This is a genomic window from Bradyrhizobium acaciae (genome assembly GCF_020889785.1).
Lineage (GTDB): Bacteria > Pseudomonadota > Alphaproteobacteria > Rhizobiales > Xanthobacteraceae > Bradyrhizobium > Bradyrhizobium acaciae.
This window is the reverse complement of the sequence record NZ_JACMYK010000009.1, coordinates 1-57671: the sequence shown is the minus strand read 5'-3', so window position 1 is coordinate 57671 and position 57671 is coordinate 1. Positions and strand designations below refer to the sequence as shown.

Sequence of the window (57671 nt, the reverse complement as noted above, 5' to 3'; positions counted from 1 at the left end):
ACGCCGTCGAAGAATGTACGGACCACGCCGTACTCTGTTTGGGTGCGCGTGTCGATCGACAGGTCTTCGCGCGAGGCAGTGCTGTAATAATTGCGCAGGCGATTTTGCGCACCGCCCACTCCGCTATTAGCGGCGTCATAAACACTGTTCGTGGCCAACCCCGCTTGGACGCGCAGATAACCACCGAGCTTGATGCAAGTATCAGTGCCGGGAATGTAGTAGAAACCTGGTCCGTACAGGGAGCAGATTTTCACATATTCGATCGCTTTGGCCTTCACAGGTAGATCGGCCGCCTGGGCGCCGGCACCCGCAAAGAGTGCCGCAGAACAGAGAATAGCCCTCGTCGTCAGTTTCATCGATGAACCTCCAAGTTGGAAATGTGGGTCCCGTGGCCCAAAGGTCCGCCGCTGCTACGTTCACTGCGACGGACGGAGCTTGACGGAACGAACTTCGAGGCCCCCCTCGATGTCTGACGAAACGTTACCGAGGTACCGAAGTCGAGGTTTGCCGATGTAGGCCCTCGCAACTTCCAAATTCTGCGCCTGAGTGGGATGATTTGCAGTTTTTGTGCGATTAGGCGCTCAATCTCGGTACTACGTCCGAGCTGACGCCGGACTCAGCAGACGCCTGATCCGCACTGGCTTAAGGCTGGCTTCGATGCAACGACTGCGTCGGATCGCAGCACCGAACCTCGGCGATGCAGATTGGCCAAGTCTGGTGAGACCCTGCGCACGCCTTCGTAAGCGCGTTTCACGCTGACGCCCGCGCCACGCTTGGAGATTGGTCCGCTCGCCGTGCCGAAGCGCGACCTGGGGACATTGAGCTGGGGACCTTGAAACGTCTCCAAGATTTTGAGCTTTTCTTCCTCAGACCAGCGCTGCCGCTGGGCTGCGTCCACCGCCTGCAAGCCGCTCGACTTGGGCGCTGCGCCCATCGCCCATGGCAACTGGCCTTTGATCCCCAATCCTTCTCAAAAATGGAGCTCGGGTAAGAACTCAATCGTCCCTGACGTCATCGACGTCCTACGTTGTCCATTCGCGTGAGAGCCATGGGTCCAACCTGGATGGCCTCATCTAGGCAGCTTCAAGTAGCCGGTATCCATGGTTCTGCGCTTGAAGTCGCACGATCGTAGAGGCCACCCCGATTTCGCCCGAAACCTTATCGAGTAAAAAGGTCGAGACGTCCTTTTCTTTGCCCAGACGCTTTTCGAGGTAGCTTGCAGGAGCAAGCAATTCGGCCCCGAACGCTCGGCTAGCTTGCTGCTGACGGGTCCGTGACGTCGTTACCAAGCGCGAACTCTCGTCATTGCTAACCCACGCCAAAAATGATCCGCGTGCTGCGGAGAATTCCTTGTCGGTTCCGGACGACAAGGCAAGTTTGAATTCGCTCTTGGCGCGCCCAACTGCCCCCTGTATCGGAAATATTGTTGAAACAGGATTGCCCAGGTCGGCAGCTTGGCTCGGATCAAATCCAAGCTTCTTGAAGAATTCTTTTCTGCCTTCCGGACTATCATGAGCAATGCCGAGAGCGTTTCGTACTTGCGCCGCAGCATTGTAACCCCACTCGTAGGCCCGCGTGACATTATCCTTTGGTTTGGCCAGTCGGGTGAGCGGGGTCACATCAAATGAGCCACTGTTTCGAAGTGCTTCAGCGATACGTCCAGTGAATTCGGCAGCTCTCTTGAAATTTCCAAGAGTAGTGGCCTCACAGAGATCCACCAAAGCAGATTGAGAAATTGTGTCTGAGACGCTCTCTAGAGCCGCGTCGATTTCGGGGTGTTCAACATAAGGGGAAAGCCCCATCGATCCTATTAGCCGGCAATACTCTTCTTGCTCCGCGGACGTCTCAATCACCTTTTTCCAGGCTTCATGAGCGTCCGAGGAGCCTACCCCTTTCTGCTTCATGTGATCGAGTACGGCATTTATGAATTTGTGCAGCTCCGTCTTCACGTCGGTGGTTCTGACCGCCGACACGGAGGCTTCAGTGAAGCTGAGCTGCGCAAATCTCAAATAGGCCTGCCGAGCGACGATCTCGATTGTTTCGCCGGAAGGGACAAACATGACGTCAGGTAGGGCTATCCCGTGCCTCGGAAAGCCGAACCAGTGCCGGGATCGAAATTCGCTATCTGCATCGCTGCGATCTAGCTTTTTTGGTTCATACAAGAACGCCCACCAGTTCTGCGCCAGCCACTCGACTAGATAGTATGCGGGAACAGTCAGGTACCTGTTCTTCGTCCCCAGGTCGGTCAAGTACGCGGTTATCGCGCTCGCACCGACTTTCATTTCGAAGCGACTGAGCGAGGCGTCCAATTGCGGATTGCCACCGGCCTCCGGATCAGATGGCCATTGCACATCAATGCCGAAGCTATCCGGCTCTATCGAAAGTTCTTCGGCCATTGCGATCGATCTTCCAAGGGGTACGCGTGATACTCTCCGTTCTCGCGATTAGTCAGCCTAGCCTCATAGAGAACGTCGCCATCCAAGTACCAGACATAACGCGGGAACCCGGCGCCCTCCCAATAGCAAGACACCTTCGCCTCGCTTATAGCACGCCTAAGCGCCTCGGTCGGCTGCAGCGTTTGTCCAGTTCGGAGGGCACTTGCTGGTCAGACCGGCGCGCCGCGCGATGGGGCCAGCCCTTGATCCAACGGAGCGATGATAGGCACTGCCAGTGTATCTAACTCGGCTTATGATAGCTTTTAGAGCCTTTTCGAACTTCTGGGCGGCTTCTTTCGATAAGTCTTGCAGGATTAACAACTCTCCCGACTTGGTCGGCCCGAACCTCGCTTCCTGCTTGGGTTTTTTCAAAGCCATTAACAATCACTTGCTTCCGTCAGGAAAACACAACCGCAGATCGCGCACCTGCCGCCGCAAATGGCAACTATTCTGACGAGCTGGCGGGAATGCAACTCAAACTGCGACGCGCGCCCTCGACATCTAACAAAAGCTTGGCCATTCCCGCCATTGCACAGGCGGCCAGGTCTCCTCCAATGTTCTGCTGTTGTTCGATTAACAACAAATCGAAGCTCAACGCCGGCTTCCGGCGTTGAAGATCATTGCCCCCGTTCTGCGACAGCATCACCGCATTAGGCCAGACGCCTCGGCGTCGCTATAGGCTGCGCCTCTACAGCGCGATGAGATTGCGGTTGCATCATCATCGCGCTTTAGCTTTGCGCATGATCTTGCGGAAAGTCGCTTTCACGCTGTGCGGATCTTGCCTCAGGCTCGACCATTCTCCAGGGGCTCTATATTCTCAGGTTGGCGCGAGCGCAGGTAGCGGAATTCGCGCTCACTGGTTGAGCGATGGTTTTGAAAGCTCATCGAGAACTTGCTTGGTTGCGCCGTATGCGAGTTCAACGATCTCATCGATCTCGGCCTCGGAAACAACGAGAGGCGGAGCAAAACCGAGAATGTCGCCATGCGGCATTGCGCGAGCGATCAGTCCCCGATCGCGGGCAGCTTTCGAAATGCGAGCTCCGACCCTGAGCTCTGGATCAAATCGACGCTTGGTCTGACGATCGGCAACGAACTCGACCGCCCCAAGCAGGCCCACACCTCTCACCTCTGCCACGATCTCTAACTGAGCAAACCGTTCCTTCAGTCGCCGCTGCAGATGCGCTCCGACGATTCTGGCGCGGTCGCCTAGTCGTTCCTTCTCAACGATATCCAAGACCGCATTTGCAGCGGCCGCCGCAATCGGATGGCCCGAATAGGTGTATCCATGTGAGAAGGCTCCGACCCGATCGGCCGCTTCCTCCATGACGGAGTAGACTTTTTCTCCAACGATGGCACCCGAGAGCGGCACATAACCGGAAGTCAGGCCTTTCGCGACAGTCACCAGGTCGGGCTCAATCTCGTAAAGTGTGCTGCCGAAATCCGCACCAGTTCGGCCAAATCCACAGATCACCTCGTCGGCAATCAGAAGGATGTCATACCGTCTGAGCACAGCCTGAATTTCGCGCCAGTATCCGGCAGGCGGCGGCGTAATTCCCCCCGTACCGAGCACCGGCTCAGCAATGAAGGCGCCAATCGTCTCAGGTCCCTCCCGCAGGATCAGCTGTTCGAGCTCAGCTGCCCGCCGGCGCGAGAAGGCCTCCTCCGTCTCGCCGGGCTCGGCGCCCCAATAATGATGCGGAGAGCCTGTGTGCAGGATTCCGCGAACGGGAAGGTCCATATGATCATGGTAGAACGACATGCCAGTCATCGAACCGGATATGACCGAGCAGCCATGGTAACCGCGCTCGCGTGAGATGATTTTCTTCTTATTGGGCTGTCCGCGGAGATTGTTATAGTACCAAACGAGCTTGGCCTGCGTTTCATTGGCGTCCGATCCGGACAGACCGAAGAACACTTTGCTTGGTTTACCCGGTGCTATTCGCACCAGACGATCAGATAGGGTCGCCAGCTCTTCGGTCGTATGGGCGGCATAGGTGTGGTAGTATGCGAGATTGTAAGCCTGCCGCGCGATGGCTTCGGCCACCTCGGTCCGACCGTATCCGATGTTCACGCAGTAAAGACCAGCAAAGCCGTCAATGTAGCTGCGGCCTTCGGCATCATGGATGCGGATGCCTTTTCCGCCCATAACGATCGTTGGATCACCAATCTTGCCTTGGGCGAAATCCTTGAGCTGAGTGAACGGATGCAAGACCGATGAGCGATCTCGTTCGGCGATGGTTTTGACGTCAAGCACTTCTATTCTCCTAAGCTACCAAATCGCCGAAGCAGACGTATTTGAGTTCCATGTACTCGGCTAAACCGTGTCGCGAGCCCTCACGACCGAGCCCAGACTGCTTCCATCCGCCGAACGGAATAGGCGGCCCCGTGAACGAGGCTGTATTGACACCAAGCATGCCGCACTCAATTTGCTCCGAAAGTCGGAACGCTCGACGTAGATCGTCCGTATACACGTACCCAGCCAGCCCCATCTCACTGGCATTAGCCCGAGCAATGACCTCATCTTCAGAATCGAACGAAAGCACGGCAGCCACCGGCCCGAAGGTTTCCTCGCGCGCAATAAGCATGTCCTCGGTGACACCGGTGAGTAGTGTCGCAGCGACGAAGTTCGGACTTAAATTGGCGCCTCGATGCCCGGAAAATGCTCGCGCCCCCTTCTTCACTGCATCATCGATGTGGGTCCTGCATTTGTTGGCGACCGCCAATTTGGTCATTGGCCCGATGTCTACCCCGGGCTCCAAGCCGTGACCGACGTGGAGGTCTGCAATAGCGGCTGCAAACGCCTCAACGAAGGCATCGTAGATGCCGGCTTGAACATAGATGCGATTGGCTGCCAGGCAGTCCTGACCTGAGGTGGCGAATTTTGCGGCCATCGCTCCTTTGACGGCTCTCTCAACGTCGACGTCATCAAAAACAATGAATGGCGCATGCCCCCCCAATTCCAGGGACACTTTCTTGATCGTGTCGGCCGCCCCCTCAAGCAAGAGACGGCCAACGTCGGTGGACCCAGTGAACGAAAGCGCGCGGATTCGCGTATCGCGCAACAGCGGAGTCGAAAGCTCGATCGGATGGCCCGTTACGACTTGGAACACACCGCGCGGGACTCCTGCCTCTTCAGCCAACCTCGCCAGGGCAAGGGCAGAGAGCGGGGTCTCGGGTGCAGGCTTCACAATGACCGGACATCCGGCTGCAAGCGCGCATCCCGCCTTGCGCGTAATCATCGCGATAGGAAAATTCCAAGGCGTGATCGCGGCTGCAAGGCCGATCGGCTGCATTCGCACATGAAGCAGACTTCCAACCTTGTGGCTTGGGATCGTCTCGCCGTATGCGCGCTCTCCCTCCGCAGCGAACCACTCGAGAAATCCAGCACCATACGCAATTTCTTGGCGAGCTTCTGGAAGCGGCTTGCCCTGCTCGCTCGTCACCAGGATCGCGAGCTCTTCCGAGTGCTCGAGCATCAATGATGCCCAGGACCTAAGCATCGCTGCTCGATTTGCCGGCAACAGTCCCCGCCAGGTAGCAAACGATCGTTCAGCTGCGGCGATCGCTCGGTTCATGTCCGCGGTTGAACAACGAGCTGCGTTGGCGATTTCTTCACCAGTCGCGGGATCGACCACGGCATCTCTTTGCTCGCCGGCAATCCAGCGGCCGTCAATCAGCGAATCCCCAGCCAGAAAGTCGCGACGGCGTACATTGTTCAGATGTTTGATAGCAAGGCCGGCCAACTGAGGGCTGCTCTGCCGAGCAGTTTGAAGGGGCATTCGAAGGTCCAGTGTGGTGATTTTGTTGAAATTTCCGATGTATTCAGGATAGTTGTGTCACAATCGACATTTGCGGCGCATTTTCTGCCGCTCTGAGGATTTCCTGCATCGCACAGGCGCTTTGCGGTGCAATTCACCTGAAGGCGGAGATGACCATGCGGTACGATCGAATTGACGCCCGGATCCTTGAGATCGTGCAAAAGAACAACCGTTTGACGTCTGAGGTGATCGGCGAAATGGCAGGGCTTTCCGCCACCGCGTGTCAACGGCGGCTGAAGCGGCTGCGCTCGGAAGGCATCATCGAGGCCGACGTCTCTATCATTTCGGCAAAGGCGGTCGGGCGCCCCATACAGATGCTCGTGCTCGTGAACCTTGAGCGAGAGCGGTCGGATATCATCGACAGATTCAAGAAAGCGATCAGGTCTTCCGCTGAGGTCGTTAATGGATTCTATGTCACTGGCGACGCCGATTTCGTCCTATATGTTACCGCGCGCACCATGGAAGAATATGAGCAGTTCACTCGGCGGTTCTTCTATGAGAACTCGGACATCAAGGGCTTCAAGACGATGGTCATCATGGACCGGGTCAAGGCGGGATTTGCCGTTCCAATAGAGAAACCGTCCGAGGAGTAATCCGGACTTCTTCCCTCGCCGATCATCCCTTTGCATCTTGGTCAGACATCGGGCAGACCTTGGAGCATCCTGCATCGCGTATTCTCAGCCAACACTCACGCCGCGTCACACGCCGATGGGAGCAGCCAATATCTGTCAGCCCTAAAAGCTCCTGCCCTATCATTTGACTATAGCATGCACCGCACAGACGGCTCACTGCAGAGCGACCTAGCAACAGTTCTGAAGGCAGGAGACTGTTTTCGCTACGTTTCCAATCCGCGCGCGTCCTTCCGCATACCGTCAAGCGCCAGATTCGAACCCAACAGTGCGCGCCATCTGACCGAGAAGGTGCGAGTGCGATGACCGCTTGCTGCCGGCATTATCGACGCAGCATCTGGCCCAATGCGAACATCTGAGGCATGGTGATCGGATCGCTGAGCGCGGCCGACGCTATCGGGTGCGAGGCGAAGCGCGCGATCACCACCTCTGCTTTCGGCGCGATGTACAGGCGCTGGCCATGGATGCCCCGGGCTTCGATGGCGTCCAGCTCGTTATGAGTCATCCACCACTGGCTGCGGTAGGAATAGTCGCATCCCATCAGGGGGAACTTGAGGCAGTGGTCGGGCTTTTGCAAGTCGTGTACGACCGAAGCGGGAATCAGTTGCTTTCCATTCCACTCGCCTTCACGACGCATCAACTCGCCGAAACGCGCCATGTCGCGCAGCGTTGCCGACAATCCCGCGCCAGCCATCGGCATGCCCGCGGAATCGACAATCACATACCCATCTTCTTCGCAACCGAGGGGCGCCCAGAGCCGCTCGCTGAGCAGCTGCGCAAACGAGCGCCCCGTCACGCGCGCCATCACCCAAGCCATAACCTCAGTGTTGACGCTCTTATACGCGAATGCCTCGCCGTGCACGCCAGCTTTCTTGATTGAACGCAGGTAGTCGGCACAGGTCTGCGTCCCCTGCTCATCGTTTGGACGCGGCCGCCATCCGGCGGCGCGCGCATACTCCCAGACACTGGAAGTCGATTCCACGTAAAGTTCCGTGTAAGCGAGACCCGTTTGCATGTCCATCACCTGGCGCAGCGTCGCGTCATCCCAGGCGGTGCCTCGCAACTCCGGTAGGTAATGCGGGATTGTCTTCGTGTCGTCGAGCACGCCTTCACACACGAGGGCAGCTGTGAGTGTGCCTGCGTACGATTTCGTGATCGAGTTACACGCATGCGGCAGGTGAGGGGTGAGCGCGCCAAAGTATCGCTCGTAAGCGATGCGTCCACGATGCAGCACCAGAATGCCGTCAGTATAGGTGTCGATTAATGCCTCAGGAAATCGGCGCTTGCGCCCGGTCGTATCAGTGAATGTGAGGGCATCGATCTCAACCGTCCGATCGTCGCCCTGCAGACGTGACGACTGGCACGCACCCCGCCAAACATTAACGGTGGCCGTCAGTTCGCGCATATGCGACAACGCCCAACGGATTTTTGGGAATTCGAGGAAGTCATCTCTTTCGAAGGTAATGCGCTTGTCTGCAGACGGCGGGGCACCCCGCATCCAGCCAAGCTCGCCGGGATCAGACGCACGACCGTCAAGGTAACGCTTGCCCTCGAATTCGACCATTCCCTTCGACAGCTCGTCACTAGTTCCGATACGTGTACGCCATTCGTCTTTCATCGGCTTTCTTTCAAGCACCCCTCTGGTCTTGGCAGACTTTTACTGAGTTCCTGACGTCGAATTCTCTCAAGCCATACGTCGCGACGCTCAAATACTGCGGAAAAGTGCCCGAATGCGCCGTTTTCGTGCTAGCGGACACAAGGGAGAGAACCTGAGCATTAGAGCGAAGGCCTCTCGGCAGGAGTTGGCAATGAATATGTGCACCCGTCCGCTCGGACCTAACTGGCAAACTGCGCCAGCTATCCGGGCTTCTCCTCGATACACCGGTCCTTGAACCGACGGCTTGCACCTCATCAGATAGACTCGCGTGATGTCGAACGCGTCGGGCAGTGGCGATCGACCTGAGCGCGGAGATAAACTACTCCACAGCGAGGCCCTCCGTCAGATAGTAGAAGCCCCGCGAGGCTCTCCTCGCGCATTGTGCTTCAGGACCTCCAAGTTAAACCCTGAAAACACATCGGATCGAAGGGGGAAGCTGCCTTCGCGGAAATGCAATCGACGATCGGCACGCAGCACGATGCCTAGCTCAAGCGCTCAAGCGACATGACGATCGACAGGTCTGGAACAGGCGTGCTCCATCGACTGTACGAGGCTTCTTGCCCTCGTCCGGACCCACCAGATCGGAAGTTACTGGAAGATAATGCTTAATTAGGCAACTTTGGCCCGATCCGGGCCTTGTTTGGCCGCACGCAATATGTACATTGTCTTGGAGATTTCCACGGTTTCCGGGGAAGCTGAGGCACTGATGGCCAACATTTCCAAGAAGTACTCGGAACAGACTCGCAAGGCGAAGAAAGCCGCAGCGATCGTCGTCAAAAAGTCGTCGACAGACCCCGAGGAGAAGCGCATTTTCGAGACCTTCACCAAACGCGCTCAGCAAGACTTCAGGCCCGCGGCGAAGAAGCGTGCCTAAAAATCGATCGGTCTATTTGGATCTGGCCACTCCGGTCGTGATCCAGTCAGGCCGATTTTGTGCTCCGACACTGACTGCACAGTGCGCATGGTAGACCCATCGATGGGTCGATCCATCGTCTGACCGACCATCCAGCGTCCGTTCGGTTTTTCCTTCCGCGACAAGCTCCAGAACGAGAGCGTCGCAATCTCTGGGAAGCTCAAGCTTCCTCGCCCCGTTCACGTCGTCTTTCCAGAGCGCTATCGCGCTGGCTTGCGGATGATCCGCAAGTTCGTTTTGACGTGCTATTAGGCCGAACGAAGTGAGTGTCAGGACCGACGTTCCCGGATCCTCAGCCAGGACCGTTGCGTATCTCGCCGGCCACCTGTTCTCCAATTGCGGTCCGTCCATCAGGAGCGCAATCAGCAGGTTAGGCCCGACGCCCCGGACGACCGCTTGGCATGGATCGACGCGCGCCAAGTCCTCACAAATCAAAGTCGTCAAGGTACTGTTTCCTCTGAACACGAGGACGTCCAGACTCCGGCTGAGAATGGACAGATGCTCCCACCAGCTCTTCTTTGGGTCTAGCCCAAGATCATATGCTTCGATCTGCGAAGAATTGAGCTTCCAGCGATGGTGCTTTTCCCGCACCAGAATGATCTTTTCCCAGTCCGTCATGTTGGCGGTCCGACGACCTTCCAACAGGAAGAACGGGGCGATCGCAACGAAATTGCCGCCGCGGCCGGAACGATCGTGCGTTGTTCCCGCAATGAGGAATTCGATCAGTTCGTCCTTGGCGAGAGCTCGAGCGAGATCCACGAACTGCGTGAAATTGAGCGCAAGCTCGGGGAGCACGACCGCGTCGACGCGTTTGCCTTTCGACCTCGCCTCGCGCACCAACTGCAAGACATATCCAACGAACGCCTTTCGCTTCGTTCTGTCTCGATTATCCGGCAGCCAGCTAGACCGCACACCGAACCATCCCCATGTGTCCTTTGCATCCACAGCGACTTCCTCGAAGGCGTCGTCAGCGATCCGGAATGGGTACGGCAAGAGCAGAAGTCCCAACTTTTTGGGCCTTTGACCGGCTCGTTCGGGAAATACTGGTTGGACCCAACGAGCGCGAACCTGTCCTCGAGGAGGAAGCAGCGCGAGATGATGCGAAAGAGACCTCAGCGTGCACCCGACAGTGGGAGTCCTTGACTTAGGTTGGACACACACAAGATCATCGACGGCAGTCGATAGTGAAAATGATGCTCGTTGAAGGTTATAAAAGTCGTTCTCGGTCTCTTCCAATACGTACGCGGAACGCATCGGCAGAATGAATGGATGATCCGAATCGAATCCAATATCTCGGGACGCCTCGTCCGCGATCATCATCAGCTCCAGACAAGGCATCCACCAGTCAGGAGCATCCGATGTCTCCAATAGCGGCTCATAGACGATTTCATCGCGATATTTCCTGAGACGGCGCCACTTCGCTATGACACCGCCTGGCGCGGCGGGAAGCGTCCGACCGGCCGGCGTCGGCGCGCGGAGCCATTCCTTCCCCAGCTTGACGGCGCGATTTCGCATCGCCGCGTCCACGATCAAGCTGCGAAAATCCGAGTCCGGCATGGGCACGTGCGGCGCGATGTGATGGGATGCGCCGGAGCGCTCCAGCAAGTGAGCTGAGAACGCAAAGACGTCGGCAGGCAACCTAGGCGGTTGCACGAACGGGTCTTGATCGGCTGGAAATTCAGGAAACAATGAACGAAATACGTCTTCTAATGTTGCCATCACTGCTACGGGTATTTTCTGTTCTCTGCTCGCAGGGATTTTGGATCAGTCCGACTCGCAGGTCGACAGAATAAAGCGCGAGCGCTCCCCTATCCTGTGGAAGCGTCCCTCTCCGCGCCCGCTGAAATCACGCTGCAGGCTCCGATCGCTTGTCCTCATTGGCAATCCACGCAAGTCCTTGCGCCCAATACCCGGGTCGGCGTTGGCGGCTCATCTGGCCGCCGGACGCCACTCGCTTGCGGCGTTCTCCGAACCGGAAAATTGCCGCGACGTTTCAGGATCGATCTTTGTTCTTGCTATGTTCAGCCGAATACCGATTGAGTGCGGGACTGCCCGGCGTTGAGTGAATCGACCCTGAATGAGCAACAGACATGCCGAAGGAGATGGAGAAACTCGCCATAGCGGCCGAATGAAATGCCATGGAGCGCCAGTCGCTCTCGATGCAGACATGCCGGCAGAGAGAAACGCATTCGTGAGCGAAGCTATCCTCAAGTGGCGGATATAGGCGCTGAATTACACGTTGGAGGGGTTCGGCCACGCAAGACCTTGGTCAAGGTGCGCCGAACGAGACCAATCATCTCTTCGTATCGGCCGGTGCGGTTCAGACAAGTGTCGTCCAGCAATTTAACCGATAGACCCTCACCTCGGGCCGGCTAAGCGACAACGGTAGTTACTGTTGTTGGCTGGAGAGCCGAATGTTCGCGTTGCAGGCCCCTGCTCGATCCGGATCTCGCGGTTGTTTCGCATCGGCAGACAACCTTCGTCCATGACCCGGGCCGCTGGCGTTGGTGCAGCAAGGCCTGTCGAGAACTTACAACGTTGCTGCAACTGCGACACCGCGCTGTGTGCTGCCGGAGAGCTGATTGTGTGCGCTCTTCAACTCTCAGCTTTAGTAGGTGCCCACATTTGAATGCCTGCTAATGTGCCGCGGCCCCGGCACTTCAGCCGCACAGATCTGGGTAAAGTGGATGCTTGGTTTCATTTCGGCGGATCTCATACGTCAGCATCCGCTGATCGACAACGGCGCGCTGTATCGGGAGGTAGTGCAACTACAAGCAGAGAGTTCGATGTTCTTAAGGTCCGATCAGGCCACTTGACTGTGGTTCGACACAAATCTTCCTGGAAGAAGACCGATGATCAGATCTGAGACCGAACGCTTGATCCTCGTCCCGCCGGGACCCGCCCACGAGGCGGAATTGTTCAAGTTGCACAACGATCCCCTCGTGCAGACGGCGCTATTCAATGGCGTGCCGCAAAGCACTGACGATGTTCGCCAATGGCTCAATCGGTTTATCGCCACCTGGCGCAAGAATGGCTTCGGCGACTGGATCGTTTATGAGAAGGCTGACGATGGTCCGATTTTTATCGGCCGCTGTGGCCTGCGCGACTATGAAGGTACGAACAATCTAGAACTCGCATACTCTCTCACTGAATATGGGGCAGGACGGGGTCTGGGGCCGGAAGCCGCACGCTTTGCCATCACGCACGCCTTGCAAAACTCGACCAGGGAAAAGATCGCCTGCGTCATTGCGCACGGCAATCTTCGCTCCAAGCGGGCCGCCAAGAAGCTTGGGCTACGCTACGTCGACGACCGCTGGTATCAACGCAAGTTTTGGCAGTATTACGAGATGACCCGCGAGGAGTTTTACAACTTGCAAGACGAGCAGCTGACAAGGATTGGGTGAATGCAGCGTGATAGCAAGTGAATGCCGGCAGCCGGTTAGTAATCCCCGTTTGACGCGGATCGAGCCGCTTCCACCACAAACAACTTGACACTGTCGAGCTCAGCCGCTCGCAAATCGAGCTTTCCAACAGCTCAAGCCTGCCACCGGAGTAAGTCGGTGCTCGCCGCCTGGCGCTATCCGAGGGAGCCTGTTGAGCCAAAGCCAACGACCCAACCAATGAGGGGCCGCGCTCGCGGATGCGGCGTTTCGTACCCCTAAATTTGCGCGACAACTCACCTAGAGTAAGGAGCCAGAATATGTGCGGCATCTGTGGATGGATTGACTTCGATCGTGACCTTGGAGCTCCCAAGGTGCGACAGGAGCTTGCCCAGATGACCGCCACCATGGCTGACCGCGGTCCCGACGACGAAGGGATTTGGATCGACGGACCCGCAGCGCTCGGACACCGCCGCCTGGCGATCATTGACATTGAGGGCGGTCGTCAGCCGATGACGCTCCAGCAGGACGGCCGAACTGCCCTGGTGCTTGTCTACACCGGAGAAACCTACAACTACCGTGAGCTGCGTCAACGACTCGCCGCCCTTGGCCATCAGTTTGATACGAGCAGTGACACAGAGGTGGTGCTGCACGCTCATTGCGAGTGGGGTCAACAAGATTCGCGCTCCGCGGTGAACGAACTGAACGGAATGTTTGCCTACGCACTTTGGGACGTTGGCAGGCGTGAACTGCTTCTCATACGCGATCGGCTCGGCATTAAGCCCCTCTACTACTACCCCACCCCGCATGGCGTGCTGTTCGGCTCCGAGCCAAAGGCGATCCTGGCCAATCGCCTGGCTGCCCGCATCATGGATGGCGATGGACTTCGCCGCACGCTGTGCTCCATTGCCGATCCGGACATCACGGCCTTTCGCGGTATGCGCGAGGTACGGCCGGGTCACATCGTCCGCGTGAGGCGCGATGGGATCCAGCAGACGAAATATTGGCAGCTCACCGACACCGGGCACACCGACGACGTGCCGACCACGGTTCGGCGCGTCCGCGATCTGCTCGAGGACACAGTCCAGCGGCAGCTTATTGCTGACGTGCCATTGTGCACGCTTTTGTCGGGCGGGCTGGATTCCTCGGCCTTGACCGCACTGGCCGCGCGCTTCAGCGACAATAGGATCCGATCCTTCGCTCTCGATTTTGTCGGCTACACCGACAATTTTACCCCAAGCCCGATGTGTCCCACACCCGACGGACCGTACGTGCAGGAGGTCTCAAAGTTCGTCGATACCCATCACACAAACATCACATTATCCGCCGACGAACTCATGGACTCGAGCGTGCTGGCCAGTACCCTCCGTGCCCACGACCTGCCATTCACGGGAGGGGATCTCGATAGCTCGCTCTATCTGTTGTTCCGGGCTGTCCGGCAACGCTCGGCGCTCGCGCTGTCCGGAGAATCGGCCGACGAGCTTTTCGGGGGCTATGCCTGGTTCCACGATTCCGCATGCGTTCAGGCCGATACATTTCCCTGGTCCGAAAGCATCGATACCGCCCGCCAGTGCTTAGACAGCGGCATTGCTTCGAAGCTAGAGATGACCGACTATCTTGACGAGCAATACCGCAGGGCGCTCGCTGAAGTTCCCGCCTTGACCGGCCCCGCCTCGGCTGATCCGCTCGAGCGTCGTATGCGCCAGGTTTGTTACCTCTTTCTTACACGCTTCTTGCCGAGGCTGCTCAATCGCAAGGACCGGTTGAGTATGGCTTCAGGCCTGGAGGTACGGGTTCCCTATTGCGACCACCGCCTGGTCGAGTATGTGTTCGGCGCCCCATGGGGCCACAAGACCTTCGACGGGCGCGAGAAAAGCCTGCTGCGGGCCGCGACCGCGGACCTACTGCCGGAGTCAGTGATACGACGAGTTAAAAGTGTGTTCCCCTCTATCCAGGATTCCGCCTACTGCCGAATGCTACGCACCCGCTTCACCGCACTGCTGAACGATCCCAATGCGGCAGTGGCTCCGCTGCTGTCCATCGACCGCTCGCAGTCCTTGCTCAACGCTTCAGACAACATCAGGTGGGTACAGCATATCCTCAACCTGCAGGATTTCCTGACCAATTACAAAGTCAGCCTCACCATCTGAGACGCCAGCCGTCGGTCGGCTGATCCATAAGGAGTAGGAGCTGATCCATAAAGTGTAGGACAAGATCGCTTTGGCCCGACGAATCGAGCCGTCGTTTTTTCGACTTCAAAGCGCCCGGACAGATCATCATCGTCAGGCTCCGCACCCGCGCTGCTGGCCCTATCAGTCGCCGTCCCAACGTAATCAGTCATCTCATATCAAGGGACTGACAAATCGTCGAACAGCGCCTCACCCAGATCACCCATGAAGCGCGCCACTGCGTTGTCTGGGAGAAATGACCGATCATCTCCACTGGCGAAAGCTGTCATCACCACTATCACGCCACGCCGCTCGACAATGACGGCGTCCCCACGAACACCGGAAACGAACCCGGTCTTGCCAGCGATGATCAGATCTGGTGCCGTGCCGTGGTCCGCGGCGTACGGATCATACGGCAGTTTGCGTAGCAGCAGATCGACGTAATGCTGGCGCGACATGATTTCGCGGATTGTCTGCGAGGCTTGGCCGCTGATCAGTCGGCCTTCGGCAATGGCAGTTAGTGTCGCAAGGAAGTCACGGGCAGTGCTCACTGCAAAATTTCTCGGATCATCTCCGATCTTTCTGAAATCGATGCGATTGACGAGGCGCGTCGATGTCAAACCGATGTCGGCAATAACTTGGTTGATCCTGTCGAGACCGAGCAAGTCGATAATGATATTGGTGGCGGAGTTATCGCTCAGGATGATCATGAGCGTCGCGATATCGCGAAGCTGCATACTCACCCCGGGAGACAAATACTTTAGCACTCCCGATCCTCCGACTAAATCGCTGGCTCTGACGGAGATGACCTGATCAAGCGATTGCCGTCCCTTCTCCACCTCGTTCATCAGCGCGACGAGAATATGAAGCTTGATGCAGCTGGCGGTCGCGGTGGTTTTATCCGCTTGCCACGTGATCGTCTTTCCCGTCGAGATGTTGTATCCGGCGAAGACAACATCGCCGGACCAACTGCTGGCGAGATTGATCGCCCGGGACGAATCACCCTCTGTCATAGGTCGCTGCCGGAAGATGAGGGCTGAGATTCGCCTCGACCTAGCGGCATCAAAGATCTTTGACATTGCCAAACTTCTGCAAGATGCCTGTTGCTGCTAGATAGCGATTTTCCGGCACAAGGGGCGGCAGCATGACAACCTTTCCGGCCGCATCGTAGTAGGTGTCTACATCCTTTTTGGTGAGCACGATCTGCGGCGCCTTTGTGAGCGGCGGTGGCTTTTTGTCGTTCACGATCGCGACGCCCATGGCGAGAAGATACTGGCCCCAGTGAGTGCTGAACACCGAACCTTCGCCGACCCATTGCGGATTTGTGCGCAGCTCTTTCAGAGCCGCAAGCGAACCGCCGAGGCCGGCCACCAGCGCCTTGTCGCCGCGCCCGGACTCTGCAACAGCCCGCCATGTGGCGATGGCGGAATCGTCGTTGACCGCAAACAGCAGCAAGTTGCGGTCCTTGGGAATGGTCTGGAGAACGTTTTTCACCGCCGCATAGCTAGCTTCGAGCGCGCCCTTTCCATCAACCTGTATGCCGGTTGGACTAATAATGGTTGTCGTCGCAGTGATCGCCTCGGGGCCAACCTGCTGCATCCCCATTTCCTCGGCGACCGTAATATAGAAGTAGCGAACGCAGTCGTTCACCTCCACACCGGCGGCAGCCGCTTGCGCCACAAGCACGGTGGTATTGTCGGCAGTCCAGCCCTTCTCCCTGGCAGCAGCGGCGACGATCTTGGCAGCGTCGATACCGATCTCTTTGTTGACCAGGTTGAACCAGTGCCCGCCCGGTACGGGTACATTGATCGCGACATAGGGCACCTTGGCCCGCTCGAAAACCTTCTGCAGGGAATTCCCGATACCTTCGACACCGTTGTATTCGAAAACAATGTCCGGCTGCTCCTCGATCATCAGCCTTGCATTGTTTAAGGCGGTGACACCGTCGCCGTTATTGTTGTATCGCGAAAGGACAATGCCTATCTTGTCAGCCGCCGCCTTGAAGCCGTCGCCAAACTGCTTGAAGAGTTCGCCCGACTCCTGAACGTTGGCAAAAGCGAACTTGTACTTGCGATCGCCGGCTTCAGCCTTCCGGATGCCCAATCCGGCGAGAACAGAGCCGCCCAGAACCGCAGTACCAGCGACGAGCGTGCGTCGGCTCATCATGATTGACTTATCTGTCTTCGAGTTCATCATTTCCCCCTGAGTAAATTGTCCACAATGGCCGGGACCACTTAGCTGTCCTCACGCGCGAGCACCTCACGCAGCCTGGCGAAGCTAACACCGATGAGCAAAATGGTTCCGGTCACAATCTGCTGGTAGAAAGCAGGCACATGCAAAAGGGCCAGGCCATTCGCCACGGTCCCGAGGATGAGCACACCGATCAGCGTTCCTCCGATATTGCCTACGCCGCCCGATAGTGAGGCTCCGCCAAGCACGACGGCAGTGATCGAAGACAGCGCTACGTCGGAACCGACCGTCGCCGAACCGGCGAGCAGCTGGCTTGCAACAACGACACCAGCAAATGCCGAGAGGGATCCGCAGAGTACATAAACTGAGATCGTCACCAGATCGACACGAATGCCGGCGAGACGACTCGCCTCCGGGTTCCCGCCGACTGCGTAGAGCATGCGGCCATATACGGTAAAATTCAGCAGGAACGTGCCAGCGAATGCGAGAGCGACAAACGCCACGACATAAGCTGGTACGCTGGCAAAGGCGGGGTCGGCCAAAACACCGGCGTCGACATTGGCGAGCGGCACGGTAACGCCATCAGTCACTGCGTAAGCCAGACCGCCGGCGATGGACAGCGTTCCGAGGGTGACGATCAGCGGACTAATTCTAATTTTGGTGACGATAAGGCCGTTTATCAACCCGACGACCGCTCCGATGATGATGACAAGCGCAATAGCCACCGGCACCGGCATCCCGGCATTGGAGAAGAGCGCGAACAGAACTGAGCCGAGTGGCAAGACACCGGCGACGGAGAGGTCGAACCCCCCAGAAATAATCGCAAGTGATTGTCCGAGGGCGACGATACCTATCACCGTGACATTGGTCAGCACATTGGCAGCGTTGCTCCAAGTCAGAAAAAATGGGCTCGCAAATGAAAGCGAGACAACGATTAGGAGGTAGAAGAAGCCCATCCCGAATAGCTGCACGAGAAGACGCATCAATTTTTGCCGTCGAATACCGGGATCTGCTGCCGTTTCGGGCGCGGCGGTCTCAGCGAAAGCCTGACTCATTTTGATCAAATACCTCCTGCCGCGAGCGCAGCCGCGGCCGACTGCGTTTTGGCCGCTCCGCTTAGTTCTCCGACGATGCGGCCATCACGGATCACGATCAATCGATCGCTCAGCTCGACCGCCTCCTCGATGTCTGACGTGACGATGACCATCGGACACTTCGTCCGGGCGATGTCAAAAAGGAAGGAATGGATTTGTGCGCGCGCGCCAACGTCGACGCCCCGGCTCGGCTCCTGCAACACGAGGAATGAGGGCGCCATCGCCATTCGCGAAGCGAGAAGGATCTTCTGCTGGTTACCACCGCTCAACTGACCGAGAGGCTGCTCCAGCTTGCGGTAACGCACGTCGAAGCGCCGGCCTATCTCTGCCGCCCAGCGCCTCTCAAAGCCCGCGCGGATCACACCGAAGCGAGACATATGCGATAGCACCAACAAAACGAGATTCTCGCGGATGCTCCGCCTTAGTACCAGCCCTTCGCGCTTGCGTTCGGCAGGAACGTAGCCAATACCGAGCCTCCTCGCCCTGATCGGCGTGGCAGGGATCGGGCCAGCTCGGCCAAACAAGGAGAACGTTCCAGAAATATCATTTCGAGTTCCGCCAAGTCCTTGCGCGACAAGCTCGGCGCCAGACCCCCGCAGCCCGTAAAGGCAGACGATTTCGTTTGCCGCAACGGTGAACGACACGTCAGCAAGAGAGGGGATACCAGATCGCGACCACTTGCCAACGACAAGCGCCGCCGGCTTTGATCTGCTCACGGGGGCGATTACCGTTCGCTTGCTGTGCTGATCGCGGCCGAGCATATGGCGGATTAGTTCCGACTTGCTCGTGCTAGCCGTATCTAGGTCGGCGACCTTGCGACCATTGCGCAGGACGACGACGCGCTGGCTAAACTCATGCACTTCGTCCATACGGTGCGAAACGTAGATGAGGCCGACACCGTCGCTGTTCAACTTCGCGACGATGCCAAACAGTCGGCGACTCTCCTCCCCGCTAAGCGCTGCAGTTGGTTCGTCCAGCACGATGATGCGCGCTCGGCGGGCAAGCACCTTGACGATCTCGACGATCTGCCGCTCAGCCAAGGTCAGTCGAGCCATCGGGCGCGACAGGTCACCGAGATCGACTCCAATGGAGGCCGCCGCCTCCTCTGCCGCCCGCCGCGTGGACCGTCGCGTAACGAGCCCACACTTTCCTTCCCAGCGATTAAGCATCACATTATCGGCCACTGATAGATGCGGCACATAAGCGAGCTCCTGCGGGATGAGAGCGACCCCATGCGCCAACGCATCACGGGGCGCTTGAAAGAAGACGGGGCGGCCCTCCAGGGTCATTTCGCCGTCATTGTCGGGCCGAATTACACCGGAAATGATCTTGGAGAGCGTGGATTTTCCTGCGCCATTTTCACCAAGCAGAGCAACCGTCTCTCCGCGCGCAAGATCGAGATCGACGTGCTGCAGCACGCGCGTGACGCCGAACGTCTTGCCAATATTACTTAGCCGCAACAGGCCGCCCGGGGTCCGGCCGCAGTCCGACAACACGGCCCCAGGACAAATCTCGGCCGTGGACACAGTCGAACTCCTCATCACCCCTCGCGCGCGTTTCACTTCCGTAGGATATTCTTTTGTCCGTTCGCCTGAACGGATAGCCAAATATTCTATCTATTCGGCGCAGTTTGGCGGCGATTTTCGCGTAATTTCCGCATCTTTTGTGCGAGATCGGCCTCTCCCCCTCCTTTACGCTACCCGGGAAACTCACTTGCGAACCGATTCCGGCACAGGGCGTCAAAACGTGCAACGGCACGAGGGTGTCTTGCTTGATCGATGCTCCGTGTCGGGACGAGGACAACCGGAGATGCTTAACCCGTCCTCCGACTCGAAATTGGTCGCGCCCCAATTCGGTGACTAGCTTCGCTCTCTGTTGGCAGTGTTCTGCGCGCGCTCTATAGCGGTTGTCAGGCGCTTTTCTCGGGGAAAGACAGTTGGGTCATTCCTGCGTCCTGCAAAGTCGCTTCCAATTCGTGCAGTAGCACGAAGGTACAGCGGCTCTATTCCGTCGCACATTTGCTTGAGTTCTTTAGAGCAAAAGATCGAGCAAGATCGCCAACGAACATGCGGCGATTAAAATCGAACACCTATGTGCGATAAGGCCAATTCGTTTTCCGGCATTTGTTCGCGGAGACGACCATCACTTCGTGCGTTCATGTCAAGAAGGCGCGAAAAGGAGCGCGTTCTACTTCCTCTGCGATCAACGGCCATTGGCCATGAGCAAGCCTAGATCGTTGCCGACCTGAAGACGACTGAAGGAGCGATATCATCGGACTAAGGAGCAACGAGAGCGCTTGCTTCGATCCAAGGACCAGCAGTTGCCACATCAAGCGGGAGATCGTCGCGTCGATATCACAAGACATCCGTCCGATTGTCCCGAGGTAAGGTATCCCTCCGTTGAGGGCCGCCTTGTTTGACGGACGCGAGCGCTGCAGGTCCTAGGGGTAATCCCAGGAGAAGCGCTATGACGATTTCGCGGGCAGAGGTGATCACATCGATCGAGCGGCGGCGTCGGTGGTCGCAGGATGAGAAGGAACGGCTAGTTGCAGCATCGCTCGAGCCCGGAGCCACCGTTTCCGAGGTGGCTCGCATGGCCGGCCTTCATGTGAGCCAGCTGTTCAGGTGGCGCAAAGAGCTTTGCAAGCACGGTGAAACGAGTGTAGCGCCGTTAGTGCCGGTCGAGATTGGGCCGTCTGTGCCGCCGCGGGATGTGGCCGAAGCGCCATTGACGACGGCGCCGGCGCGTCGACGGAGGAGCCAGAGCATCATCGAGATTGATCTCGGTAGCGGACACCGAATCCGGGTCGATGGTGACGTTGATGGAGACGCACTGCGACGAGTTCTCGATGCCCTGGTGCGCCGATGATCCCGGTTCCGAGCGGCGTGCGAGTGTGGCTCGCGACAGGCTACACGGATATGCGCAGAGGCTTTCCGTCGTTGGCACTTCAAGTGCAGGAGGTGCTGCGCAAAGACCCGCTCAACGGTCATCTGTTCGTCTTCCGCGGTCGGCGCAGCGATCTTGTGAAAGTGATCTGGCACGATGGCCAGGGAGCATGCCTGTTTACCAAAAGACTCGAGAGAGGAAAGTTCATCTGGCCATCGGTTGCCGGTGAATCGGTAACGATCTCTCCGGCGCAGTTGAGCTATCTGTTGTCCGGGATCGATTGGCGCAACCCTCAAGAAACCCAGCGTCCGACGCGGGTCGGATAGCCGTTTTACAGTTTGAATCTTCTGCTTGATCTGATTCAATGGCTTCATGACATCGAAGCCGGACGATCTTCCATCGGACCTTGCGAGTGCCCTGGCGGCGCTGCAGGCCGAGCGTGAGGCGCGGCTGCGAGCTGAGGCGGTGGCTGCCAGCGCGCAGGCGGAGCTGTCGGACAACGAGGCGCTGGTCGCGCATCTCGAGCTGCGGATCGAGAAGCTCAAACGCGAACTGTACGGGCAGCGCTCCGAGCGCACGGCGCGGCTGCTCGAGCAGTTGGAACTGGAGCTCGAAGACCTCGTCACCACGGCGAGCGAGGATGAGCTTGCGGCGCAGGCCGCAGCGGCGAAGACTCAGAACGTCCGCCCCTTCACGCGCAAGCGGCCGGTGCGCAAGCCCTGGCCGGACGACATCGAACACGAGCGCGTCGTCATTGACGCTCCGACGAGCTGCGCCTGCTGCGGCGGATCGCGGCTGGCGAAGATCGGCGAGGATGTGACCAAGACGCTGGAGGAGATCCCGCGTCGCTTCAAGGTCATCGAGACAGTGCGCGAGAAGTTCACCTGCCGCGATTGCGAGAAGATCAGCCAGCCGCCTGCGCCGTTCCATGCCACGCCGCGCGGCTTCATCGGCCCACAATTGCTGGCGACGATCCTGTTCGACAAGTTCGGCATGCATATCCCGCTCAACCGCCAGAGTGCGCGCTTCAAGGCCGAGAGGATTGATTTGCCGCTGTCGACGCTGGCCGACCAGGTCGGCCACGGGACCTTCGCCGTCATGCCGCTCTTCCACTTGATCGAACGCCATGTGCTCGCTGCCGAGCGCCTTCATGGCGATGACACCACCATCCGTATCCTGGCGAAGGGCAAGTGCACGACCGGGCGGATCTGGACGTATGTGCGGGATGACCGGCCCTTTGCCGGGCCTGCGCCGCCGGCGGCGGTCTATTACGCCTCGAGCGACCGACGAGGCGAGCATCCCCAGAAGCATCTGGCCGCCTTCGCCGGTATCCTGCAAGCCGATTGCTACAACGGCTTCGAGCCGCTGTTCGACCCGCAAAAGAAGGTGCTGCCGATTACGCCGGCGTTTTGCTTCGCCCATGCGCGGCGGGGCTTCTTCGAGCTGGCTGACATCGAGAAGAATGCCCGGGAAGGCAAGAGAGGTAAACCGGTCTCTCCGATCGCGCTGGAGGCGGTCAGGCGCCTGGATGTGTTGTTCGAGATCGAGCGCGCCATTAACGGCTGCGGCGCCGAAGAGCGGCACGCCGTGCGCCAGGAAAAGAGTAAGCCGCTCCTCGGGGACATGCACGCCTGGTTGTTGCGTGAGCGCGAAACCCTCTCTCGCTCGTCCGAGGTCCTGAAGCCGATGAATTACATGCTCAGGCGCTGGGACAACTTCGCCCGCTTCCTCGACGATGGCAGGATCTGCTTGACCAACAATTGCGCTGAGCGCGCATTGAGAGGCATCGCCCTAGGAAGGCGCAACTGGACCTTCGCCGGCAGCCAGCGTGGTGCCGACCGTGCCGCCATCATGCTGACGATGATCACGACCTGTCGTCTCAACGACGTCGATCCCAAGGCCTGGCTCGCCGACGTCCTCGCCCGTATCGCCGATCTTCCCGCTTCGCGTCTGCACGAACTGCTACCCTGGGAATGGAAGCTCCTGCGCCAAGGCGACAAGCCTGCCGATCAGCAGGCCGCCTGATCTTCACGCAACACCATCATAGAGCTCGCCGTGCCCGCGCGCATGCATCAATCAGGCGGTCTTCGTCGTATGCGTACGAGGTAAGAGCCTCCTCGCTCTCATCAGATTGTGAGAGGCTCGACTTGAGTAGCCAATGTTGACGACAAGGTGTTAGCGGCGCAACGAGGCTTGGTAGATTCCAAGAGGCGATGGCGGCGCTATGACGGGCTCGATTGTCAAAGGATGACGGCCGATCACGCTTTGTACAAAAACCGTCTTCTCCAGGGAAAACGCCAAGCCTCACTGTCATCACGGAATTGGTGAAGCGCCTGACAATTCTGCCCTTGGTGCAACAAGGCAGCAAACATCACCAGCACCCGACTTCGTACTCGCATTTGCGCCTCCCCCCGCGGACGCTCGCAAGCAGTTTCGACTATTGGTTTTGGTAGTTTCTGAGCTCTCCTGGCCGTGTAGTTTGCGCCAAGTGTACCCTGTTCAACATTCCATGCCTATGTCGACCATCAAGAGTAGCGGAACGGATGTTCATGGCTGAGCCACACTCTCATAAGCCCGCTCGCAAGCAGCGCGAGATGCTACCGAGCATCGTTGTGACGGATGTCATTCCGCCCTCCGTCATAAACGCAATCGAGCGAGGCTCTGAAGGGTCCCATAGCCTTATAGCTAGCACGGGTGATCGACGGCCGCTTGCTGTCCTGCTGAATCAACCAGAAACCCAGCGCGTTCTGGGCGGTGCCATAGGATTGTCATCTCTCGGATTGCTGTTCCTAGACGCGTTCTTCTTGCCCGAGGAGCTCCGGGGAAGGGGCCTAGGGACAATGCTCTTGAGGGAATTTGAAGAGGAAGGCCGGCGGCGCGGATGCCGATGGGCATTTCTTTACACAATTAGTCTTCCAGAGTTCTACGCTGGAAACGGTTGGAACGTCCTCGGCCGCACACCTTGCGATGAACCTGGAACATTCCGGGTTTTCATGACCAAAAGCCTGAAACCATGCTCAACCGAACATCAATTCCGCGGTGGGCACATCCTCAAGACGCCTCGCCAAAGGGACTTTGGCATCCAACAAAAAAAGGACCAGGCATAAGGCAACGGCTTCGGCGCAAGCCCGCGAAATGAAAGCTGGAAGCTCCCTCTGGCAAAGACATCGGCGAGCGGGTTCCGCTGAGTACGCCCGATGCCTAGAATGACGCAGAGCTCTACGGCAAAGTGGTGGATTTGCAATCTCGCAGCCCGCTTATTGCATCGCGGTGGACCAACGCCGCGCTTTCAGCTCCCGCGGTGTCGTTCCGTCCAAGGTACCTTGAAATAGGTCGCGAGTACGAGCAAATGCGGACAGCAAAACGAGGTCTTATCGAAGTCGACTTCAGCGATGCTCGCGCCAGTGTTCCGGTTGACGCGCAATTCACCGTTGCCGCCAGCGGGATAACGGCCATTTTTGGCCCACGGGGCTGCGGCAACGCCAGGTTGGCGCGCTTGATCGCCGGTCTCGAGCGGCTGCCAACTGGCTTTTGTGCTATCGATGGCGAGCGATGGCAGGATGAAGATACGTTCCGCCCGCCGCATCTTCGTCGTATCGGCCACGTGTTCCAGCGGACGATCCTCTTTTCGAATCTGTCTGTCAGGCGCAACTTGCTTTACGATGCACCCAAACCCAAACCGCTCCCGATCGGGCTTGACGAAGTGGTCGAACTGCTCGACTTAGCGCCCCTGCTTGAACGTTCTCCGTCGCTCATTTCTGACGCCGAGCGGCAGCGAGTAGCGATTGGCAAAGCGCTATTATCGCAACCTCGACTGCTTATGATGGAGGAGCCCCTTGGCTCGGTCGATCGCTCCACCAAGCGCGAGCTTCTGCCTTTCCTGGAGCGATTGCACGAGAAACTCACGCTGCCCATGATCTATATCGGCCATGACATGGCTGATATAGAACGACTAGCCGACTATCTCGTCATAATGAAACAGGGCGTGGTTATTGCGGCCGGACCACTCGGCGCTCTGCAGAGCGACATCGCGCTGCCGCTTGCCATGCGCCAAGAAGCCGCCGTCAGTCTTGATGCCGTGGTCGATGGCTATGACGAGAGCTATGGGCTGCTCGTCCTCCTCTTTAAAGGGGTGCGCCTACTGGTACCAGGGGAGCCGCTTAAACCCGGTGCGCGACAACGGCTTCGCATCGCAGCCCGCGACGTTAGCGTTGCGCGTGACATGCCGAGCGCAAGCTCCATCGTCAACGTCTTTCCGGCGCGCATTAAGGCTTTCGTGCCCTTCGGCGACGCCGAGATCACGTTGCTGCTTGCGCTCGAGGCGGGCGGCTCGGTCGCTCAATTTTTATCGCGCATTACGCGCCGCTCCTTTGATTCGCTCGGGCTCAAAGATGGCATGGACGTCTTTGCCCAAGTCACAGGTATGTCGCTCGTCCCCACCTCGGAAATCCTCTTGAAAGGACTGGCAGCTGCGACCTGCGGGGAAGATCCCGTGCAGGAAAGCAGTGACAGGCTGCATCCGTTGACATTTGGACAGGGCATAGCGTTCTAGGGAGAGATAAGCAGGCTGATACGATCTCCTGCGACTGGTCCAAAATAAGCCGGTCGGAACTCTGAGCGCGAGGGCCAATCGTCGGCTTGGCATCAAGGATGCTTGTATCGTCACAAACGACGAATCCTGCCTCGTCACCTTGCACAACAAGGCTTCAAGATAGGGCCGCGCGAATTTCTGCGGAAGCCGCACATCTTCACCTTAAGGTACGGATTTCCCGCAACTTATCCACTCCAATGCGTTGCCTTCCGCGAAGCGGATGACGGCTGCCGGCTGACGCATAAACAACCGTCCGGGACAAATTCTCGAGCTCTCGCACAGCCATTCGCGCCCGCAAGATGGAGCCGAGCCTTACGATGATGCGGCAGCTGAGCCATCGCCGCGGCCAACGTCGCCTTCGAAATATTTTTTCGCTTCCAAATGCATCCGCAGGGCGACCGGTCTGTACGGGCCGAAGCTCGTGTAGTTGCGGACAGATTTCATGGCAAGTCGTTCGTAGACGGTATCGTGAAGCTGCGCGGTGTCAGGGACTTCACGGGACGCCTTGGACCATTGGAGAGCCGTTCCGCCCATTCCGACCATGCATTCATCGTGCATCATTCCATCGGCTGATGGATAGAGCCGCAGCAGATTCCTGTCGACGAGAACGCGGCCAGGTCCTGGAATTTTTTCAGCAATGAATTCCACCATCCAAGCGAGCGTGACGTCTGATAAACGTGATTCATTTTCCGGATAGCTTCCGCCGACATCAGCGTGATTGCCGGCGAACCAGATCTGATCGAATTGCTCGGGTTCGCCGTGCCTGTCGGGCCATGTAACGGTCCCGCTCCCTCCCCACGGGACGCGCTTGAAATCCTTACGCCCTTCGTCGATCGATTGCAGATGCCGTGCGTACTGAACATCGGATGGGAAATGGCGGTCGTACGTCCAATCGGGAAAGATCCGTTGCCAGCCGATCGCCGCAACTGCATCCCATATCCCGATGAAATAGGCGGAAGCACCGGCGGCGCGTCCGGCCTCTGCTTTGTACGCCGACCGGAACTGCTCCGCTCGCTTGTCCGCCTCTGCTCCGTTGCGCGGCATTCCGAGACGATAGACGCAGGCAACGGCCTCACCGGCCACGCGCCGCAGCGATTTTGGATCGAGGCTGATGGATTGCCCACTCCGCTCCTGTCTCGGAATGCCGCAGAGCTCCAGTACATGGGCGAGGCACCTGGCCGTGTAGGCGCCGCGGCTGAAGCCGAACAGGTAGATGCGATCCCCCGGCTCCCACACGCCGATGATGGCCGTGTAGCAATCGATGATCTTCTTGGTGATGCCGAACCCAAACATCTGCTGGAACGTTTCCTTGAATCGGCGCCAGCGACCGTCATATCCTGGTGCCGGCGTTCCTATTCCTGGAACGTAGAGCGCTAGCTGCCTTCTGGGGTCGATGATCGAGTCAGGACCTGTCCGCGTCGCCCGGTACAGTTTATAGACATTGGTCCGGCTCTCGTCTGGCAGCAGACCGCCTTCGTTTCCGGTGCCGTCAGCGAACAGCAGGATGTTCTTGGCCACGTTCAGTTCTCCTCTCAGGTCACACCAGAAGATCGATCGACGATTCTGCGACGACAATGCCGGTAGCATCCGTGAAAATTGCAGCACTCCCTCATCTTCTGCCGGAACGTGTCATAGTCATCCTGACCGATCAGTGGAATAGCTTCAGCGAGGCTCGCCACCTCTCCCGGCTTTTTTGCAAGAATGCCCTTGAGTTTTTGCTCATCAGAGCGAAGGCCTGCGATAGCGGCGTTGAGGTCGGAGATGCTGGTCGGGGTTACGAGTTTACCACCAATGTAGACAACCTGACTGAGACCAACGATGCCGAGAATCGTACCCGGAACGACGAACGTCGACAACTGATTGACACCCGCAGCGATCAGACCGCCAATTACAACCAGACCAAATATGAAGCTCTGATAACGGTACACGTCAAAGGCCCCGTCCGTGGTGAAGAAATCCCGCCAGGTTGCGTTTGCCGGGTCAACGACAGTCTTTGCCATGGGTATCCAGCCATGTCGCAGGAGCCATGCCCGGTTATCAGCTGAGAGCGTATTGCGCTGGCTGTCCGTACCTTTGGCGATTGTGGCTCCGATGCCGCTAATGCCGAGCAGCGCCAGGATTGAGGCAGAGAGGTCTACAAGAGCTCCTGTCTGCAACAGCAGCAGAGTTATGAGGGCGGCGACGGCCAGCGAGAATGCAAGTGTCTGGAACGTCGAAAGACTACCCTTCCCATCCGGACCTGCGCAGACCTGAGCGGGACTTAATGCTCGCAGAAACGAAGCAAACGTGTGATCCTGTTTTCTCAGAGCAAACGCAATCCAAAGGTAAAGAACGAGGACCTCTGCGAATACCAAGAAGATGCTGAACCAGTACGGACTGAGCCTGACACTTACGGACGATACCCGCCAGGGAGATTGGCCAACCGGACTGTTACACGTGTAGAGGTACAAATCGACCCTGCTCCAAAACCACGCAAGGTCATCGGCCATGTTCAGCGTAACGATTGTCTGATCGGGCTCGAGCAGATGCTTCTGCACCAGCGGATCCAAATCCGTCGCGCGGCGTGTCACCGCGTCTTGTCGCTTGAAGATATATGTCTGATCGCCGTAGCCGATTCCGGCAAAGTATCGCGCGCCATCGACGAATGGCGCACGAACTCCGATGTCCACGCGCTGATTTGTAGGAAGAAAATTCGTGCCGAGCACGAGGGGGGCGCCAACCGGATTGCGGCCTGACCGAAGCTCCACGGCAAATTCGCCAGGCTTAACGCACTGCTTTTGAGGGTCGCGGGGCGCGGCGGCAGCCGGAGCCTCGGCAGCTGAGGGCTTCTGATCCAGCTGATCCGCGCGCGGTTGCTCGGGCGCGGGGCCCTGCTTAGCGAGGAGCGGGCCATCAACCGCAGCCATGTGCTGTCGGGCTTTCGTCGGTGAGCAGAGCAACACACTCGTCAGCATAATCGTGTACATCGCAACGAACAGCGATCTCGTCATACGCCCTCCCCGACAGCCCGAATAGTCGGCGCCATTTACCAAGGGTTGCGTCCGTCACGCAAGCCAACCTGTCCAGTTGCTCCCTCGTGGGATCGATGCTCCCCGACGAACCGACAGCGGGAGCGGTCCTGAAGCGAAAATTCGTCCGCGGTCAAATGTCATGGCGGCCACGTCCGAAGACCCGCTCCCGCGCAGAGGTGGCGGCAAAGACAAAGCGGAGCCTCATGGCTTGAAATCATCATGCCGGAAGGAAGCCCTGAACGCAGCTTGCAGCGTGTCTGCCGACAACGGAGCAATCCAGGGCAGCCGTCCTAACCACCGCACCCGGCCGATCTCGCAAATTGCTCTCACAGCCCCCGAATTCTTTTCACCAACGAAGGCAATTCCGAGAATATCGAGCTGGCGCCTTCGGAGCGCCTCTATGGACAGCAGTGCACAATTAACCATCCCCAAACTTGTGCCCGCGCAGAGCACGACGGGAAGTCGCCATCTCTCCAGCACGTCAATGTAAAGCGAGCCGCAATTCAGCGGATCCATCAGCCCGCCGGCTCCTTCGATCACAAGCGGATACGCTCCGGGATCCGGCACGTCCAGCGAATCGATGTTGATGCGTACTTCGTCAATCTCTGATGAACAGTCGGGCGAAACGATCGCTGGCAATCGATAGCGCTCAGGCACGATGCGGTCCAATGGAAGACTCGCAAGCCGAGCGACGCGCTCGCTGTCGATTTCTCCTTCGACGCCGGCTTGAACTGGTTTCCAGAACTTCGCGCCGAGAAGACTAACAAGTCCAGCGCAGAACACCGTCTTTCCGACTCCGGCACCTGTACCGCTCACCACTATTCTCTGCAGGCTCATCGACCTTGCACTCACGTCATCTCCAGCGGTGCGCGCAGCTCAACCTCCACCATATTCAGTCTCGGTTCGTTAGGAGGATCGCCTGACCTTCTAAAAGATCGAAAGCCTGCATTCGGCGTGCGACCCAGCCTTTAAGGTTGAGCAAAGCGGCCGAGCGCCCTTGCGGCTATTTCTTCCTCCAGGCCAGGGAGCGGGCGCACAATCATGAAAGATGCATCTCGTGTTCGCTCCCAAAGGCCCTGGCCTAGAAAGACCTGCTCCGCATGACTAGATTGACCATGCGCCTTGAGCGTGCATGCGATGGCTCTTCCCTGAGTTGCGTGCCATTCGTTGTGACAGGTCAAGATTGTTTCCGGCGCACAAATTCTGTCCGCCTCGTACGAAAGCAGCCCCCCTTTGTCAGAGTGTGTCCTGATAGATGCAAAACTGTACGCTTCGAACGACGGCCGACGGCTGCTGGCCGGGGTTCACCTGATTGGTATCAACAATGGCGACCGTCTTGTCGGAAACGGGCGTCGACGCACACCAGGCGGCCACGAGTGATCTGCCTGCTCCGGCCCTGCACGCGGCTATCGATCGAAGCCCCGAGCAGGATCGCATAGGCATCAAGAAGCAGCTCGCCCACTTCCGCCGCGACCATTTTTTGAGCTTCCCCCATCGCCGCGCAGGATCGGCTCCCTCTGGGGTCCATCCCTATGCCACCCGCCTCCACCCGAATGAATTTAGCGGTGACGCGCTATCCAGCGCAGACCCATTGTCGAGGCGGATTTTAGTTCCTCCACCGGTCTGAAACTCCTCAACCATTTGACTTATTTGAGACAAAAGCGGCGACGTTGGCCGGCCGCTCATCGTTCGCCTCCTGGTGAGCGCGGACTCGCGTAGAGCTCTATCGGTTCCCGACGGCCACGCGGGCTCCCAGGCCACCGTTTGCGCTTTCAGGTCGACAAATATGATTCTCCCGATCAACCAGCACAACACGCGGCTTGAATTCGTTAGCCTCCTTCTCGTCAAAAGAGGCATATGCAACGATGATCACCTTGTCGCCAGGCATTGCGAGCCGTGCAGCCGCTCCATTCAAGCCTATTGTTCCCGATCCCATAGGGGCCTCAATCACATAGGTGGCGAACCGCGCTCCAGTTTCGATATTGTAGATTTCGACGCGTTCGTTGATGAGGAATCCCGCCGCATCCAGCAACGCGCGATCTATCGAAATCGAGCCTTCATAGTGCAGATCGGACTGGGTGACCGACGCGCGATGGATTTTTCCCTTCATCAAAGTAACCTGCATGGATTGCCTATCCTGAAGTCTGTGCGGAGTGCACTGCTGCCTGGTTTTAACAGGATTGCCGACCTGCCCCCGTTTCCAGCCCGGCATTGCGTGCTGGCCGGCTTACGGGATTAGGCTGGTTGAAAGCAAGTCGCCGCGGAGATCGAAGTCGTGCTGTTCAAAAAGGATGGTGCTGCACTTCAATCGATCATGTATTCCGTCCGCGAGCCACACCATACCTCTCGAGCACCACGGTCCGTGCTGTCGTGCAACTGACATTCAGATCGTTGACGTGCGGCCAACTTACACACCTTGATCAACCAGAAATTCTGCGAGCTCCGCTGCAAGGCCATCGACACAAGCGGCCAAATACGTGTTCTGCTGTCAATGCCCTTCCGGCGTTGCGTTGAGCTTGATCCCGGGATAAGAACGCCGCCAGGTTAGGTCGTCACGTTTGCGGTCGCCATGATCCGTCACATCGTCTTCTTCACAGCCAGGGACAAGGCCGATATCGACCAAATCGTAGAAGGTCTATCGGTTCTCACGTCAATCCCATATGCACGTCGGCTTGAGATTGCGCGCAACCGCAAGAGCGATCAGCTTGGCAATGATATCGACATCGTGGTGTACGGCGAGTTTGACAGCGAGGCGGATCTTGCTGCGTACAAAACGCACGGTTTGTATCAAGAAGCGATCCGGTGCGTACGGCCATTTCGGGAGATGCGCTTTGCCGCAGACTACGAGCTATCAACAGACGTGTATTTCGCCGGAACTGCCGGGCTAGGGCAGCTCGCTCGGCCCGTGAGACGAGCCCGCCATGAGTAGCTCGATGATCGGCCTCAAGGTTTTGTACGCATCGAACGAAAAATGCCCTCGTTCGGAATGGCATCACCATCGGCGCGGGCCTCACAGTCTGTCCCTCTTCGGCAATCCATAGCCTATGCACGTCCGCGAGCTGCATTGGGTTGAACCTGTCAAGGCGCTGCGATGCCTTGCGCAGCGGCCGCAGCTTACTTTTCTCGATAGCGCGGCTGGGCCCGAGCTGCTTGGACGTTACTCATATTTGGCTTGCGAACCGTTCGGTACCTATTTGGTCGCCGAAGGACAGGCAAGCTGGCATGGGGAGATCCTTCCAGGCGATCCATGGGCGGTGCTGCGCAACCTTCTCGTCAGATGCCGGGAAGCACATCGGCCCGATCTCCCGCCGTTCCAGGGGGGCGCCGCCGGCTTCTTCGCGTACGATCTGAACCGAACCCTGGAGCGGCTGCCAGGGCCATCAATTCCCTGTCTCCGATTGCCTCAAGCAATTCTACATTTTTATGACGTGGTGGTCAGCTTCGATCACCGCGACCGCAGATGCTGGATCGTCTCGACAGGATGGCCGGAGCAGGACCCTGCTCGACGAACCGACCGTGCGCGTCGCCGGGCCGATGAGTTTACGGCGCTGCTTGCCAGACCAAGGTCGCCGCCGATCATAATTCCTGCTAGGGCGGGCGCGTGGGAGTCGAACTTTAGCCGTGAAGGCTACATAGCAGCGATCCGACACGTTATCGAACTGATTCTGGCTGGGGACATATTCCAGGTGAACATCGCGCAATGCTTCAACGCGAGGGTGTCGCCGCTGTTCGATCCGATCACATTCTATTGCCAGCTCCGGTCATCAAACCCAGCTCCTTTTGCTGCCCTCTTGCGCTACGATAAGCTCACGATTGCATCGAGCTCTCCTGAGCGATTTCTGAAACTTGACGGGCGACAGGTCGAAACGCGTCCTATCAAGGGAACTATTGCGCGTTCCGCGGATCACGCGAAAGATCGCCGCCGGGCCGAAATCCTGCTTGCGTCCGAAAAGGACCGCGCCGAGAACATCATGATCGTCGATCTGCTGCGCAACGATCTGTCACGCGTTTGCACAGACGATTCGGTTGACGTTTCAACACTGTGCGACCTCGAATCCTATGCCTCAGTGCACCACCTCGTCTCGGTCCTCACGGGCGCACTTGCAGCAGGGCAAGATGCTGTCAGTCTGCTTCGCGCCTGCTTTCCTGGCGGATCCGTGACCGGTGCTCCAAAGGTGCGAGCCATGGAAATCATTGCGGACATCGAGAAAGTGGCCCGAGAGGTCTATTGCGGCTCAATCGGCTTCATCGGATTCAACGGACGCATGGACACCAACGTTGCCATCCGCACAGTGATGATCAATGACGACCAGGCCTGGTTTCATGCAGGGGGTGGAATAACGGCAATGTCGAACCCTGAAGCCGAATACGAGGAAACGCTTGCGAAGGCGCAGAGTCTCTTCGGCGCTTTTGGCGTCGATCCGGCCGGTGCATTTTGATTTTCATCATCGATAATTACGATTCCTTCGTGTTCAATATTGCGCGCTATTTTCGCAAACTTGGCGCGGAGACGAAAGTCGTCCGGAACGACAGGATCAACGTCACCGATCTCGTTCAACTTCAGCCACGTGGAATCGTCATATCTCCCGGCCCCTGCACACCAATCGAGGCCGGCATTTCCACTGCGGTTGTCCGCGAACTTTCGGGGCGCGTCCCCATGCTTGGCATCTGTCTTGGGCACCAGTGCGTTGGAAGCGTGTTCGGCGGATGCGTGGTCCGCGCACGCCATCCCATGCACGGTCGGGGTTCCCATGTAACGCACGAAGGGGGCGGATTGTTCAAGGGACTCAAGTCACCCCTTTACGTGGGGCGCTACCATTCTCTGGTCGTCGAACTTAATCCAGCAGACGCGCCGGACCTCATGGTGACAGCTCGTTCAGATGAAGGTGAGATCATGGCCTTGGCACATCGGCATCAACCAACCTACGGGGTACAATTTCACCCGGAGTCCGTACTTACTAAGGACGGTAATTTGCTACTTTTGAATTTCTTGCGATTGGCGGAGAGTTTTCGAGCGTGAACCAGAGCTCCTTTATTAACAGCTCCAGAAATCGGCTCGCCGAAGACAAGACGAGCTGCTGCATTTGATGGACGAGCTCGATGCACGTCGTGAAAGACAGTTGTGGTCTGTTGAAGATGGAGCGAAAAAGCGCGAAAGAGCTCAATTTGTACGCCGCGTACTCAACTTTTTCTTTTAGCGCAGCCACAAATGCACTACTTGAGACCACCAATGCAAAGCCTCTTCGCATCACCTCCTTCGATGAACAGGCGGATTACCCTCTGGCGTAATCGCAAAAATATTTACTCGAGATCCGCCAAGAGATTGGCGGTGCCTTGCGGTAGTCTTGCTACCGCTGCCCTTAAGGGCGTTTCCTCCCTTGACTTGGCCGCCGGTCCTCCAGGATCGGCGGCTCTCTTAGGGTTAGGTCAACGTCCTTCTGATTGAGAAATCATAGATCATCTCCACTCGGCCTACGCGGCACCGGACTGGCGGAACGTGTGGGATGGGAATTGAGAACATTCATGCAGCACAGAGGCGTGCAATTCAGCATCCTGGAAGCATCGCCAGGCCAATGGCGCTACAATTTCAAGATCGATGGCAGAACGATCAGTGGCAAGACCCAAACGAGATTGCAGCTTCTCGCGGTCCGTCGGGTCAAGGATCGCATTAATCGAGAACTGAATCGCAGCGCGGAAAGCCAGAGTTGACGTCGCGTGTATGGCTCTCCCGGCTGCGCCCGCTCGACCTTGTCGTTCAAGCGTCAGCTACGCGTAATCGCCTGGCTACGGCCCCTCAGGCAAATCAATCCAGATATCCGAAGGACCATTCAGGAGCATATCCTGATCTGCAACGTAGATACTATCGAAGACCCTGATGCCATGAGCCATTGCTGCACCGACGATTATGAAGGGGAGCTTGACCTGTTCCAGATTTTCGAAGCTCTCGGCGTCAACGATTCGGATAAAATCGAGTTTGAATTTTCGGAATGCTATCAGCGATGTAGCTGACGTGATCAGATTCTTGACACACGAGGTTCCCTGGGTGACCTGTTTTCTCGCATGATCGAGTGCCATGAAAAGACACGACAGCTCGTCAAGCTCGGAGCGGCTAAACCGCCTCAATCGCGACGAGATCGGCACTCCGTTCCGGTATCTCACCGTCGGCACAAATCGTATCTCACAATCGAGAAGGAGGTCAGTGACGGCGCGCTTCACCAGGATCGCCTGACCAATATCTTTGAGTCCGAAGTAGCTGCGGGTTGGTCGCGCATAGCAAATCCAGCGGATCGCACCGGTCACGGCTTCCTTCAAGCGCTCCTGGGGCCCGTCCAGACGCAAATCATAGTCCTCTTGTGATATGAGCGTTCGATAGCCTGCCGGAAACATCTCGGCATCATTAGACGAAACCACGGCAGTTGCGCCCGCTCGTAGTGCAAGCCCGATATCATCGTCCAAATTGAAATCATAGCTAACACCCGGCTCAAACTGGCTCTTGTTCGGGTATACCGTGACAATTGCTACGTCATTTTCGCTTGCAGCCCTTCTGATCAGTTCTGCATGACCGCGGTGCAGGGCGCCCAATGTGTGCACCGTGCCGATCGTCTGCCCTGTTCTCGCGACTTCGCGAAGAAAGGTTCTGCCAGCCGAAAGGGACGCCAGATGCATCTGTTTTACTCCAGTTCTTCTGAATGAAACAAAGCTTCTCCGATCGCCTAGTCACGGAAGATACGTTCTGCGTGCTGCACCGACGGATCGCGCGCTGCGCCGGGACGAAAGTTTCACGTCGGCCGCATGGGCATTCTGCCCAACCTGGCCAAGCTAATAACGTTGTCTCTTCCCCCCGTTCATCGCTCGTTTTCCCAAGGCGTCAAGTTGACCCTTCTCGACTGCGTTTCATCAACGATGAAAATCCGGCGAGATACTCTGTTGGCTCGCCCGGCGGATCATGCTTCAGAGCGGCTTTCAGTCCTGGACATCGGTCTGCAAAGAACGGTGGCTCGAATGTGGTTATCTTGGCACCCGAAAAATCGACCTTTACGAAGCTGGCCTGGAACGGCGAGATCCCACTCAGGTTCGCGTCGCGCAAGGACGATTGGTTCGCGCGGATGTATGCGACGCGCGTTGCCTCCAGGTTGCTCTCGGTCATTCCCGCCGCGAGATATGCTTGAACCAGATTGGATCCCTGGAAGTTTGCGCGATCCAATGCCATGGATTGCGGGGGATCACCGGTAAGCATCGACCTATAGAGGTAAGCCTGTGACAAATCTGCATTCTCGAGATCGCAGTCACGCATAAACGCACAGCGGCCACGAAAACCCGTGAACTTGGCGGCGCGCATCGTGCTTTCTGTTATCGAAATGCCTTCGCCTGATGCCCGGGACAGGTCCGCTCCATCGAGCTGACAGGAACGAATTGACGCACCGTTCAATACGGCGCCGATGAGGTTCGCCTCGGACAGGTTTACGGACAGGAGCCGCGCCTCCGTGAAATCTGCCTGTTCAAGCTCCGCTTTTGAAAGGTTTGACAGGTGCAGATCAGCGAACGGTGCGCTCAGGGCCCTCGCCTTAATCCGCCCGCTCACCTTTGAGAGTCTCAGATACGGAAGATGAGCGCCTTCCAGGATAAGGCCATCGACCGAGGTGGGGCGCATGATCGATAGACAATCTCCCTTCGACTGGAAGAACGAGCAAGCCGCCAGATATGCCTTCGTGATCGTGACCTGGCTCAATTTGGCAAAGCGGAAGGAAACCGAAGAAAGGAAGCACTCATTAAGAGTTGAACCTTGCAATTCCGCCCCATCGAATACAGCGTGACTCGCGTCGCACTGATAGACGAGAAGTCCACTGAGCATCGCGTTGTCAAAACGCGTCCTCTTCATACTGCAACCGTGGAACAGACCACCGGTCGCATCAACTACATTGCGCAGACTGGCATCGTCGAAGTTGCACACCTGTGCCGCAATCGCGTGCATATACGCAAAGTCCAGCTTGGCCCCACGGAAGCTTGCTCTCTCTAGCCCGGGACAGATCAGGTTCGCTCCAGAAAGGTCTGCCCGATCCAGCTTTGCTCCGTAGAGTTGCGCGCGATTGAGGGTGCAGCGCCGCAACGGAAAATCGGATAGGTCGAGACCGCTGAGGTCCTCTGAGGATAGCTGCAATCCAATCCCGGTCCTCCTGATCACCTCTTCAGTTCGCTTCCCGACGGCCGCCACCGCACGTAGCCGATCAGCAGCTCGGCTCCAGTATCGAACGAACTCTCCATCCGATGAAAAATTGTCTGTTGTCCCGCTCCGGTCTTCTGATTCTTGATTCGCGCTGCACACGCAGTTAGCGCCGATCGTTTGCGACATGTCGACGATTCCGTCTTGCCCGGATTAAGAGTGGGCTTTTTTAGCACTTGTTACTCGGCAAACGCCGATACGCCATACGATTCGTGCCATCGCCGACTGCCAAATCAAAGCCTCGACGTGCCGATGACGTAGCAAGTTCGCGGCGGGCCTTCCCATCCGTCGGCCGTGTGCTCGTCGACTGAATGCATCATGGCCGTCCATCACCGCCTTGTTGGCGATTGTTGCTCACCGGGGGCCACCGAGGTCGCCAACACAAGCTCGTTTGACTTTTCTGATAGGCTCAAACACCCGATTCGTCTCTCCCGGTCGAAGTCCATCCGTCAACCGAATGCGAGAAGCTCTCAATCTTGCTTCCCAGAATGAAGCCACGGCTTGCGGCCGAAAGCGATCGCTTATATAGCGCCGTACTCGGCAGTACCTGAGCAATGACCGTGCCAGCCGATCAGCTGTAATAAGGGGCTGAATAAATGCGATGAAATCGAGATCGCCGGATCGCCCCCAGCTGTTTTGAACCTGACAAAAGCCGACGCTTGTCGGGGATCGCACCAGGTTCGCGAGGAGATCGCAAAAAACCAGGTTCCGAGCTTGCTCGCGAGACGCGCGATGGCCGAGAAGGTTCCGGCAGTCAAGGAATTCGGCACGTTCCAGGCGTATAGTTAGCGAAACAGTGTACGAGGTCGAGTGGTCCGCCCCGCGCGCCGGCCGACCCATCGCGAACCACACTGGCGGTGCGATGAACGAGCGCGCAATCGTGACCGAACCGGCGCGCAAAATGGTAGTGCCTCCCGATTGAAGATCCGCTATTGATGACCCAGAAAGTCGAATTCGGCAGCATTCACGCGATGCCTCTTTCGAGCATCATTGACGGACGACTTATCTCAGGATCGCGCACAAGACGGGGCATGGCGGCGATAAGGCTCCTGGTATATTCAGATTGTGGATTGAGGAATATCTCTTCAGTAGCGCCACAGTCGACAATTCTCCCCTGGCGCATCACGATGATGCGATCGCTGATATGACGAACAACGCCGAGATCATGGGAGATGAAGAGATAACTCATGCCGAGGTGGCGCTTTAGATCGTCGAGCAGGTCCAGGACTTGGGCCTGGATCGAGACGTCGAGCGCCGAAACCGGCTCATCGCAGACGATCACGGCAGGATTAGGCGCGATCGCGCGCGCGATTGCGACGCGCTGGCGCTGACCGCCCGAGAGCTCGAGCGGTCGTCGACCAAGCAAGGCGCTCGACAGCCCGACCAGATCGAGCAGCTCGATAACGCGCTCCTGACGCTTGCGCGATGTCTCCACGTCCATCGATAGGCTATCGGATAAAATGCGACCGACGGTCCAGCGTGGATCAAACGAGCTAAGAGGATCCTGATATATAATCGATATCGACCGCCGGCGAGCCCGCCGTTCACGTTCGGCAAGCGTGGTCCAGGCCCGGCCTTCAAACTGGACGGCTCCCCCGTCCGGTCCCTCGAGCGCGAGAACCATCCGCGCCATCGTGGACTTTCCTGACCCGGACTCACCCACGATGCCCAAAGTCTCGCCGGATCGCAATTCAAAGGAGACGCCGTCGACAGCCGCCCGTAAAGTGCCATCCGGACCCTTGAAGCGCTTCACCAGGTTTGTCGCTTCGAGCACGATGGGGCGAGATGTCTGTGGCGATTGCACGGCCGGCTCCGTTTGCTCGCCGATGGCCGATGATGAGAGACGTGAGCCACGCGGCCGGCCTGACGGCACGGCGTCCAGCAGCTGACGAGTATAGGAGTGTCGTGGATCTCCGAATATCTGAGCGGCGGTACCACGTTCGACGACCTCGCCTTGACGCATGACAAGGACCTCATCCGCCACGCGGGAGACCACTGCCAGATCGTGACTGACCAGGATCAGAGCTTTACCTCGGGTTTTGGTTTCCTCGAGCAGTGCCAGCACCTGAGCTTGCGCTGTCACGTCGAGAGCGGTGGTCGGCTCGTCGGCGATGAGCAGGTGTGGATCGAGCGCGAGTGCTGCGGCGATGAGTGCCCGTTGGCGTTGACCACCGGACAATTGCTGCGGCAGTTGCTTGGCCTTGATTTCGGGTTCAGGGATGCCGACGAGCTTGAGGAGAGCAATCACGCGCTGTGCGAGCTCCTGGCGTGATGATACGGCACCATGCAGGCGCAGTCCCTCGCCAATCTCTTTGCCGACCCGGCGAAGCGGGTCCAGCGAGACGAGTGCATCCTGTAGTACGAAGCCAATCCCGTTGCCGCGAATGCGCCGCCAACCACGATCGTGAAGGCCGATCAGGTCCGTTCCATCGAAGCTCAGTTGGCGTGCATGGACCCTGGCGTGGCGACCGGCGAGGCCTATGAGAGCCCGCGCGGTCACGCTCTTGCCTGAGCCGGACTCACCGACGATCGCAAGGCACCGCCCCGGGCGTAAGGAGAAGGAGACATTGCGCACGACCGCTTTCGCGGAGATGTCGCGTCCGAAGGAAACATGCAGCGAATCGACCGTGAGGAGATCTGCCTGCTGCGAGACAGGCTTGGGAGGAGCCTGCAGCATTCAAATTTTTCCTTCCAGACGGTCCTGCAGGTGGCCTCCGACAATGGTGAGGCTGAGCGCAAAAATCGTCACGGCCAGTCCGGGTATGATCTCCAGCCACCACGCATAGATCACATAGTTGCGGCCGGCATTGAGCAGCGCACCCCATTCAGGGGCCGGGGGAGCAACGCCAAGACCTAGAAAGGCCAGGCCGGACGCCCAGATAATCGCCTGACCGACCCCGATCGTCACCATAGCCGTCAGCGGGCTCATCGCGTTCGGAAGAATATGCCTCCAGACGATACGTGGAAACGGATGTCCGAGGGCCTTGGCTGCCTCCACGTACCCGGTCCCCTTGATAGATAGCATCTGGCCCCTGATCATGCGCGCATAGCCGGGCGCCGTGCCGATTCCGACGGCTATGACCTCAGTCAGCACCGACGGCCCAAAGACGGTCACGAACACCAGGGCGAGCAAGAGCGTGGGAATTGCGAAGAGCACGTCGAAAATCCGGGTGAGAATGCTGTCGAGCAGGCCACCGGAAAGCGCGGCGGCGACGCCGAGAATGAGTGCAACGGACATGCTCAGCGCAGTCGCACCAAGTCCGATGGCAAGCGATTGGCCAGCCCCCTCCAGCACGCGGGAGTAGAGATCCCGGCCCAATTGATCTGTACCCAACCAATGGACGATCGAAGGCGACTGCAATGACGAGCTTAAATCAATAGCGAGCGGGTCGTGCGTCTGCAGCACCTTTGGCGCGATGGCCGCGAGGACGAAGAAGCCAATGGTGGCAAGCGAGGCAGCAACCCGGAAGGGAACATAGCAGATGAATTCCAGGAGTTCTCCGAGCGGCCGAGACACCGTGACTTCTACGGACCTGCTCATGTCAGCTTCATCCTCGGATCGAGTATCCGGTAAGCCAGATCAACAATCACACTGACAAGGACGAATAGGCCGGCAGAGATCAAAACAGCTCCCGAGACAATCGGAACGTCCCGCGAGGACGTCGCGGCAACGAGAACTCCACCTAGGCCTTGACGGGCGAAAACGACCTCTATCAAGATCGCCCCCGAAAGAAGCTTGCCAAGAGCCCAACCTGACAACGTAATGCCGGGCAATGCGGCATGACGCAGGACATGGTGAAGTCTGACGCCGAAATCACTCATGCCTCGAGCTCGCGCGGACGTAACAAAGGGCTGCTCGAGCACGCGCGTGAACTCGTTCAGAACGACTTGTCCGAAAAAGCCCGACAGTTCGAGCGCCAGCGCAAGGGTTGGGAGAACCAGTCCCATCGGCGAACTTTCCCCGACAACGGGAAAAATCCGCAAGTTCACCGCAAAGATGACGAGCAGAATTGTAGCTAACCAGTAAGGCGGTACGGTTGCCAGGAAGATTTGCGCGCCGCTGAGCAGCTTCGACCATATGTTGTCTCTGCCGGCGATCAACAGGGTGGTCAAGATGGCAATAGCCCATGCCATCAGCAGCGCGGCGATCGCCAGAACGATAGTTGGACCAATCTGCTCCGCGATGATCCCCGCGACTGCTCGATGCTGCTGGTATGATTCACCAAGATCGCCGTGCAGGATGCGCCATACGTACTTGGCATATTGAACGACGAGCGGTTGATCAAAGCCGTATTGCGCATTGATGGCTGCGAGCTCTGCCGGAGCCGCCGGCCCGACATTACCACTCCGTACATTGATGATGATCTGCGCGCGATCGCCGGGCAGCAAACACTGAATCAGGAACGCAAATGTTGCTGCAGCCCAGACGACAGCCACGCCGGAGAGTATGCGGCGCGCGAACCAAACAAGCGGATTGTGGGCTACGCGCTTCACGGCCTCATTTCCGTTCATCAAAATGAGCATCATAGAAGACGGGTTCGCCCACTGACCCGTGGTCCAGCCACACGTCTTTCAGACTAGGGCTGGTAGCCAAAGTCACGTCCAGCACCGTGAAGCCAATCACAGGAGCCTCATCCACGATCTTCCGTTCCGCCTGCTGATAAAGACCCTTACGTTCAGCGCTACTGAAGTCCTGCTCCGCCCTTTGGATCACCTCCCAAAGCGCCGAATCCTGGAAGCGCGACGGATTGAATCGATTGGGTTCACCATTCTGGTCCGGCTTCCATGAAATTCGGAATATCTCGGCGCCGGGTGCAACCCAATAGAGCAGCACGATTTCATAATCATCCGGGCCGAGGTTTCTTCCAGCGAAGAAATCAGCGGGATTAGTGGGTTGAAGACGTACGTCAAAACCGGCCGCCCTTGCCTGCTGTTGGATGACTTGCAAGGCTTGCTCGCCATCGGGCTTCAGAAAAGCGTTCGAATAGGAAATGCGTACCGTCAGTGAATTGCCGTTCTTGACGCGGACGCCGTTGCGGTCGCGCTCGGTCCAACCTGCCTGATCAAGCAGCTGATTGGCTTTCCGAATGTCGTACGCATAGGCCTGCCCGAGTTCGTGCAGGTATTCCGGCGAGCTTTGACTTAGCGCACCGTTGCCTTCAAATGGCAAAGAGCCAAGGAAGGATGTGTCAACCGCGGCCTTTCGATCGGTAGAATAAGCAAAAGCCTTGCGGACGAGTACGTCGTCAAACGGCGGCCTGGCCGCATACAACGCAAGGCGTAGAGGGGTGCCGCCGGTGATATGCCGCAATACTGCGAAGCGGGAATTGGCGTCTTTCCATGCAACGGCCGGGATGTCATATATGGCATCGGTCTCGCCCGTGATCAGCGAGCCGTATCGGACAGTCTGATCTGGCAGAAACTTCCAGCTGATTCCGTCAACGTAAGCCGGGCCCTGGTGTTTCGCGATGGCCGGCGCCGAATTGTAGTCAGGATTACGGCGGAAGGTGACTTCCCGTCCATGGCGCCACTTGTCGACGATGAACGGACCCGAGCCGACCGGTTTCTCGCAATTCACCGCAAGCCCACGTTTGAGCGCGGTTGGCGACAGAATGCCTTGTGAGGATTGGGCGAACACGTTGAGCAAAGGCTCGAACGGCACCTTCAAGGTTACCTGCAGCCTCTGAGGAGCGATTGCCTTTGCCAATTCGAAGCTGTCGCTAAGATACGGAGCGGCAGTCGGATTGCGAAGATCGGGATTATTGCTGAGCCACCCGTTGATATTGTCAGCGATGGCCTGCGCATCGAGAGCAGTCCCATCAGTGAACTTCACATTCGGCTTTATCTCGAATGTGTACACCTTTTTGTCGTCGGAGATGGTCCAGGACTCGGCCAACCATGGTGCAATCTTGCCGTCGTCGCTGCGAGCAACCAGATTGTCGCTGTACTGGCGTTGCAGGTACCATTGCTGCACCCACCCGCCGAACAAGCAGGCAGGCTCTTGAAAATGTCCATAACGGATAACGCCTCCCCGCTTCACGGCTACCCCTTCTTGGGCATGAACGCTGGGTGTCCATTGAGACAGGCCTGAGAGCACGGCAAGGGTGGCCGCCATCTTTCGTGCTAGATGATTCGACCGGCCAGTGAAGCGCCTCGTGGGTCGCGCAGTCGGTGAAAGCATATCCAGGCTCCGGAGCGTTTGATGTTTTGAGGAAACGTCACAGCGGTGAGCTAGCTGCGGCTCTTGTCGGCTCAGAAGGAATCGAAATTCCAAAATGCTCCCGCAGTGTCTGCCCGCGATATTCTTTGCGAAACAGTCCGCGCTTCTGCAGGATGGGCACCACATTGTCGACAAAGGCCGGAGTGCCATCCGTCAGCACGTCCGGAATGATATTGAAACCATCGACCGCGCCAGCGCGGAACCATGCTTCAATCGAATCCGCGATCTGCTCGGGTGCGCCTACGATCAGGCGATGCCCAAACGCTTGAACGCCACTGATGATCTCGCGAACCGTCCGGCCTTGACGTGCAAGGACTTCAATCGTGCGATGGTGGCCGACAGAAAACGGAACCTTGTCTGCATCGGGCAAAATCTCCTGCGGGATGGTGCTTTCGAGGCTGAGCTTCTCGACCGCCACGCCCATGCTTCGTGCAAGAGCAGCCACGGCGCGCTCCAGATCGAGCAGCTCGTCCAGCTGCTCTTTGCGACGAGCCGCCTCTTCCTCGGTTCCCCCGATGCAGGTGACCAGCCCTGGCAGGATGAGCGGAGCCGCGGGCCGTCCGAATTGCCGCGAGAGCGCGCGCAGGCGCGCGGCCTCCTGCAGCGCCGTTGCCAAGTCCCCGGCGGCCGCAAACACGACATCTGCACTGCGGGCACCAAGCCGCAATCCGGGCTCCGAACCGCCTGCCTGAACGATGACTGGAAGACCTTGCGACGAAGCGGGATGCGTAAGTGGGCCTCGGATACCGAAGATATTCGTAGTTGGGTCGAGAATCCGGAATTGACTCTGATCTGCATAAACACCCGCAGCCTGATCGGCGATGATCATCTTGTCGCTCCAGCTCAGCCAGAGAGCACGGACGGTTTCAACGAAGTCCTCGGCGCGTCTGTAGCGATCCGCTCGTGCGATCTCTTGACCGCCAAAGTTCGCGACCGTCGCCGGGCTCGAGGTCGTGACGGCGTTCCAGGCGACGCGGCCACCGCTGATGACATCGAGAGATTGGAAACGCCGGGCGAGATTGTATGGCTCATTGTAGGTTGTCGACACCGTCGCGATCAGCCCAATCCGCTGCGTTTCGCGGGCAATCACAGAGAGAACCAACGTAGGCTCGAGCCCATTCAGCGGCGGCTGGTGCGTAATGTCGGAACTTATCGCGGGCGTATCGGCGAGGAATACGGCATCCAGCAGACCGTGCTCCGCAAGCTTCGCAGCCCGGACGTAGTGCTCGATATCGAAAAAGGCGTTTGGATTTGTGCCCGGCCAGCGCCACGCGGCAGAGTGCCCGCCAGCCCCATGAAGATTCAAGCCCAGATGAAGCATGGAGTTCACCGAAGACATCACACCTCCGAATGCGACGGCCTCTGAGCCGATCGCCTGGTCTTGAAGACAAGCCGATCTTCGCCTGCGATTTCGGCGCCCTCCCTGCGCTTTCGCGCGGAGCCGCCCTGAATGCGGCCGAGCAACCTATTCGAGAACGCTGATAATAAGCCGCCAATTGATGCCAGGCGGGTATCACCGAAGAGGCCTCGGCCAGGGCCTGTGATGTTCTCGGAGCCGGCACGCCTCAGAAGCGCTTCGTCGACGATAGTTGCCGAATGAGGGCGAACCGTGTGCAGCTTTTTTGCAATCGCGATTTGATTCCACACGAGTACATTCACATCGGCTCTCCACTACTCATCAAGAAGCTCGCTTCGTTCCCAGGAACGTCTGTCGACGCGCCCATTTGCGACCGTACCGTTTGGACCGACCGAGCGAACTCGAGGCGGACGATCTGTAGAGGTCGAGACCAGCCAAACGCAATAGTTGAGTATTTCAATCTAACATCCTTGGTTGGCATCCTCTTCTATTTCGATGTCTATCTTCTCATCACTAAACCAGACTGGTCTCTGATCGGGTTCGCCGAGCAAGTCGATGCATGATTACAATGACTTCAAGCGGCAACGCTGCCGCGCAGCTAAACGACACGAATCGATGTGTTCGATGACACTGAGACATTCGGCGCAACAGTTTTGACCAACCGCTTTCTGCCGCGCTTCAAAGTTAAAGCCGGCCAATGAGGTGACGCGAGCCAATCATCCAAAAATACGATCAAATATTCTAAATTATCGATACCTCGGTGACGCGACCCTGCCAGCTTCCTACTGGGGTCACGCGCGGCCCAGGCCGCATTCCTCGGCGGGCTTGATCAGCGGCCGCAGGAATCAGCCTCAATCGGCACTCGGGCGATGCGGTGCCGAATCGACGCAAACGCCGGTGATGAGGTCGAAAGAAATCATGCAACACAGGGGCGTGCAATTCAGCATGAAGCGTCGGCAGGCGAATGGCGCTAACGTTTTGAGGTGGGCGGCAAGACGGTCAGCGACAACGCCCCGAACCAGATTGAAGCTTACGCCACCGGCAAGGGCATTCTGTCAGCATCTTGTGACGTCGCGCGAGGTCGATAGCATCTTCGGATTCCAGAGCGAGCACGAGGCTCTGAAATGCGTGCGGAAGAAGTCGCAAGGCTGGTTGCAGTCTTGAGGGTAGGATCAAACAGGTCGCCAACTGAGACGGCCTATTTGTTGAATCGTTTACGGCGCGAACATCGCTATGCCGATGATGAGGAAGGGGCTCAGTCCGAACAGAACGATATAGACACTTTTAAGAAGTTCGCTTCCCATGACACAACCCCGGCGTTAGTACCAGACCTTACGCCCAGTCGAACTCGATGGCATGTGCAATTTGTGCCACCGCAACGTTTCGTTGCGATCGGCTGCCAACTCCGGCCATGATTAACCAATGGAATTCTTTCGGGGTCAGCTTTGAAGCTGACTGCTCATCGGGGGACTGCTCGACACTCCGGCTGGAGTCGTATCCACGCGATGCGCTTTCTGAAAGAACTGAAGCGCGTTGCCGCGCATGATCCGGTCGATCAGGTCACGGGTGCCCTCGAGCGCGATCCAGCCTTCGGCCACCAATTGCGAGAGAGCTTGTGCGATTCCACGGCGCGCTACGCACGCATGACCATAAATTGGCTCGACAGCGACATAGTCGCCGCCGAAGGTGAATATCTTGTTGGACGGAACCGCCATCAAAAACTCCTTCAAGAAGCGGACGCCCGCCACCGGATTGATGATCCATGCCCAGCACATGTCGATCGCCGCGTTAGGATAATGTTTGGCCAACGCGATAAACTCGTGCTCGTACGGGTAGCCAATATGCATGAGGACGAATCGGGTTTCGGGAAAATCCTGCAGCAGACGGCACACATCTGCTGCATTGCTGCGAGTACGCGCGAGTTGCATCACGCCGTGGCCCGCCAAAACGCCGGTGTGCAGTTTGACCGGCAAGCCGTACTCGCCAGCCTTGCCGACGCAATAGCGGAATAGATAGTCTTGTAGCGCCTTAAGATCCTCAGGACCGAGGGCGTGCAATGCGCCTACCCTGTCGGCATGGTGCGGGAATAGTCTTGCGGCATGCGCCTTGGTGACCGGCTCGAAATCGAGAGCGCGAGAATAGGCGATTTGCGATTTTACAGCCACGGCCTTGGCTCCGTAAGTCGCGAAATAAAAGTCTATGACCCCGAGCCATTCATCGAGAGTGGTCGGGCGTTTGCCCGTCTCGACTTCCACCCACGTAAAGTCAGCAGCACTACACCGGCACAATTGAAGGATGCTTATGTCGTGGTCGAGCAACCCTGGCTGCTCGGTTTCCATGAAGATGCGCTGAAGCGAATTGACGTGACAGCCTTTGATGTTTGCCAGCTCCAGAATCCGTGCGTAAAAACCCGGCTGTACGGTTTGATGGTATTTTTCGGCGATGCGGGGCAGGCTTTCGGCAGTCAGGTCCTCTTCACCGTAAACGCCACGAAACGTATGGCGCAGCGCCTGGGCGTAGCCGGTGTGGCGGATGCGTTCCCAATAAGGCGCGATCAGCCGATATTTGTCCTGGCTCGCAAGGTCCGGCCCGAGAAACGCCTGTAGGTCGGTCGCTGGCAGGCCCGCAACCACCAGGTCCTCGGCAGCATAGGATCTGAATAGATAGGCCCAGTCGTTGCATGGCAATGTCCGTGGATGGATTGCTCCGGAAAGGCGCTGGCTTTCCTCGATCAGGTGTTCATGGGTGTCCACAAATGGCGTCTGCTCGACCCATTGCGCGATTTGTCGATCCACGTCTGTCATCGACTTCCAGTCCACTGCTCCGCTTGTCATTTCGCGCTCCCTTTAGGTGACGACAGGTGCTCGCGTCTGCATTCGCAAGCACGGCCGGCATTGGACCATGCTGATAGGTCTGGCGTTGATGTCCTATCGCCGCGGCGGCTTCGGCTCGCCGCGGCCAAGCTCAGTAATTGACCACATCACTGGGGTGAGCGACGCGCTCCTTGAGCGCATCGGTCATTGGGAAGTTCAGATTGATGTTTTTCGGCGGAATCGCAGCCACGAACCATTTGTCGTAGATTTTGGCGAACTCGCCGGAAGCCATGAGTTTGGAGAGAACGTCGTCGACTAGCTTTTTGAAGTCGGGATCATCCTTCGAGAACATCAGGCCATAATAGTAAATGGTACCATAGTTAGCACTTAGAAAGATGAGGTCGGCCGGTTTCGCATAATCCGCCTTCATGCCGGCCAAGAGAATGTCAGCTTCCACCCACGCCGCCACACGACCGGTCGTGAGCAGCAGCAATGATTCCGCATGGTCTTTGGCTTGCGCGATGGTCAGGTTGAGATCGTCCTGCTGCGAAATGCCCTTGGCAATGCCGAGAGCATCGGAACCTTGCGTTACGACAACGGTCTTCCCTTTCAGGTCTTTCGGCGTCTTGAGCCCGCTCGACGCCTTTGCGAGCCAAGCTGTTTGACTGGCGAAGGTTGCAACACTGAAGGAGACCTGTTCTAGACGCTGCTTACTGCTGGCAGTGCCGCCGCACTCGATGTCGATCGTGCCATTCTGGATAAGTGGAATCCGGTTGGACGAGTTGACGGGCGTAAGCTTTGTCTGAATGTCCGGGGCGCCGAGATCAAGTTTCAGACGATCGACGACGTGCGCGCACAGGTCGAGGGAAAAACCAACGGGCTTCTGATCAGCGCCGAGATAGGAAAAGGGAATCGAGGCCTCGCGATAACCAATGGTGATCACCTTTTTCGATCTGATGTTGTCAAGCGTTGGACCCGCGTGCGCCGTGGAAATCGCAGTTGCGGTGATCGCGATCGCTGAAAGCAGTGCAAACATTTTAGCCATAGGAATTCCTCTGATTCAGATGAAGCGCGTTTTTTGCGCTTTTGATCTTGGGCAGCGCGTGCGCTCCCAGGCGATCCGTGCGCGATCTGGCGTCGCTAAGATGACCGCTTCCAACGCACGGCAGAGGCCTAGTTCCCGAAGCTGGGCAGCGTACGATCCGCTCATTCCGCACCGCACATGAGCCGGGCAGCGTTCAGCCATGGCTAAATGATATGCCTCACGAGCCATTTGGCACCACTAAAATGTCAGTTTACGACTATTTGGATTTCGAAATGTGAGAATTCGTCGAAGGTGATGTCATGAAGCCGATGGGAGGCACCTTCCCGTTAGTGTGAGGCGCTCCCGTCCATCGGCAATCAAGCTCAATCGGAAAACACGAAATCCGGGCATACGCATTTTCTATATTTTGGTTGCCCGAAGTTTTTCATGGTTCGCAATCTGCTCCATCGCCGGGCATCAGAGCGTCTTTCCGCCGCACAAAGCTTGTGGTTTTTTAGAGCAAGCGGCACCGACCAAGGCTAGGGGACGGTCGAGGCCGAGCCGAATGGGATACCGGTCCGAGTCGGCGCGATTTGCAATCACCTCGTTCATGTTCATGTTGGTCGACGTTCTCGTCCCTCTCTGGAAGACGTCCAGCGGAAATTCTCTCCGCAACACTCCTCGCGCAATTTCGCCGCAAGCCGCGCAGATTACATCGGCCTTATCCTTCTCAATATCGCCCGAGGCGCGCATTTGCCCTGGCTGCGGCCATCTTTACGAATGCCAGCGCCTATATGAAGTTGGGAAAGTGACTAATCGGAATACCTCAGATCGAGAAATTTGCGATCCCGCGCGCGGTCTGCGGACCATAGTAGGCTTTCAGCGGGATCGTCGCCGGGCCAAGCGAGTCGCTTTCGATACGCTCTGTTGGCGATGCGTTGGTCATATCAAACTCTCATGTCTGTCATGGCATTTCAGGGAAACCCGCGTGGGCCGCGATCTCAGTGAATGATCTGATTGAGGAACGCCTTCGCGCGTTCCGTATTCGGCGCGCGAAAGAATCTGCTTGGATCGCCCTCTTCCACGATTGAGCCGCGATCCATGAAGACCACTCGATCCGCAACTTCGCGCGCAAAACCCATTTCGTGCGTGACGCAGACCATCGTCATCCCATCCTGCGCGAGCTCAACTATGGTTTCGAGCACCTCCTTGACCATTTCCGGATCGAGGGCAGAGGTCGGCTCGTCGAAGAGCATGATCTTGGGCTGCATGCACAGGGCACGGGCTATCGCGACACGTTGCTGCTGCCCGCCCGACAATTGAGCGGGATATTTGTTGGCCTGGTCATGGATCCGGACTTTCCTCAACAGCGCCATCGACCGCTGATGCGCCTCGGACTCAGCAAGGCCCCTGACCTTCATCGGAGCCAGCATGCAATTTTCGAGCACCGACAGATGCGGAAACAGGTTAAAGCTCTGAAAGACCATGCCGACTTCAGAGCGAACGTTATTGATGTCGCAAATCCGGTCTGTCAGTTCGATCCCATCGACGACTATACGTCCGGAATCGTGCTTTTCGATATGATTGATGCAGCGGATGAGAGTCGATTTCCCGGAACCCGATGGTCCGCAGAGTACGATCTTTTCTCCTTTTGCGACTTCGAGGTTGACGTCGCTCAGGGCATTGAAGCTGCCGAACCGCTTGACGAGGTGCTCGACGACAACCATCGGGGACGGGTCAGCTGGGCTAACTGTGCGTTCTTGCTGCATGCTGATCTCCAGGTTGTAGCCCCAGGGAATGACGGGCCATCGGATTATGACTGATTATCGGCGGGCGCCCGCGATCGCGTACTTCCTGCGGAGCGAGGCGACGAATTGGGACGCGGCGCAGCCTATCATGAGATAAACAACAGCCACTGCGAGATACATCTCGACCAGACGACCATTGAGCTGTGCAAGCTTGGAAGCCGCACCAAGGAGATCAGTGAGCGATAGAACGTAAACAAGGGACGTATCCTGAAACAGGATAATGGTCTGGCTCAGTATGATGGGGCTTGCGACCCGAAACACCTGCGGAAGGACGACATGACGATACGTATCGAACGTCGACAGGGCGAGAGCCTGGCACGCCTCGAATTGTCCTTTGTTCACGGCGCGCAATCCGACACGGATGATTTCCGAATAGTAGGCGGCTTCAAACAGGCCGAAGGTGATGAACGCTGTGTAGGTGGCACCGACTGGAACCGGGCGACCGTTGCCTGACAGGTGCCCCAGAACGATGGGCACCAAGAAGAAGAACCAAAACAGGACCAGAATGAGCGGAATCGATCGCATCAGGGCGACATAGCTACGGACGAGCTGGCTCAGAATGCGGAGCTCAAAGTGCTGCACGAGGGCGAAGAGCGTTCCAAGAAACATTCCAACCAAGAAGGCGGCTGCCGTCAAGGAAAGCGAGAACAGCAATCCTGACCACAGATAGGGCCATGCCTGTACGACAATCGAGAAATCGAGACTGTTCATTTCACGACCTCCATACCGTTAGGGACGGGGCTTTCCAGCTTCACAGCGTCGAAATCTGACCCGCCGGCCTCCCTACCGGGTGCGGTACCGGGTATGCGCACGGCTTTGTCGATAAGCATCATCGTCTGGTAGGCGATCAAAGCCAAAGCGAGATAGATGAGCGTGGCTGCACCGAATGCCGCGAAGGTTTGGAACGTCGCATCGCTGATTTGGCGCGCCTGCGCGGTCAGCTCCATCACACCGATGGTTAGAGCGACGGATGTATTCTTGTAGATGCCCATCACCTCGCTTGTCAGGCTTGGCACGATCAGGCGAAGTGCCTGCGGCAAGATGATATGCCGATACGCCAGATAACCGCTCAGGCCGAGTGCGGCAGCGGCTTCGTCCTGTCCCCTGGGCAAGGCTTCGATGCCTGCGCGAACCTGTTCTGCGATGCGCGCGGCGGTGTAAAGGCCCAGGCACCACAGGGCCGGAAGGAAAGTTCCCCAAGGCGGAGGTATTTGCTTTATCCAGTCGCCCATGGTCGTTGGAAGAAGCTCGGGCAGGACGAAGTACCAGAGAAACATCTGCACGAGAACGGGGATGTTTCGGAAGATCTCAACGTACAATCGAGCTAGGGCCCGGAGGAAGGGATTCTGCACAGTTCGACCTATGCCGACGACGACTCCAATTGCGAATGCAATCCACCAGCCGAAGAAGGCAAGCGCCAACGTCCAACCGAGACCCGAAACAAGCCAGTCGATGTAACGCTGGCCATCCACGGTCTTTTCAAGAAGAACTGTGAACATCGCAAACCTCACGATTGCGGGTGCGCACGGCGACCACGCTCGGCATGGTCGCTCATCGTGCACGTTGTGCCGGTACTAATCGACCGCGTCAGCTGAATGCACGATCTTCTCCTTCAGCGTATCGGCAAGCGCAAAGCCATGATCTTCGCTTTGGCTCGATCAGGCTGTCCGCCTCGAGCGCTTTTTCTCGAACTGCTCCCATGCCTAAACCTACGCGGCCTTGAATGACTTTTTAGACAGCCGTCCGCGGATAAGATGCACTAAGCGATCCACATCGTCGATCGTGTTGAACATGCCGAACGATATACGGATGCCGTCACGCTCTGGGGAAACACGCACGCCATTCTCTTCGAAGTAGCTGAGCCATTCTGTCGCAGGAAGACCGATGACGTAGATGTGAGGCGATCGATGTTGCCGCTCACGCGGACCGATGAGATTGACGCCGAGATCGTCCAGCTGGGCGAGCAAATGATCACCTAAATCGAAGCAATGATTCTGAATGTTCTTCACCCCGATCTGCTCGATCATGTCGAGTGAGGCTCCGAGCGCATGAATTGCAGGAAGGTTGAAGTTGCCTAACTCGAAGCGTCGCGCGGTGGGAGACGACGCCAAACGATCGGGACGAGCGATAAGGTCGTCAGGAATTTCCGCCAAACTGGCAGCGGCGAGATAGGCGGGCTCCAGCTCCTTCAGAGTTTGGTCCCAATAGAGCAATCCGAGACCTTGAGGGACGAGCAATCCCTTGTGACTTCCACAGCCCACGAAGGTTGCCTGGATGGCCTTCACATCGATCGGAACGACCCCGATTGCCTGCATGACGTCGACAACGAAGTAGAGCTTCTTATCCGCGCAAAGAGCGCCGATACTCTCGATATCGAAGCGATGTCCTGCGTGGAAGGTCACGTGCGACAGCGAAATCGCGCGGGTCGTATCGTCGATGTAGGGAAGAAAAGCCTCGGCGTTTACGACATTCGTCATGGGAAGGAAGTCGATCCGGACCCCCTTCTTCTTCAAATTGAGGAAAGCATAGGTGTTGTTTGGATGATCGCCATGGATCATCAAAACGCTATCGCCGGCTCGCAGAGGCAACGCGTTCGCCGCGATGTTCATGCTTTCCGATGTGTTCTTGGTGAAGGCAATTTCGTCGGCCGACACCCCAAGGAAACGGGCTACTTTGGCACGCGTTTGCTCAACCCGGTCGAGCCACACGCCTTTCGGCCCGGCGCTCTCCAAGCCTTCACGAAGAAAGGTTTCGATGGCGGCCATTACGGGACGCGCGAGCGGCGCCTGAAAACCGGAGTCCAGGTAGACCATCCTTTCGGCTGCAGGGAACTCCTTGCGCACAGCTTCCACGTCGTAGTGGCCAGACATTCCCACTCCCCTTCAAAACGCTTCGCCCGTATTGCCAAATTTGCTGGCTTGATCGCCATACCGAGCCTGTGCAGCGCACAAAAACCGATCAACGACCGACGGCGCCAATGATATGAGCAAGCCGGAGCCTGATCCAGGTCGTTTTTCATATTTCAGTAGCAATAGTTCCGAAAAATGATAATTTTCTTCGATTAGGGAGATTACGATGGCCGACCAAAAAAAGACTGCCGGGCCCCTCGACCGAGCATTCGCGATAGTTGGCCATGTCGCTCACCAGACAAAAGCCGTCTCGGTCGTTGAGATCGCGAGCGCCCTTTCGTTACCCGTTCCGACGGCGCATCGACTTGTCGGAAATCTGGAAGAACGCGGCCTTCTTCAGAAAGCGCTTGGATCGAAGCGATACGTGGTAGGCAATCAGTTGGTGATGCTGTCCGCCAGAGTCATCGGCGCGGCTTTTCGTACGGCGCGGCGCCATGCGGTGCTGCGCGCGGTTGCTGGCGAGATCGGCGAACAGTGCGAGATCGGCGTCGTGCGCGACAATCTCGTCACTTACGTTGACAGCGTACGCGTGTCCCAACCACAGGGGCTTCAATTCAATCCCGGCGAGGCGGCTCCACTTCACTGCACCTCGACGGGAAAGATCTACATGAGCCGACTGCCCAAGAGGCCGCGCGAAAAGTTATGTCGCTCACTCGCTCTGACCCAGTACACTGATAACACCATCGTGGATTGCGAGACGCTTCTGAAGATTCTCGAGGAGACGCGCCATCATGGATGGGCCAAGACCAATGAGGAATACGTGAAAGGCGTGGTCGGCTGTGCGGTCCCTATCGTTTCTCCGGACCGGGAGCTGATAGCCTGTCTTGGCGTCTCGGTGCCCGCGGCGCGAGTCAGCTTCGCCGAGCTTGACCGGTTCATTCCCCCACTCCAAAGAGCGGCCGTGCTCCTATCGCAAACCATTCTTCAAACCGACAGCGACGATGAAACGCTTGAGGATACTTGAGTTAAAGGATCCCTCGGCTTCGCCGCTTCTGGTCGGCCCGGATCTACCTGTTCTCTCTGGCGGGCTCGATCCTAAGGGGACCGCGACTACGCTGTCCTCAGCACTGAAAGTTAGCGGCGACGTGACGACGCGCCCGTCGGTATCGGCAGAGCAGACGCCGTCCTTTGCTCATGTCACGCGCCGCTAACCTCAGTGGCCAGCCACGGCCTCAACTTGCGATGGTAGCCATGCCTGAGAGAGGGAGGTCCTCCAGGCACGCCCAAGAACCTGCATTCTTCGTGCCAGCCGATAGGTCGGGGGTTCGCTGTGTTTTTGTGTTAGCTTTGGCGATTTTCCGACATGGTCAGGTCCCGATCCCTGCACTCAGGCCTGTCCACAGCCGCGTCAATATCGATGTTGTCGCTAGGTAACTATCGACTGCGGACGCGAACCCTCGCCGCCAGCCCTCACATGATGAAAAGCGCTTCGTTACCGCCATCGGCGTGGTTTTCGTTCCGTTCCTTGATTGGACCGGCTTCTACGTCGGCATCAACTGCCGGCGGCGGCTCAGCGCATCGATGCTGGGACATGGTCAACGCCGCGGATCTGATCTTGTTAGAGGCTCCAATCTCGTTTTTCATTGAGTCGCCTTTGCTCCGCCCCGGCTACTCACCAACGTCGAGCGCGCTCCCGCTTCGATATGCCGAAGATTGGCGCTGAATTGTTGGTGCCTGCTCAATAAGCTCAAGAAATCGCCGAAGAACGTGCGGAAGATGCCGCACACCGAGGCCGATATTGAGGCGCTCGCGGCCAGCATCGCCGCCCACGGCCTGCTGCAGAACCTTGTGGTGGGGCCGGAGATCGACGGGAGCAAACCGACCGGCTGTTATCCCGTAAACATCGGTGAAGGGCGCAAGCAGGCGGTGTTGCTCCGAGCCAAGCGCAAAGACTGACCCACTTCGCTGCCAGCTTGACGAACGCACGCTTTACTTCATCATCGCGTCAGCCTCCGCGCGAAAGGTTTGGCGCGATGCGTCGCGTGAATAGAACACGAGGCGGCCTGCCCAATCAACACGCGTCCCTCGCGAGGATCCGGCGCCGATGGCGACTGCGGGCGGACTGCCGTTGCGGAAGCTCCAGTGCCGTCAGACCGCGCCGTTGAGCAGTTCATAGGAACCGTCCGATCGCCAGTTGGGCCTGCGCGTGAGGACATTAACGGCCGCGCCCATAGGCTTGGCCGGCTTTCTTTCCTCAAAGATCGCAAGAAGACCCTCAGGCACGGGTCTATGACATGCCACCTAGAAAGGCAGAATGGTTGCTGCCGGAACATCTGGCGAACTGTTATTGTTGGGCAAGGATTCTGTCGAGCGCGCGAGTGAGTTCATCCACTTCGACGTCATCGTCGCACGTCTCGGTCGAGATACTTGCAACACTCTCGTCATCGCCATCCTTGGTGTCCCGTGCTTTAGAAAGGTACAGTTCAGGTTTATTTGCACGCTGCCATTTACCGTCAGCATTCCTAGTCCACTTATCGGGACGATGGGCAGGATCAAGCACCATGTTGGCTTCATCCACCTCAACAAAACCCATCGCCGCGAGGCGGGATTGCGCTTCCAGACTGACCGGAGTGGAATTGATCAATGGTCGCTCGCCATCGAGCCGAAGTTGATATTCCAGCAGAATATCCCCCGCGTTGTCGACAAGCGGATGACTAAGCCGAAGAGCTGTGGTGGATGTGATTTCAGTTCGCCCAGGAAACAGTTCCCGCAACCTTTCGCCTTCGAATACCTCATTCATGCGAAATCCGGCTTCTGTTCTTAGAAGCCCAACGCTTCCGTTGCCTAACTCATAGCTGAAATATTTGGCGTCGTGGGTATGTCTTCTCGCCGTACCGGAACCCTCAGCCAGACTTGCTGTGCGCGCAGCTTTTGAGGATACGGAAGGCGAGTACTCTTGTGAGTTCGCGGCGATATGCTTGATTTCATCGCTATGATCGTTGCGTAAATCGCATCACCTGATGTGCCTCAGACATCACCAAAACTATTCCACAATCGGAGGATACCGCGACTGCGCACCAAACTCGCGACGATCCCCTTCGTTGCCTCTAAAGCTGCCCGGAGACCTTTCAGTGCAGGAACCACTGCTCGATTTGACCGTCGATGACATTGCACCATCGGGTGCGAGCCTGACCGTCTATGACGAGGAACACTTGGCTACATACTGGCGGCTGCTTGACGCTGAAGCTGAGGGTGCAGACTGGCGCGAGGTCGCGCGCGTTGTTCTTCACGTTGATCCTGCTCACGACTGGCATCGGGCGCGTCGCGCTTTTGACAGCCATCTCGCTCGGGCAAAGTGGATAGCAGATGACGGTTATCGGCAGCTTCGCAGTGACGCTCGGAACTAGACTAGTGGATCACCTCGCAACCCATGACGCGTCAAGCCGGCTGAACTGCAATGTCGGCCTTTAAAAGAGCCGCACTCAATCAATTGAGCTCCAATAAAAACAACAATCACTGTCCCGTGGGTACGCCTCAAACGGATGGGAAAGCCGTTACTGTGAGCCCTTGCGGCCTGCACTAGGCACCCGCTCTGGCGGGCGTTGCCGATAACTGGTTCCTGACAGGCTCACGGCTCGTGCTGGCATCGCCAAAATACTTGGCGACGACCCGAGCCGATTTCGTCCGACATGTCAGCTACGCGAAAACCCGTCACTGTATCCGACGCCTGCCAGGCCTATCGACGATGGCAACACGGCTTGCCGCGACGAACTCATATGAGTCCGCACATAAGAAGACGAGCCATTCATTCGCAGAGGCGGACACATTATTTCCAGTCACCTACCAACCTTATCAATTGATCAAGAAGACAGCCACATGGCATGCATCCGCGTCTGTGAACCTCTCTAGAACATTGACCTCGGATTAGGTCGAGAAGAATGAAACGGCTGCTCCTGGGCACGATAGCCATCGTCTTGCTGGTCGCAGCTGTCGCCGGTCTGGCCGCGCGGCTCTGCGAGCGAAGCGGTTCTGATGTCGGTCGCAATCGCGGCGATGGCTGTCGATGCTGGGAATTCGTCAACGCCGGAGATGTGTTCCGTGCGCCACCTCCTGCCCTCACGTGTTCTGGTGAAACAGGAAGTCCGCTCGGCCGCGAAATCGGCTTCCGCTGGCAGATCGCCAACTCGTTGTTTGGAATCGCGATGAACGGCAACTGCGCCAGTCCCAAGGGCTCTAACGCTAAACTCATTCTGCCGGGCCTTCAGGATGAACGCAAAATTGTTACCCGCAGCCCCGTTAAGGATCCGCTCAGTGACGCCTGGAATGATATCCTCCTGGACGCAATAGGCGCCACTGCGGTCGTCATCAATAAATATCAGACCTGCGACCTTGCGACTCCGCTGCCGCCCGTCAACGGCAGCGACGGCCAACAGGGCGGTGCAGCAGGCGTGGACATAAAGTCTTCTTTTCTGCCCACTTGGCCGTCAGCGTTGAGTACGACTGCGTGCTCATGGGCCCTCCGATCGTTGGCTTTTGCACAACCGGCATCGCAGGCTTTCCAACGAGCGGCTCAGTAGGAACTGCCCGCGTTGGGCAGAACATTAACG

Annotated in this window: 48 protein-coding genes (1 of these 48 running past the window's edge); 16 read left to right on the top strand and 32 right to left on the bottom strand. The window is 57.6% G+C overall.

Annotated elements, in window-relative coordinates:
• The 5 genes from H8A92_RS06790 to H8A92_RS06770 form a co-directional block, all read right to left on the bottom strand.
• Positions 1 to 356 carry the start of a porin gene (locus tag H8A92_RS06790; protein ID WP_229195059.1) on the bottom strand. The gene continues 1156 nt to the left of window position 1, outside the view, so 356 of the gene's 1512 nt are visible here — the first part of the coding sequence; the start codon lies at positions 354 to 356; its stop codon lies beyond the left edge, outside the window.
• A 717-nt stretch (positions 357 to 1073) separates the two neighbouring features.
• Positions 1074 to 2396, bottom strand: coding sequence for a hypothetical protein (locus H8A92_RS06785; RefSeq protein ID WP_229195058.1), 1323 nt, complete (start codon positions 2394 to 2396; stop codon positions 1074 to 1076).
• A gap of 484 nt (positions 2397 to 2880) precedes the next feature.
• Entirely contained in the window at positions 2881 to 3078 is a 198-nt protein-coding gene (locus H8A92_RS06780; RefSeq protein ID WP_229195057.1) for a hypothetical protein, read from the bottom strand.
• 210 nt (positions 3079 to 3288) lie between these two features.
• Positions 3289 to 4689: an aminotransferase gene (locus H8A92_RS06775; protein ID WP_229195056.1), complete on the bottom strand. Its 1401-nt coding sequence runs from the start codon at positions 4687 to 4689 to the stop codon at positions 3289 to 3291.
• Between the two features lie 10 nt (positions 4690 to 4699).
• Complete coding sequence (locus tag H8A92_RS06770) at positions 4700 to 6178, bottom strand: NAD-dependent succinate-semialdehyde dehydrogenase (protein ID WP_229195055.1); 1479 nt, start codon at positions 6176 to 6178, stop codon at positions 4700 to 4702.
• A 191-nt stretch (positions 6179 to 6369) separates the two neighbouring features.
• Between H8A92_RS06770 and H8A92_RS06765 the strand changes: the two genes are divergently transcribed.
• The gene (locus tag H8A92_RS06765) at positions 6370 to 6846 is read left to right on the top strand and encodes an Lrp/AsnC family transcriptional regulator (RefSeq protein ID WP_229195054.1); all 477 of its coding nucleotides are present in this window, start codon (positions 6370 to 6372) and stop codon (positions 6844 to 6846) included.
• 358 nt (positions 6847 to 7204) lie between these two features.
• Here the strand turns inward: H8A92_RS06765 and H8A92_RS06760 are convergent, their stop codons facing one another.
• A complete protein-coding gene (locus H8A92_RS06760) occupies positions 7205 to 8500 on the bottom strand; it encodes a serine hydrolase domain-containing protein (protein WP_229195053.1) in 1296 nt (431 codons plus the stop codon).
• A gap of 745 nt (positions 8501 to 9245) precedes the next feature.
• On the opposite strand from H8A92_RS06760, the gene H8A92_RS06755 reads away from it, so the two are divergent.
• Positions 9246 to 9413 carry a hypothetical protein gene (locus H8A92_RS06755; RefSeq protein WP_229195052.1) on the top strand — a complete coding sequence of 56 codons (168 nt, stop codon included), beginning with the start codon at positions 9246 to 9248 and terminating at the stop codon, positions 9411 to 9413.
• Positions 9414 to 9425: 12 nt separating this feature from the next.
• On the opposite strand, the gene H8A92_RS06750 is transcribed toward H8A92_RS06755, so the two are convergent.
• Positions 9426 to 11171, bottom strand: coding sequence for a hypothetical protein (locus tag H8A92_RS06750; RefSeq protein ID WP_229195051.1), 1746 nt, complete (start codon positions 11169 to 11171; stop codon positions 9426 to 9428).
• A gap of 1133 nt (positions 11172 to 12304) precedes the next feature.
• Here H8A92_RS06750 and H8A92_RS06745 point away from each other — a divergent pair.
• Together H8A92_RS06745 and asnB are read left to right on the top strand one after the other, a co-directional pair.
• Complete coding sequence (locus tag H8A92_RS06745; protein WP_229195050.1) at positions 12305 to 12856, top strand: GNAT family N-acetyltransferase; 552 nt, start codon at positions 12305 to 12307, stop codon at positions 12854 to 12856.
• 236 nt (positions 12857 to 13092) lie between these two features.
• The gene (gene asnB, locus H8A92_RS06740) at positions 13093 to 14982 is read left to right on the top strand and encodes an asparagine synthase (glutamine-hydrolyzing) (RefSeq protein WP_338026507.1); all 1890 of its coding nucleotides are present in this window, start codon (positions 13093 to 13095) and stop codon (positions 14980 to 14982) included.
• Between the two features lie 197 nt (positions 14983 to 15179).
• Here asnB and H8A92_RS06735 read toward each other — a convergent pair whose 3' ends face one another.
• The 4 genes from H8A92_RS06735 to H8A92_RS06720 are packed head-to-tail and all read right to left on the bottom strand — an operon-like array spanning position 15180 to position 19810.
• Positions 15180 to 16013, bottom strand: a complete 834-nt coding sequence (locus H8A92_RS06735; RefSeq protein ID WP_229195048.1) for a serine hydrolase — start codon at positions 16011 to 16013, stop codon at positions 15180 to 15182.
• Between the two features lie 49 nt (positions 16014 to 16062).
• Positions 16063 to 17193 (bottom strand): sugar ABC transporter substrate-binding protein, encoded by a 1131-nt coding sequence (locus H8A92_RS06730; RefSeq protein ID WP_229195047.1) that lies wholly within the window; start codon positions 17191 to 17193, stop codon positions 16063 to 16065.
• Between the two features lie 41 nt (positions 17194 to 17234).
• On the bottom strand, positions 17235 to 18245 hold the full coding sequence (locus H8A92_RS06725; protein WP_229195046.1) for an ABC transporter permease: 1011 nt from the start codon (positions 18243 to 18245) through the stop codon (positions 17235 to 17237).
• Positions 18246 to 18250: 5 nt separating this feature from the next.
• Positions 18251 to 19810: a sugar ABC transporter ATP-binding protein gene (locus H8A92_RS06720; protein WP_229195045.1), complete on the bottom strand. Its 1560-nt coding sequence runs from the start codon at positions 19808 to 19810 to the stop codon at positions 18251 to 18253.
• 940 nt (positions 19811 to 20750) lie between these two features.
• Here H8A92_RS06720 and tnpA point away from each other — a divergent pair.
• From tnpA to modC, 5 genes are all read left to right on the top strand, one after another.
• Positions 20751 to 21152, top strand: coding sequence for an IS66-like element accessory protein TnpA (gene tnpA / locus H8A92_RS06715; protein ID WP_229195044.1), 402 nt, complete (start codon positions 20751 to 20753; stop codon positions 21150 to 21152).
• Positions 21149 to 21496, top strand: a complete 348-nt coding sequence (tnpB, locus tag H8A92_RS06710) for an IS66 family insertion sequence element accessory protein TnpB (RefSeq protein WP_229195043.1) — start codon at positions 21149 to 21151, stop codon at positions 21494 to 21496. Before tnpA ends, tnpB begins: the two co-directional genes overlap by 4 nt.
• 46 nt (positions 21497 to 21542) lie before the next feature.
• Positions 21543 to 23195, top strand: coding sequence for an IS66 family transposase (gene tnpC / locus H8A92_RS06705; protein WP_038380666.1), 1653 nt, complete (start codon positions 21543 to 21545; stop codon positions 23193 to 23195).
• A 518-nt stretch (positions 23196 to 23713) separates the two neighbouring features.
• Positions 23714 to 24277 carry a GNAT family N-acetyltransferase gene (locus tag H8A92_RS06700; protein ID WP_338026506.1) on the top strand — a complete coding sequence of 188 codons (564 nt, stop codon included), beginning with the start codon at positions 23714 to 23716 and terminating at the stop codon, positions 24275 to 24277.
• A 242-nt stretch (positions 24278 to 24519) separates the two neighbouring features.
• Entirely contained in the window at positions 24520 to 25722 is a 1203-nt protein-coding gene (gene modC / locus H8A92_RS06695; RefSeq protein ID WP_229195042.1) for a molybdenum ABC transporter ATP-binding protein, read from the top strand.
• A 351-nt stretch (positions 25723 to 26073) separates the two neighbouring features.
• Here the strand turns inward: modC and H8A92_RS06690 are convergent, their stop codons facing one another.
• The 5 genes from H8A92_RS06690 to panD all read right to left on the bottom strand — a co-directional run bounded on the left by H8A92_RS06690 (position 26074) and on the right by panD (position 30897).
• Positions 26074 to 27279, bottom strand: coding sequence for a phospholipase effector Tle1 domain-containing protein (locus tag H8A92_RS06690; RefSeq protein ID WP_229195041.1), 1206 nt, complete (start codon positions 27277 to 27279; stop codon positions 26074 to 26076).
• A gap of 14 nt (positions 27280 to 27293) precedes the next feature.
• The gene (locus tag H8A92_RS06685) at positions 27294 to 28751 is read right to left on the bottom strand and encodes a hypothetical protein (protein WP_229195040.1); all 1458 of its coding nucleotides are present in this window, start codon (positions 28749 to 28751) and stop codon (positions 27294 to 27296) included.
• Between the two features lie 222 nt (positions 28752 to 28973).
• Positions 28974 to 29609 carry an ATP-dependent dethiobiotin synthetase BioD gene (bioD, locus tag H8A92_RS06680; protein ID WP_229195039.1) on the bottom strand — a complete coding sequence of 212 codons (636 nt, stop codon included), beginning with the start codon at positions 29607 to 29609 and terminating at the stop codon, positions 28974 to 28976.
• Between the two features lie 481 nt (positions 29610 to 30090).
• A complete protein-coding gene (locus H8A92_RS06675; RefSeq protein ID WP_229195038.1) occupies positions 30091 to 30249 on the bottom strand; it encodes a hypothetical protein in 159 nt (52 codons plus the stop codon).
• Positions 30250 to 30495: 246 nt separating this feature from the next.
• A complete protein-coding gene (gene panD, locus H8A92_RS06670; RefSeq protein ID WP_229195037.1) occupies positions 30496 to 30897 on the bottom strand; it encodes an aspartate 1-decarboxylase in 402 nt (133 codons plus the stop codon).
• 444 nt (positions 30898 to 31341) lie between these two features.
• On the opposite strand from panD, the gene H8A92_RS06665 reads away from it, so the two are divergent.
• From H8A92_RS06665 to H8A92_RS06655, 3 genes are all read left to right on the top strand, one after another.
• Positions 31342 to 31701, top strand: a complete 360-nt coding sequence (locus tag H8A92_RS06665) for a Dabb family protein (protein WP_229195036.1) — start codon at positions 31342 to 31344, stop codon at positions 31699 to 31701.
• Between the two features lie 115 nt (positions 31702 to 31816).
• Positions 31817 to 33211, top strand: a complete 1395-nt coding sequence (gene pabB / locus H8A92_RS06660) for an aminodeoxychorismate synthase component I (RefSeq protein ID WP_229195035.1) — start codon at positions 31817 to 31819, stop codon at positions 33209 to 33211.
• On the top strand, positions 33208 to 33792 hold the full coding sequence (locus tag H8A92_RS06655) for an anthranilate synthase component II (RefSeq protein ID WP_229195034.1): 585 nt from the start codon (positions 33208 to 33210) through the stop codon (positions 33790 to 33792). The genes pabB and H8A92_RS06655 overlap by 4 nt, the downstream gene beginning before the upstream one ends.
• A 764-nt stretch (positions 33793 to 34556) precedes the next feature.
• Here H8A92_RS06655 and H8A92_RS06650 read toward each other — a convergent pair.
• From H8A92_RS06650 to H8A92_RS06585, 14 genes are all read right to left on the bottom strand, one after another.
• Positions 34557 to 35438, bottom strand: coding sequence for a pantoate--beta-alanine ligase (locus H8A92_RS06650; protein ID WP_229195033.1), 882 nt, complete (start codon positions 35436 to 35438; stop codon positions 34557 to 34559).
• Positions 35439 to 35640: 202 nt separating this feature from the next.
• Positions 35641 to 37122 (bottom strand): pentapeptide repeat-containing protein, encoded by a 1482-nt coding sequence (locus H8A92_RS06645; protein WP_229195032.1) that lies wholly within the window; start codon positions 37120 to 37122, stop codon positions 35641 to 35643.
• Between the two features lie 835 nt (positions 37123 to 37957).
• Positions 37958 to 39670, bottom strand: a complete 1713-nt coding sequence (locus tag H8A92_RS06640) for a dipeptide ABC transporter ATP-binding protein (protein ID WP_229195031.1) — start codon at positions 39668 to 39670, stop codon at positions 37958 to 37960.
• A complete protein-coding gene (locus H8A92_RS06635; RefSeq protein ID WP_229195030.1) occupies positions 39671 to 40534 on the bottom strand; it encodes an ABC transporter permease in 864 nt (287 codons plus the stop codon).
• Positions 40531 to 41487: an ABC transporter permease gene (locus tag H8A92_RS06630; RefSeq protein WP_229195029.1), complete on the bottom strand. Its 957-nt coding sequence runs from the start codon at positions 41485 to 41487 to the stop codon at positions 40531 to 40533. Before H8A92_RS06630 ends, H8A92_RS06635 begins: the two co-directional genes overlap by 4 nt.
• 4 nt (positions 41488 to 41491) lie before the next feature.
• Complete coding sequence (locus H8A92_RS06625; protein ID WP_229195028.1) at positions 41492 to 43108, bottom strand: ABC transporter substrate-binding protein; 1617 nt, start codon at positions 43106 to 43108, stop codon at positions 41492 to 41494.
• 103 nt (positions 43109 to 43211) lie between these two features.
• The gene (locus H8A92_RS06620) at positions 43212 to 44552 is read right to left on the bottom strand and encodes an NtaA/DmoA family FMN-dependent monooxygenase (protein ID WP_229195027.1); all 1341 of its coding nucleotides are present in this window, start codon (positions 44550 to 44552) and stop codon (positions 43212 to 43214) included.
• A 1457-nt stretch (positions 44553 to 46009) separates the two neighbouring features.
• The gene (locus H8A92_RS06615) at positions 46010 to 47404 is read right to left on the bottom strand and encodes an amidohydrolase family protein (RefSeq protein WP_229195026.1); all 1395 of its coding nucleotides are present in this window, start codon (positions 47402 to 47404) and stop codon (positions 46010 to 46012) included.
• A 130-nt stretch (positions 47405 to 47534) separates the two neighbouring features.
• The gene (locus H8A92_RS06610; RefSeq protein WP_229195025.1) at positions 47535 to 48428 is read right to left on the bottom strand and encodes an amino acid ABC transporter substrate-binding protein; all 894 of its coding nucleotides are present in this window, start codon (positions 48426 to 48428) and stop codon (positions 47535 to 47537) included.
• A 456-nt stretch (positions 48429 to 48884) separates the two neighbouring features.
• Positions 48885 to 49160 carry a lyase family protein gene (locus H8A92_RS06605; protein WP_229195024.1) on the bottom strand — a complete coding sequence of 92 codons (276 nt, stop codon included), beginning with the start codon at positions 49158 to 49160 and terminating at the stop codon, positions 48885 to 48887.
• Positions 49161 to 49408: 248 nt separating this feature from the next.
• Positions 49409 to 50176, bottom strand: a complete 768-nt coding sequence (locus H8A92_RS06600; RefSeq protein WP_274613258.1) for an amino acid ABC transporter ATP-binding protein — start codon at positions 50174 to 50176, stop codon at positions 49409 to 49411.
• A gap of 54 nt (positions 50177 to 50230) precedes the next feature.
• Positions 50231 to 50926 carry an amino acid ABC transporter permease gene (locus H8A92_RS06595; protein ID WP_229195023.1) on the bottom strand — a complete coding sequence of 232 codons (696 nt, stop codon included), beginning with the start codon at positions 50924 to 50926 and terminating at the stop codon, positions 50231 to 50233.
• Positions 50923 to 51714, bottom strand: a complete 792-nt coding sequence (locus tag H8A92_RS06590) for an amino acid ABC transporter permease (RefSeq protein ID WP_229195022.1) — start codon at positions 51712 to 51714, stop codon at positions 50923 to 50925. The genes H8A92_RS06595 and H8A92_RS06590 overlap by 4 nt, the downstream gene beginning before the upstream one ends.
• 210 nt (positions 51715 to 51924) lie before the next feature.
• The gene (locus H8A92_RS06585; RefSeq protein WP_229195021.1) at positions 51925 to 53085 is read right to left on the bottom strand and encodes an aminotransferase class V-fold PLP-dependent enzyme; all 1161 of its coding nucleotides are present in this window, start codon (positions 53083 to 53085) and stop codon (positions 51925 to 51927) included.
• A gap of 205 nt (positions 53086 to 53290) precedes the next feature.
• Here H8A92_RS06585 and H8A92_RS06580 point away from each other — a divergent pair, with 205 nt between their 5' ends.
• Positions 53291 to 54088: an IclR family transcriptional regulator gene (locus H8A92_RS06580; RefSeq protein WP_229195020.1), complete on the top strand. Its 798-nt coding sequence runs from the start codon at positions 53291 to 53293 to the stop codon at positions 54086 to 54088.
• A gap of 446 nt (positions 54089 to 54534) precedes the next feature.
• Here H8A92_RS06580 and H8A92_RS06575 read toward each other — a convergent pair whose 3' ends face one another.
• Entirely contained in the window at positions 54535 to 54708 is a 174-nt protein-coding gene (locus H8A92_RS06575; RefSeq protein WP_229195019.1) for a hypothetical protein, read from the bottom strand.
• Between the two features lie 69 nt (positions 54709 to 54777).
• Between H8A92_RS06575 and H8A92_RS06570 the strand changes: the two genes are divergently transcribed.
• Positions 54778 to 55020 carry a ParB N-terminal domain-containing protein gene (locus H8A92_RS06570; RefSeq protein WP_420831295.1) on the top strand — a complete coding sequence of 81 codons (243 nt, stop codon included), beginning with the start codon at positions 54778 to 54780 and terminating at the stop codon, positions 55018 to 55020.
• A gap of 388 nt (positions 55021 to 55408) precedes the next feature.
• Here the strand turns inward: H8A92_RS06570 and H8A92_RS06565 are convergent, their stop codons facing one another.
• Positions 55409 to 55864, bottom strand: a complete 456-nt coding sequence (locus H8A92_RS06565) for a hypothetical protein (protein WP_229195018.1) — start codon at positions 55862 to 55864, stop codon at positions 55409 to 55411.
• Positions 55865 to 56195: 331 nt separating this feature from the next.
• Here H8A92_RS06565 and H8A92_RS06560 point away from each other — a divergent pair, with 331 nt between their 5' ends.
• The gene (locus tag H8A92_RS06560; RefSeq protein ID WP_229158575.1) at positions 56196 to 56471 is read left to right on the top strand and encodes a DNA -binding domain-containing protein; all 276 of its coding nucleotides are present in this window, start codon (positions 56196 to 56198) and stop codon (positions 56469 to 56471) included.
• Between the two features lie 531 nt (positions 56472 to 57002).
• Complete coding sequence (locus H8A92_RS06555; RefSeq protein WP_229195017.1) at positions 57003 to 57641, top strand: hypothetical protein; 639 nt, start codon at positions 57003 to 57005, stop codon at positions 57639 to 57641.
• Positions 57642 to 57671 lie beyond the last annotated feature (30 nt).

Coding starts and splice junctions, on each gene's coding strand:
- H8A92_RS06590 (WP_229195022.1), bottom strand. CDS start 51,714: ATGTTCACAGTTCTTCTTGAAAAGACCGTGGATGGCCAGCGTTACATC.
- H8A92_RS06555 (WP_229195017.1), top strand. CDS start 57,003: ATGAAACGGCTGCTCCTGGGCACGATAGCCATCGTCTTGCTGGTCGCA.
- H8A92_RS06580 (WP_229195020.1), top strand. CDS start 53,291: ATGGCCGACCAAAAAAAGACTGCCGGGCCCCTCGACCGAGCATTCGCG.
- H8A92_RS06600 (WP_274613258.1), bottom strand. CDS start 50,176: ATGCAGCAAGAACGCACAGTTAGCCCAGCTGACCCGTCCCCGATGGTT.
- H8A92_RS06755 (WP_229195052.1), top strand. CDS start 9,246: ATGGCCAACATTTCCAAGAAGTACTCGGAACAGACTCGCAAGGCGAAG.
- H8A92_RS06650 (WP_229195033.1), bottom strand. CDS start 35,438: ATGCATCTGGCGTCCCTTTCGGCTGGCAGAACCTTTCTTCGCGAAGTC.
- H8A92_RS06605 (WP_229195024.1), bottom strand. CDS start 49,160: ATGCGCGCCTCGGGCGATATTGAGAAGGATAAGGCCGATGTAATCTGC.
- H8A92_RS06780 (WP_229195057.1), bottom strand. CDS start 3,078: ATGCTGTCGCAGAACGGGGGCAATGATCTTCAACGCCGGAAGCCGGCG.
- H8A92_RS06620 (WP_229195027.1), bottom strand. CDS start 44,552: ATGTCTTCGGTGAACTCCATGCTTCATCTGGGCTTGAATCTTCATGGG.
- tnpB (WP_229195043.1), top strand. CDS start 21,149: ATGATCCCGGTTCCGAGCGGCGTGCGAGTGTGGCTCGCGACAGGCTAC.
- H8A92_RS06785 (WP_229195058.1), bottom strand. CDS start 2,396: ATGGCCGAAGAACTTTCGATAGAGCCGGATAGCTTCGGCATTGATGTG.
- H8A92_RS06585 (WP_229195021.1), bottom strand. CDS start 53,085: ATGTCTGGCCACTACGACGTGGAAGCTGTGCGCAAGGAGTTCCCTGCA.
- H8A92_RS06610 (WP_229195025.1), bottom strand. CDS start 48,428: ATGGCTAAAATGTTTGCACTGCTTTCAGCGATCGCGATCACCGCAACT.
- H8A92_RS06750 (WP_229195051.1), bottom strand. CDS start 11,171: ATGGCAACATTAGAAGACGTATTTCGTTCATTGTTTCCTGAATTTCCA.
- H8A92_RS06760 (WP_229195053.1), bottom strand. CDS start 8,500: ATGAAAGACGAATGGCGTACACGTATCGGAACTAGTGACGAGCTGTCG.
- H8A92_RS06645 (WP_229195032.1), bottom strand. CDS start 37,122: ATGTCGCAAACGATCGGCGCTAACTGCGTGTGCAGCGCGAATCAAGAA.
- asnB (WP_338026507.1), top strand. CDS start 13,093: ATGCGGCGTTTCGTACCCCTAAATTTGCGCGACAACTCACCTAGAGTA.
- H8A92_RS06665 (WP_229195036.1), top strand. CDS start 31,342: ATGATCCGTCACATCGTCTTCTTCACAGCCAGGGACAAGGCCGATATC.
- H8A92_RS06735 (WP_229195048.1), bottom strand. CDS start 16,013: ATGACAGAGGGTGATTCGTCCCGGGCGATCAATCTCGCCAGCAGTTGG.
- H8A92_RS06625 (WP_229195028.1), bottom strand. CDS start 43,108: ATGGCGGCCACCCTTGCCGTGCTCTCAGGCCTGTCTCAATGGACACCC.
- H8A92_RS06565 (WP_229195018.1), bottom strand. CDS start 55,864: ATGAATGAGGTATTCGAAGGCGAAAGGTTGCGGGAACTGTTTCCTGGG.
- tnpA (WP_229195044.1), top strand. CDS start 20,751: ATGACGATTTCGCGGGCAGAGGTGATCACATCGATCGAGCGGCGGCGT.
- H8A92_RS06725 (WP_229195046.1), bottom strand. CDS start 18,245: ATGAGTCAGGCTTTCGCTGAGACCGCCGCGCCCGAAACGGCAGCAGAT.
- H8A92_RS06575 (WP_229195019.1), bottom strand. CDS start 54,708: ATGAAAAACGAGATTGGAGCCTCTAACAAGATCAGATCCGCGGCGTTG.
- H8A92_RS06765 (WP_229195054.1), top strand. CDS start 6,370: ATGCGGTACGATCGAATTGACGCCCGGATCCTTGAGATCGTGCAAAAG.
- H8A92_RS06745 (WP_229195050.1), top strand. CDS start 12,305: ATGATCAGATCTGAGACCGAACGCTTGATCCTCGTCCCGCCGGGACCC.
- H8A92_RS06675 (WP_229195038.1), bottom strand. CDS start 30,249: ATGGTCGCGGCGGAAGTGGGCGAGCTGCTTCTTGATGCCTATGCGATC.
- H8A92_RS06635 (WP_229195030.1), bottom strand. CDS start 40,534: ATGAGCAGGTCCGTAGAAGTCACGGTGTCTCGGCCGCTCGGAGAACTC.
- H8A92_RS06615 (WP_229195026.1), bottom strand. CDS start 47,404: ATGACAAGCGGAGCAGTGGACTGGAAGTCGATGACAGACGTGGATCGA.
- H8A92_RS06640 (WP_229195031.1), bottom strand. CDS start 39,670: ATGCTGCAGGCTCCTCCCAAGCCTGTCTCGCAGCAGGCAGATCTCCTC.
- H8A92_RS06685 (WP_229195040.1), bottom strand. CDS start 28,751: ATGACGAGATCGCTGTTCGTTGCGATGTACACGATTATGCTGACGAGT.
- tnpC (WP_038380666.1), top strand. CDS start 21,543: ATGACATCGAAGCCGGACGATCTTCCATCGGACCTTGCGAGTGCCCTG.
- H8A92_RS06595 (WP_229195023.1), bottom strand. CDS start 50,926: ATGAACAGTCTCGATTTCTCGATTGTCGTACAGGCATGGCCCTATCTG.
- bioD (WP_229195039.1), bottom strand. CDS start 29,609: ATGAGCCTGCAGAGAATAGTGGTGAGCGGTACAGGTGCCGGAGTCGGA.
- panD (WP_229195037.1), bottom strand. CDS start 30,897: ATGCAGGTTACTTTGATGAAGGGAAAAATCCATCGCGCGTCGGTCACC.
- modC (WP_229195042.1), top strand. CDS start 24,520: ATGCGGACAGCAAAACGAGGTCTTATCGAAGTCGACTTCAGCGATGCT.
- H8A92_RS06730 (WP_229195047.1), bottom strand. CDS start 17,193: ATGAACTCGAAGACAGATAAGTCAATCATGATGAGCCGACGCACGCTC.
- pabB (WP_229195035.1), top strand. CDS start 31,817: ATGCACGTCCGCGAGCTGCATTGGGTTGAACCTGTCAAGGCGCTGCGA.
- H8A92_RS06700 (WP_338026506.1), top strand. CDS start 23,714: ATGTTCATGGCTGAGCCACACTCTCATAAGCCCGCTCGCAAGCAGCGC.